This is a genomic window from Streptomyces marokkonensis (assembly GCF_008312835.1).
GTDB classification, from domain to species: domain Bacteria; phylum Actinomycetota; class Actinomycetes; order Streptomycetales; family Streptomycetaceae; genus Streptomyces; species Streptomyces marokkonensis_A.
Genome location: NZ_VSKS01000004.1, coordinates 1 through 55758 on the forward strand (window position 1 = coordinate 1; position 55758 = coordinate 55758).

The window sequence follows — 55758 nt, forward strand, 5'->3', positions numbered from 1 at the left end:
GCCGGGGCGGTGTGGCCCGGGCCGGGGCCGGTGGTGCGTGAGGTCAGGCGAGTGCCTTGCCGGGGAGTTCCACCTTCGCGCCCAGCTCCACGAGCTTCTCCATGAAGTTCTCGTAGCCGCGGTTGATCAGGCCGATGCCGTGGACGCGGGAGGGGCCCTGGGCGGCGAGGGCGGCGATGAGGTAGGAGAAGCCGCCGCGCAGGTCCGGGATGACCAGGTCGGCGCCCTGGAGCCGGGTCGGTCCCGAGACGACCGCCGAGTGCAGGAAGTTCCGCTGGCCGAAGCGGCAGTCGGAGCCGCCCAGGCACTCGCGGTAGAGCTGGATGTGCGCGCCCATCTGGTTGAGCGCGGAGGTGAACCCGAGGCGGGACTCGTAGACCGTCTCGTGGATGATGGACAGCCCCGTCGCCTGGGTCAGCGCGACCACCAGCGGCTGCTGCCAGTCGGTCTGGAAACCGGGGTGCACGTCGGTCTCCAGCGCGATGGACTTCAACTGCCCCCCGGGGTGCCAGAAGCGGATGCCCTCGTCGTCGATCTCGAAGGCGCCGCCGACCTTCCGGTAGGTGTTGAGGAACGTCATCATCGAGCGCTGCTGGGCGCCGTGGACGTAGATGTTGCCCTCGGTCGCCAGCGCGGCGGACGCCCAGGAGGCGGCCTCCAGCCGGTCGGGGAGGGCGCGGTGGGTGTAGCCGCCGAGTTTCTCCACACCGGTGATGCGGATCGTCCGGTCGGTGTCCATCGCGATGATCGCGCCCATCTTCTGCAGGACGCAGATCAGGTCCTCGATCTCCGGCTCCACCGCCGCGTTGGACAGCTCGGTGACGCCCTCCGCGAGGACCGCCGTGAGCAGCACCTGCTCGGTGGTGCCGACGGACGGGTACGGCAGCCGGATCTTGGTGCCGCGCAGCCGCTGCGGGGCCTCCAGGTACTGGCCGTCCGCCCGCTTCTCGATGGTCGCGCCGAACTGCCGCAGCACGTCGAAGTGGAAGTCGATGGGCCGGCCACCGATGTCGCAGCCGCCGAGACCCGGGATGAACGCGTGCCCGAGCCGGTGCAGCAACGGGCCGCAGAACAGGATCGGGATCCGCGAGGAACCGGCGTGGGCATCGATGTCAGCGACGTTGGCGCTCTCCACGTAGGTGGGGTCGAGCACCAGTTCGCCCGGTTCCTCACCCGGGCGGACCGTCACGCCGTGCAACTGCAGCAGACCCCGTACGACCCGGACGTCGCGGATGTCCGGGACGTTGCGCAGGCGGCTGGGTGCGCTGCCCAGCAGCGCGGCGACCATGGCCTTCGGTACGAGGTTCTTCGCACCGCGGACACGGATCTCGCCCTCCAGCGGGGTTCCGCCGTGGACAAGCAGGACATCGTCGTTGACGGTCATGAATCTCGCGTTCCGTGGAGTGGGGCAGGGGCCGGAGAGGCAAGGGTAATCGCCCTTCGCCCTCCTTCCGTAAGCCCCGGGAGGCCGGGAGGGCGTCATGGGTCTGTCACAACACGAACGGTTCTCCGGCGGCCACGAGGGGTCACCGCGACCCCTTGCGCGCCGGGCGCGCACTCGCCGGCCCTCCCGTCTCCCACCACCACCCTCGAACGACGCCCTAGCAGGCGGCTCCTCTCGATTCATGGCTGCGTTCACTCCCGTACCCCCATTGCCTCCCCCCAAGGACGGAAGATGCGGGATCATGTCTGGCATGACCGAGGTGTCCTCGCTCACAGGGCGGCTGCTCGTGGCCACTCCCGCTCTGGCGGACCCGAACTTCGACCGCGCGGTGGTGCTCCTCCTCGACCACGACGAGGAGGGCTCCCTCGGTGTCGTCCTCAACCGGCCGACGCCGGTGGACGTGGGCGACATCCTGGAGGGCTGGGCGGATCTGGCCGGCGAACCCGGTGTCGTCTTCCAGGGCGGCCCGGTGTCACTGGACTCGGCGCTCGGTGTCGCCGTCGTCCCGGGCGGGGCGGCCGGGGAGACCGCGCCGCTGGGCTGGCGCAGGGTGCACGGCGCGATCGGGCTGGTCGACCTGGAGGCGCCGCCGGAGCTGCTCGCCTCCGTCCTCGGCTCCCTGCGCATCTTCGCCGGTTACGCCGGATGGGGCCCCGGCCAGCTGGAGGACGAGCTGGTGGACGGCGCCTGGTACGTCGTGGAGTCCGAGCCGGGTGACGTCTCCTCCCCGGCCCCGGAGCGGCTCTGGCGCGAGGTGCTGCGCCGCCAGCGCAACGAGCTGGCGATGGTGGCCACGTATCCGGACGACCCTTCGCTCAACTGATGGCTGTGAGCTTCAGTACCCTTGGCTGTTATGAGCACTCTTGAGCCCGAGCGCGGGACAGGTACGGGGACCCTCGTCGAGCCGACGCCGCAGACCTCCCACGGCGACGGTGACCACGAGCGCTTCGCCCACTACGTCCAGAAGGACAAGATCATGGCGAGTGCCCTCGACGGCACTCCTGTCGTGGCGCTGTGCGGCAAGGTCTGGGTGCCCGGCCGCGATCCGAAGAAGTACCCGGTCTGCCCCATGTGCAAGGAGATCTACGAGTCCATGGGCGCGGGCGGCGACGACAACGGCAAGGGCAAGGGCGACAAGTAGTCCCCCTTCTTCCTCCGCCGGTCCGCTCCTTCCGAGGCCTCCGGGGTGCGCTTTGTGCGCCCTGGGGGCCTTTGTGCTGTCCGCGCGTTGCGCAGGATGCGTCCGCCGGTCACAGAGTGGTTGAGACCTCTTGTGGCGCGGTTCACCCAGTCCCTAGCCTCCGGTGTGTTGTGCACAGCGAAACCGCTATTGCATATGGTGCAACGCGTTCGGAGGAGCAACTCCATGAAGCTGTCCGCCCGCCTGGTCGCCGTCGCGGCCGTCCTCGCCACCGCCGCCTGCGCGCCCCAGACCTCCGGCAACTCCTCCTCCGACAAGGACGAGAAGACCGGCACCCTGCGCGTCTGGCTCTTCCAGGAGGTCAACAACCAGCCCAAGGAACAGGCCGTCGACGCCGTCCTCGCCGCGTTCGAGAAGGCGCACAAGGACACCGAGGTCACCGTCGAGTACATCCCCGTCGAGACCCGCGCCCAGCGCATCAAGGCCGCCTTCAACGACCCCGGGTCCGCGCCCGACCTCATCGAGTACGGCAACACCGACACCGCCGGCTATGTGAAGGACGGCGGACTCGCCGACGTCACCGAGGAGTTCGGCGCCTGGGACGAGGCCAAGGACACCGACCCCACCGCCAGACAGTCGGTCACCGTCGACGGAAAGGTCTACGGAGCCCCGTACTTCGTCGGCGTCCGCGCGCTGTACTACCGCACCGACGTCTTCGACGAACTCGGCCTCGACGTCCCGAGGACCCAGGCCGAACTGATCTCCACCGCCAAGGAGATCCGCGCCGCCAGGCCGGAGATGTACGGCATCGCGGTCGGCGGCGCCTACACCTACGGCGCGATGCCGTTCATCTGGGCCCACGGAGGCGAACTCGCCACCGGCAAGGGCGGTTCGTACGCCTCCGCCATCGACAGCGCCGACGCCCGCGAGGGCATCGAGGCCTACACCTCGCTCTTCGGCGACGACAACTGCCCGGCCGCCAAGTGCGCCGGCATGGGCGGCAACGACACGGTGACCGCCTTCGCCTCGGGCAAGGCGGCCATGGCGATCGGCGGCGACTTCAGCCACGCGGCCGTGGAGGCCGGGAAGGTCAAGGGCAAGTACGCCGTCGTGCCGCTGCCGGGCGTCGAGCCCGGCTCCATCGCCCCCGCCTTCGCCGGCGGGAACAACCTCGGCGTGCTGAGGTCCACCTCGCACCGCACGCTCGCCGTCGACCTGATGAAGCGGCTCGCGTCGAAGAAGGCGCAGGGCGCCCTCTTCGAGGGCATGGGCTTTCTCCCGACCTTCTCCGACGTGCGGGAGCAGGTGGCCGCGAAGGAGGCCTTCGTGAAGCCGTTCGTCGAGACGCTCGCGGCCGACACGAAGTTCGTCCCGGCGTCGCCGGCGTGGGCGCAGATCGACTCGTCGCTGGTGCTGCCGACGATGTTCCAGGAGATCGTCTCCGGCAAGAAGAACGTGGCCGCCGCCTCGGCGGACGCGGCGCGGAAGATGAACGAGGCGTTTGGCTCCGCCGGATGACTTCCCCTGTGAGCTCGGGGGCCGTGGAGCGCGGGCGGGTGCGGGTCGGTCTTGGTTCCTCGCGCCCACGCGGCGGTAGCCGCACGACCAGCACGGCCCCGCGCCCCTCTCGGGGGCGTTCCGGCACTCCCTGGCTGTATCTGGCTCCGGCGCTTGTCGTCCTCGGGGGCTTGCTGGCCTACCCGATCTACCAGCTCGGGCTGATCTCGCTCTTCCACTACACCCAGGCGCAGGTCAGCGGCGGGGAGCCGACCACCTTCGAGGGGTTCGGCAACTACGCCGAGCTCTTCGGCGACGAGCGGTTCTGGCAGGTGCTGCTGGCCACCGTGGTGTTCGCGGCGGCCTGCGTCGTCTGCACGCTGGCCGTGGGCTGCGCGCTCGCCGTGCTGCTCACGCGGGTGCGTGCCGTGCCGCGGCTGGCGCTGATGCTGGCCGCGCTCGGCGCCTGGGCGACCCCGGCGATCACCGGGTCCACCGTCTGGCTGTTCCTCTTCGACGCCGACTTCGGGCCGGTCAACCGGGTGCTGGGCCTCGGCGACCACGCGTGGACGTACGGGAGGTTCAGCGCCTTCTTCCTGGTGCTGCTCGAAGTGGTCTGGTGCTCCTTCCCGTTCGTGATGGTGACCGTCTACGCCGGGATCCGCTCCGTACCGTCCGAGGTGCTGGAGGCCGCCTCCCTGGACGGGGCCTCGCAGTGGCGCATCTGGCGCTCCGTGCTCGCACCGATGCTCCGGCCGATCCTGGTGGTCGTCACCATCCAGTCCGTCATCTGGGACTTCAAGGTCTTCACCCAGATCTACGTCATGACGGGCGGAGGCGGGATCGCGGGCCAGAACCTGGTCCTGAACGTCTACGCCTACCAGCAGGCGTTCGCTTCCTCGCAGTACAGCCTCGGTGCGGCGATCGGCGTGGTGATGCTGCTGATCCTGCTCGCCGTCACGCTGGTGTACCTGCGGCTGCTGCGCCGACAGGGGGAGGAACTGTGAGTCTTGTGCGCCAGGACGGGGAACCCCGGGTGAATCCTGTGCGCCGGTTCGTCCGGCGCCCGGGACGGCTGGCGGCCGAGTCGGCGGCGCTGCTGACCGCCGCCGTGGTGGCCTTCCCGCTGTACTGGATGGTGCTGAGCGCCTTCAAACCGGCCGGGGAGATCGAGTCGGCCGAGCCGCGTCCCTGGACGCTCGCGCCCACGCTGGACTCCTTCCGGCGGGTGTTCGGGCAGCAGGAATTCGGCCGGTACTTCCTCAACAGCGTCGTCGTCGCGGTCGCCGTGGTGATCGCCTCGGCGCTCATCGCCTTTCTCGCCGCGACCGCCGTGACGCGTTTCCGGTTCCGTATGCGGACCACCGTGCTGATCATGTTTCTGGTGGCCCAGATGGTGCCCGTGGAGGCACTGACGATCCCCCTGTTCTTCACGATGCGGGACCTCGGCCAGCTGAACACGCTGTGGTCACTGATCCTGCCCCACATCGCGTTCTCCCTGCCGTTCGCGATCTGGATGCTCAGGGGGTTCGTGAAGGCCGTTCCGGAGGCGCTGGAGGAGGCCGCCTACATCGACGGGGCGAGCCGCGCGCGCTTTCTCTGGCAGATCCTTTTCCCGCTCGTCCTGCCGGGCCTCGTGGCCACCAGCGTGTTTTCCTTCATCTCCACCTGGAACGACTTCCTGTTCGCCAAGTCGTTCATCATCAGCGACATCTCGCAGTCGACCCTGCCGATGGCGCTCCTGGTCTTCTACAAACCCGACGACCCGGACTGGGGCGGGGTCATGGCGGCGTCCACGGTGATGACGATTCCGGTACTGGTCTTCTTCGTACTCGTGCAGCGGCGTCTGGTCTCCGGACTGGGCGGCGCGGTAAAGGACTGACGTGACTGAACTGATTCCAGCACCCCGCAGTGCCGTCGCCGGGTCCGGCGAGGTGCGGCTGACGGCGCGCTCGCGGCTGTACGCCGGTGACGGGACCGAGGGCGTGGAGCACTGGCTGCGCACCGTCCTCCGGCAGGCGACCGGCCTGCCGCTGCGCGAGGGGCGGGAGCGCGACGACGCGGCCGGGGACGGCATCGGGCTCCGGCTCGACCCCCGTCTCGGCCCGGAGGAGTACCGCCTCGTCAGCGACCACGACGGCGTCCTGATCGAGGGCGGTGGCGCGGCCGGTGTCTTCTGGGGCGCCCAGACGCTGCGGCAGCTCCTCGGCCCCGACGCGTTCCGCAGGGCCCCGCTCGGCCGCGGCCGGGTGTGGGCGGTGCCGCACGTGACGATCGAGGACGGCCCCCGCTTCCGCTGGCGCGGGCTGATGCTGGACGTCGCGCGGCACTTCATGCCCAAGGAAGGCGTGCTCCGCTATATCGATCTGATGGCGGCCCACAAACTCAACGTGCTGCACTTCCACCTGACGGACGATCAGGGCTGGCGCGTCGAGATCCGGCGGTATCCGAAGCTCACCGAGGTCGGCTCCTGGCGCGCGCGGACGAAAATCGGCCACCGCGCCTCACCGCTGTGGGACGACAGGCCGCACGGCGGTCACTACACCCAGGACGACATCCGCGAGATCGTCGCCTACGCGGCCGAGCGGCATATCGGCGTCGTCCCGGAAATCGACGTACCCGGGCACTCGCAGGCCGCCATCGCCGCGTATCCCGAACTCGGCAACTCCGACGTCGTCGACACCGCATCCCTGACCGTCTGGGACACCTGGGGCATCAATCCGAACGTCCTCGCCCCCACGGACAACACCCTGCGCTTCTACGAAGGGGTGCTCGAGGAAGTCCTGGAACTGTTCCCTGCGGACGCCGGGCCGTTCTCGCCGTTCGTGCACATCGGTGGCGACGAATGCCTCAAGGACCAGTGGCGCGCGTCGGACACCGCGCAGAAGCAGATCGGCAACCTCGGACTCGCCGGCGAGGAGGCGCTCCAGGCCTGGTTCATCGGGCACTTCGACGGCTGGCTCGCCGCGCGGGGGCGCCGGCTGATCGGCTGGGACGAGATCCTGGAGGGCGGCCTGGCCCCCGGCGCGGCGGTGTCCTCCTGGCGCGGCTACGCGGGCGGGGTCACCGCCGCCCGCGCGGGGCACGACGTCGTCATGTGCCCCGAGCAGCAGGTGTACCTGGACCACCGTCAGGACGCGGGCCCCGACGAGCCGGTGCCGATCGGGTACGTGCGCACCCTGGAGGACGTCTACCGGTTCGAACCCGTTCCGGTGGAACTGACGCCCGAGGAGACCGCGCGGGTGCTGGGCGCCCAGGCCAACGTGTGGACCGAGGTGATGGAGGACCAGGGGCGCGTGGACTACCAGACGTTCCCCCGGCTCGCCGCGCTCGCCGAGGTCGCCTGGAGCGACCTGCCCGCCCCCGCCGACCGGGACTTCGCCGGCTTCGAACGGCGGATGACCACCCACTACCGGCGCCTCGACGCCCTCGGCGTCGCCTACCGTCCGCCCACCGGACCGCTGCCCTGGCAGCGGCGCCCGGGCGTGCTGGGACGCCCGATCGACGGCCCCCCGCCCCGCCTGTAGCCGTCACGCCCCCCTGTCCCGCGCCCCGGGGCGGGCCGCCCGCGCGCCCGCCCCGCACGCCCGCCCCGGACGCCGGACGCCTCCCGCGCGGCCGTCCGCCCGGCCCGAACAGGCCGGGCGATACAAGCGCAAGACCCACCGAAGAGTGCCAATCGCAGCGCACCGGAGATGCCGGGTGAAATCGGCCATGTCCGGGGTGAGGTGGGTGAATGCCTCCTAGCGGACCCCCGTCCTCGGCGCCTGCCAAGATGTGCCAGAGTTGCCACGTCCGCCCTGTCAGCACGTACCGTACGGCGCACAGGTGGGACCAGGTGGGGCAGCGGGAAGGGGCAGCCGGTTTTGAGCACGCACGCACCGCAGGCGGCGCAGGCCGTGACGCTGCCCACGACGCTGGACGAGGCCGTGGCGGCCCTCACGGCCATGCCCGCCGCGGTACCCGTCGCGGGCGGCACCGACCTCATGGCCGCCGTCAACTCCGGGCAGCTCAGGCCCGCCGCGCTGGTCGGCCTCGGCAAGATCAGCGAGATCCGCGGCTGGCAGTACCTGGACGGGCACGCGCTGCTCGGCGCCGGTCTCACCCACGCGCGCATGGGCCGCCCCGACTTCGCCGCCCTCATCCCGGCGCTCGCCGCCTCCGCGCGGGCCGCCGGGCCGCCGCACATCCGCAACGCGGGCACCCTCGGCGGCAACATCGCCTCCGCCGCTCCCACCGGGGACGCGCTGCCCGTGCTGGCCGCGCTGGAGGCGACACTGATCGTCGCCGGCCCGGGCGGCGGCCGCCGCGAGGTCCCGGTGTCGCACCTGCTGGCCGGAATGGACCTGCTGCGCCCCGGCGAACTCATCGGCTACGTGCGCGTGCCGCTGCTGCACGCCCCGCAGGTCTTCCTGAAGGCGACCGGCCGCACCGGCCCCGGCCGCGCCGTCGCCTCCGTCGCCCTCGTGCTCGACCCCGCGCGGCGCGGGGTGCGCTGCGCGGTGGGCGCCATAGCGCCGATGCCGCTGAGGCCCCTGGACGCCGAGCAGTGGGTCGCGCAGCTCATCGACTGGGACAACAACCGCGCGGTCGTGCCCGAGGCACTGACCGCGTTCGGGGAGTACGTCGCCGCGGCCTGCATCCCCGACGCCGCCCCCGGAGAGGACGGCACCGTCCCACCGCTTCCGCCCGCGGTACTGCACCTGCGGCGCACCGTCGCCGCGCTGGCCCGACGAGCACTGGGGAGGGCACTGTCGTGACCGACGACCAGCACGGAGAGGGCACGCCCCCGGGCGGCAGCCGCTGGGACCCGCTGCCCCAGGGCGACTACGACGACGGCGCCACGGCCTTCGTGAACCTCCCCGAGGGGGGCATCGACGCCCTGCTGGACTCCATGGAGAGTCCGCTCGCCGCGCCCGGCCACGGCTATGTCCCGCCGCAGATAACGGTCACCCCCGCGACCACCGCGGGCACCGACCCGGCGGCCACCGGCACGTGGGCGGTCCCCGGCGCGCCCGTCGACGGCGCACAGTGGCACGACCCGCAGGCCTCCGAGGCGGACCCGGCGACGGGGGACCGGTTCACGTACAACCCGGGCGCCACCGGCCAGTGGGACCTCGGTGAGGCGGCGGCCGCGGAGAACCCCGCGCCGGGGCAGGACGTCACCGGCCAGTGGTCGATCCCCGTCGCGGACGGCGACCTGCCGGACGAATCGGGCGAGTTCACCACCTCCGCCCTGGTCGAGCAGTGGGGCGGCGGCACTCCTCCGGCCACCCTCCCGGGCGGCGCCCCGGCCCCCTGGGCCGGCACCCAGTCCATCGGCCGGCCGTGGGGCCCCGGCGTGCCCGGTGTCCCACAGGACCCGGAGCAGCACGGCGGCGAGCACGGCCCCGCACCGGAGCGGCAGGACGCGGGAACGCGGCCGCACGGCGAGGGCCACGGGCCCGCGTTCGGCCGGCCGGTGGCGGGCGGATACGGCGAGCGGCCCGACGGGGACGCGTCCGCCGCCGGGCGGACCGCGTACGCCGGTCCCGCGCACGGGCGGCCGGACGGCGCCGCCCCGCCGGAGACCTCCGGCACGCCCGGCCACGGACCCGAACGGCCCGCGCACCCCGACGGGGTGCGGTCCCACGGCGAGCCCGGCCCGACCGACGGCCCCGCGCCGCGGGAGCCGCACGCCCGGGACGCGCACGCCGGGCCCCACTCGTCCGGTGTGCCCCAGCCGCTGCCCGCCGAGGGCTACGCGGAGCCGCGGTGGCAGCCCGGCGCGGAGGCCGGGTCCGACGGCACCCCCGCCGGACTCGGCGAGGAGGACCGCGGAGAGCAGGGACTCGGCGAGCGGGAACACCGAGAGCGGGCACTCGGCGAGCAGGTACCCGGGGAGTACGCATCCGAGGAGTACGCACCCGGGGAGCACGGACTGCGGGAGCACCCGCACCCCGGCGCCCAGGACGCCGCACAGCTCGCTGCCGGGCCCGGCGAGACCGTCGGGGAGCCCGGGGGCGCCGACGGCGCCCCTGAGGCCGCCGGGAGCCCGTCGGCGCCCTCCGCCGCCGACGCGGGGGCCGCACCGGAGGCGGACCCGGAGGCGGACCCGGAGGCGGCTCCCGACGCCGGCGCGCCCGCGGACGCCACCGGAACCACCGAGGCACCGCCGCACACGTCGGGCGGACCGGACCTCCCGGGTGAACCGGGAGCCCTGGGTTCCCCCCACGACGACCACCCCCTCGCCTCCTACGTGCTCCGCGTCAACGGCACCGACCGGCCGGTCACCGACGCGTGGATCGGTGAGTCGCTGCTCTACGTGCTGCGGGAGCGGCTCGGCCTGGCCGGCGCCAAGGACGGCTGCTCGCAGGGCGAGTGCGGCGCGTGCAACGTGCAGGTCGACGGGCGGCTCGTGGCGTCCTGCCTGGTCCCGGCCGTCACCGCGGCCGGCAGCGAGGTCCGTACCGTCGAGGGCCTGGCCCAGGACGGCCGGCCCTCGGACGTGCAGCGGGCGCTCGCGCGGTGCGGCGCCGTGCAGTGCGGCTTCTGCGTCCCGGGCATGGCGATGACCGTGCACGACCTCCTGGAGGGCAACCCGGCGCCCACCGAGCTGGAGACCCGGCAGGCCCTGTGCGGCAACCTGTGCCGCTGCTCCGGCTACCGGGGTGTGGTGGACGCCGTCAAGGAGGTCGTCGCCGCACGCGAGGCGCACGCCGACACCCCCGGGGCCGACTCCGGCGGCGAGAGCGACGCCCCGCGCATCCCGCACCAGGCGGGCCCCGGCGCCGGCGGCGTCAACCCGACGGCGTTCGGCGGCCCCGGCCCCCTCGAACAGCCCCAGGACCAGCCCCACGGCCAGGACGGAGGCCAGGCGTGAGCAACGAAGCAGCCACCGTGCAGGCCGCGCAGGCCGCCGAGACCGCCCCCGAGCCGGAACCGGTCCCGCACGGACTCGGCGTCTCCCTCCCGGCCGCCGACGCCCGCGCCAAGACCGAGGGCACCTTCCCGTACGCCGCCGACCTGTGGGCCGAGGGCCTGCTGTGGGCGGCCGTGCTGCGCTCCCCGCACCCGCACGCGCGCATCGTCTCCATCGACACCACCCACGCGCGGGAGATGCCCGGCGTCCGCGCGGTCGTCACGCACGAGGACGTCCCCGGCGCCCCGGTGCACGGCCGCGGCAAGGCCGACCGCCCGGTCTTCGCCTCCGAGGTCGTGCGCCACCACGGCGAGCCCATCGCCGCCGTCGCCGCCGACCACCCCGACACCGCGCGGATGGCCGCCGCCGCCGTCATCGTCGAGTACGAGGTGCTCGACCCGGTGACCGACCCCGAGCAGGCGTTCGAGGCCGCACCGCTGCACCCCGACGGCAACCTGATCCGGCACATCCCGCTGCGCCACGGCGACCCCGAGGCGGCCGGCGACGTCGTCGTCGAGGGCCTGTACCGCATCGGCCGCCAGGACCCCGCCCCCATAGGGGCCGAGGCGGGGCTCGCCGTGCCCCGCCCGGACGGCGGCGTCGAGCTGTACCTGGCGTCCACCGACCCGCACGGCGACCGGGACACCGCGGCCGCCGCGTTCGGCCTGGAACCCGACCGGGTGAAGGTCGTCGTCACCGGGGTGCCCGGCGCCACCGCCGACCGCGAGGACCAGAGCTTCCAGCTCCCCCTCGGCCTGCTCGCGCTGAGGACCGGCTGCCCGGTGAAGCTCACCGCCACGCGCGAGGAGTCCTTCCTCGGCCACGCCCACCGCCACCCCACACTGCTGCGTTACCGCCACCACGCCGACGCCGAGGGCAGGCTGGTCAAGGTCGAGGCGCAGATCCTGCTCGACGCGGGCGCCTACGCCGACACCTCCTCCGAGGCCCTCGCCGCCGCCGTCGCCTTCGCCTGCGGTCCCTACGTCGTCCCGAACGCCTTCATCGAGGGCTGGGCGGTACGCACCAACAACCCGCCCTCCGGCCATGTGCGCGGCGAGGGCGCGCTGCAGGTGTGCGCCGCCTACGAGGCGCAGATGGACAAGCTGGCCAAGAAGCTCGGCGTCGACCCCGCCGAGCTGCGGCTGCGCAACGTCCTGGCGACGGGCGACGTGCTGCCCACCGGCCAGACCGTGACCTGCCCGGCCCCGGTCGCCGAACTCCTCCAGGCGGTACGTGACTTCCCGCTGCCGCCGCTGCCCAAGGACACCCCCGAGGACGAGTGGCTGCTGCCCGGCGGCCCCGAGGGCGCGGGCGAACCGGGTGCGGTGCGCCGGGGCGTGGGGTACGGCCTCGGCATGGTGCACATGCTCGGCGCGGAGGGCGCGGACGAGGTGTCCACGGCCACCGTGCGGGTCCAGGGCGGCGTGGCGACCGTGCTGTGCGCGGCCGTGGAGACCGGTCAGGGGTTCTCCACCCTGGCCCGGCAGATCGTCCAGGAGACCCTCGGCATCGACGAGGTGCACGTGGTGCCCGTGGACACCGACCAGCCCCCGGCCGGACCGGGCTGCCGGGGCCGGCACACCTGGGTGTCGGGCGGCGCCGTGGAGCGCGCGGCCAAGATGGTCCGCACCCAGCTCCTCCAGCCGCTCGCGCACAAGTTCGGCATGTCCACCGAGCTGCTCCAGATCACCGACGGCAAGATCACCTCGTACGACGGCGTGCTGTCCACCACCGTCACGGAGGCGATGGAGGGCAAGGAGCTGTGGGCCACCGCCCAGTGCCGTCCGCACCCGACGGAGCCGCTGGACGAGTCCGGCCAGGGCGACGCCTTCGTCGGCATGTCCTTCTGCGCGATCCGCGCGGTGGTCGACGTCGACATCGAGCTCGGCTCGGTACGGGTCGTGGAACTGGCGGTCGCCCAGGACGTGGGCCGGGTGCTGAACCCGGCGCAGCTGGCCGCCCGGATCGAGGCGGGCGTGACCCAGGGCCTGGGCGCCGCGCTCACCGAGAACCTGCGCACCCCGCGCGGCCTGGTCCGCCACCCCGACCTGACCGGCTACGCCCTGCCGACCGCGCTGGACGCGCCGGACATCCACATCGTGAAGCTGGTCGAGGAGCGTGACGTGGTCGCGCCGTTCGGCGCGAAGGCGGTCAGCGCGGTGCCGGTGGTGACCTCGCCGGCGGCCATCGCGTCCGCGGTCCGGGCCGCCACCGGCCGCCCGGTGAACCGGCTGCCGATCCGTCCGCAGGCCGCGGTGGTCACCGGGAACTGAATCCCGTTCCGGGGTGTTTTCCGCGCCGGGGCAACGCAAGCGGTTGCCGGCGCGTCTTGTGTGACGAGGGGCGTCGGTTCCGGCGCGCCCTCGGTCCGGGGGCGTTGTCAGTGGTGGCGCGTAGTGTTCCGATCAGTGGGGACGGCCGCTTGGCCCGGAAGGGCATGAACCGTCCCGCCCGGGGCGGGGCGTTCGCGGGCCCGGGACCGAGCACACGTATCGCGGGGGAATCATGAGCAGGACCGACACCGTTGTCGCGGGGGCGATCACACTCGCCGACGCCGACCTCGATCCCTTCATCACGCACGCCTCCACGCGCCGCTGGCTGACGGACCCCGGACTGCCGGAGGACAGCGTCCTGTTCGGCTTCGCGGAGCCGGCGCGGCAGGGCGGTCCGCACACCGTGGCCGACTCCCTGTGCGGCCCCGCCGACCGGCTCCCGGCCGGGCTGCGGGACCAGTTGGTGATCGGCCGTCTGCTGGGCCCGGCCGGCCTGGAGACGGAGTCGGTGCTGCTCGACGGCGCGACCGGCGAGGTCTCGACGGCGTACTTCTTCCACGACCGCCCGGACCTGATGGACCGCCGTCCGCTGGCCCCGTCCCTGCCGACGCTGGTGCGGTTCGCCGCGGCGACGGACGAACTGGCCGGCTTGCGCGGCCAGTTCGCCGCCTACGCGGGCCGCTACGGCACCAAGGCGGTCGCGGAGGCCTCCCGTCAGCTGCTGGCGGTCTTCGAGGAGGGGGCGGACGGGGAGCCGGCGCCGTTCTGGCGGATGGCCGCGCTGATCCGCCCGCTGGCCCTGGTGGCGGGCCCCGGCACGGCCTCGGGCCTGGCCCTTGACCTCCCCGTCCGCCTCCTCGACGGCGAGTTCGGCCGGGGCGGCGTGGCCCGCTTCGAGGAGGTCGACTTCCCCGCGACGCTCACGCACGAGCCGACCCGCCGCTTCCTGCGCGAGACGGGCCTCCCCGAGGACGGCTTCCTCTTCTCCCTGGACACGGACCTGCCGCTGCGCACGCTCGCGGAGTACCACACCGACGACTGCGGGAGCCCGCTCCCCGACGGCCTGCTCCCCGCCCGCGCGGAGCACCTGATACGCCTCGGCCACCTGGTCGACGACCACAGCCTGGTCGTCGACGGAACCACGGGCGCGGTCCTCAGCTGGAACGAACCGGATGCCGTGCTCCACCCCCTGAACACGGACGTCTCCACCCTCGCCTTCACGCTCTGGCTGCTGCACCGCGAGCGCTCCATCGACGAGGAGTCGGGTCACGCGCTGACCACCGACACCTACGACCAGCTGGCGCTGACGATGATCCAGGTCCTGTCCTCCATCGACCCCACGGGCACGACCAGGGACGCGGACTGGCACTACTGGACGGAGCTGTTCCAGGACGAGGCGGGCGGGGTGCTCTAGCGCACACGCGGCGCGGGCGAGGCCCCGGGACCGTCAGGGCCTACGACCAAGGTCCCGGTGCCGGTACCGACCCCCGACAGGGGTCAAACCGGGCCGCGGACCTTACGCTGGCGGTCATGACCGCCCCGAACCCGCGCGACACCGATGTCGCCGTGCCCGTCGACGCCCCCGCCTCGGCCGCCGACCCCGACGAGACCGTGCTGAGCCGCCCCTACCGGGCGCTGAGCGTCGGGGTCGTCTCCGTGGTGCTGCTGATCGCCTTCGAGGCGACGGCCGTCGGTACGGCGATGCCGGTGGCGGCGCGGGAGCTGGACGGGGTGCCGCTGTACGCGTTCGCGTTCTCGGGGTACTTCACGACAAGCCTGTTCGGGATGGTGCTGTCCGGCCAGTGGTCGGACCGGCGGGGCCCGCTCGGGCCGCTCACCTGGGGCATCGCCTCCTTCGCGGCCGGACTGCTGCTCGCCGGGACGGCCGGTGCGATGTGGCTGTTCATCCTGGGGCGGGCCGTGCAGGGGTTCGGCGGCGGGCTGGTGATCGTCGCGCTGTACGTCATCGTCGGGCGGGCCTATCCGGAGCGGCTGAGGCCGGCGATCATGGCGGCGTTCGCGGCGAGCTGGGTGGTGCCGTCGATCGTCGGCCCGCTCGCGTCCGGCGCGGTGACGGAGCACATCGGCTGGCGCTGGGTGTTCCTCGGCATACCGGTGCTCGTGGTCTTCCCGCTGGCCCTGGCGCTGCCGCAGATACGGCGGCTGGCGTCCGGCCCGGTGAGCGCGGACACGGACGCCCCGGCCTCCGCCGGCCGCCGCCGCATCCGGCTGGCCCTGGCCATCTCCTTCGGCGCCGGGTTCCTGCAGTACGCCGCCCAGGACCTGCGCTGGGCGTCGCTGCTGCCGGGCGCGCTGGGCGTGGCGCTGCTCGTCCCCGCGGTGCTGGGCCTGCTCCCGCGCGGCACGTACCGGGCGGCGCGCGGCCTGCCCTCGGTCGTCCTGCTGCGCGGCGTGGCCGCCGGCTCCTTCATCGCGGCGGAGTCCTTCGTCCCGCTGATGCTGGTCACCCAGCGCGGTCTCAGCCCGACCCTCGCCGGCTTCTCGCTCGCGGCGGGCGGCGGCACCTGGGCGCTGGGCTCCTGGGTGCAGTCCCGGCCCCGTCTTGAGCCGTACCGGGAGCGGCTGATGACCCTCGGGATGGTGCTGGTGGCGGCGGCCATCGCCGCGGCGCCCAGTGTGCTGATCGACGCCGTGCCCGCCTGGACGGTCGCGGTCGCCTGGGCCTTCGGCTGCTTCGGCATGGGCCTGGTGATCTCGTCCACCAGCGTCCTGCTGCTCCAGCTGTCCGCCCCCTCGGAGGCCGGCACCAACTCCGCCGCCCTCCAGATCTCCGACGGCCTCTCCAACGTCCTGCTCCTCGCCGCGGGCGGCGCCGCCTTCGCGGCCCTCGGTGGCGGCACGGTCAGCCACGCGGCCACGGAGACCACGGCCTCCCACCCGGCTGCCTTCGTCGCGGTCTTCCTCCCGATGGCGGCGGTGGCCCTGGCGGGAGCGTGGGTGGCGGCGCGCGTTCGGCCGGCCAAGTAGTACCACTTTGGTGTCACACGGTGGTACCGTTTTGGTATGGCTATGAACCTGCGCCTTCGCGACGACCAGACGGAAGCTCTCAAGCTGCGCGCCGAAGAGGAGGGCGTCAGCATGCACGCGATACTGCTGCGGGCAGTGGACGACTATCTGGCGCGGACTGCGCACCAGGCGCTGGTACGCAAGGCGGCCAAGGAGCAGACCGCCAAGTGGGCCGAGCTGCTGGAGCGGCTGAAGTGACGTACGTCTACCTCACGGCCGAGGACGTCCTGGCCATTGCCGAGGACGCCGTCGACGATCAGCGCATCGCCGTGCGCGACGCGGGACTGCTGGAGTCGGCCGTGCATCGCCCTTCGGCGGCCATGTTCGGGCAGGAGGCCTACGCCGACCTGTTCGACAAGGCGGCGGCACTCCTGCAGTCCCTGGTCGTCAATCACCCTTTCGTGGACGGGAACAAACGCACTGCGTGGGTGTCCTGTGCCGTCTTCCTGGCGATGAACGAGGTGCAGTTGCGCCCCGACATCGATGCGGCAGAGCGCTTGGTCATCGCTGTGGCGACCAGCAGCCTGGACGAGGTCAAGGCGATCTCCGAAGCGCTGAGGGACTTGGCTGAGCAGGGCGATGTGACCTGAGTCCCATCCTGGGCGGTCCCGGTCGCGTACCGGCGTTGGCAGCTCCGGGCCATCGGTAGGGTGGCCCGGTTGTCATACGCACCGCGCCGCCCGACCACCCCACGGAGATCGTGACTACCACCGCCAGCTCCGCGTCCCACTCGCACCACCTGTCCCCGGCGTTTCCCGGGCGCGCCCCCTGGGGTACCGCCGGCAAGCTGCGCGCCTGGCAGCAGGGGGCGATGGACAAGTACATCCAGGCCCAGCCCCGTGACTTCCTGGCGGTGGCCACGCCCGGCGCCGGCAAGACGACCTTCGCGCTGACGCTGGCGTCCTGGCTGCTGCACCACCACGTCGTGCAGCAGGTGACGGTCGTCGCGCCCACCGAGCACCTGAAGAAGCAGTGGGCGGAGGCCGCCGCGCGGATAGGCATCAAGCTCGACCCGGAGTACAGCGCGGGCCCGCTCGGCAAGGACTACGACGGCGTCGCCGTGACGTACGCCGGTGTCGGCGTGCGCCCCATGCTGCACCGCAACCGTGTCGAGCAGCGCAAGACCCTCGTCATCCTCGACGAGATCCACCACGCCGGTGACTCCAAGTCCTGGGGCGAGGCCTGCCTGGAGGCGTTCGAGCCGGCCACGCGACGGCTCGCGCTGACCGGTACGCCGTTCCGGTCCGACACCAACCCCATTCCCTTCGTGACGTACGAAGAGGGCGACGACGGCATCCGGCGGTCGTCCGCCGACTACACCTACGGGTACGGCTCCGCCCTCGCCGACCACGTCGTCCGTCCCGTCATCTTCATGTCGTACAGCGGCAACATGCGCTGGCGCACCAAGGCCGGCGACGAGATCGCCGCCCGCCTCGGCGAGCCCATGACCAAGGACGCCGTCAGCCAGGCCTGGCGCACCGCGCTCGACCCGCGCGGCGAGTGGATGCCGGCCGTGCTGCGCGCCGCCGACCAGCGGCTCACCGAGGTCCGCAAGGCCATCCCGGACGCCGGCGCCCTCGTCATCGCCTCCGACCAGGAGTCCGCCCGCGCCTACGCCAAGCTGATCCGCGACATCACCGGCCACAAGGCCACCCTCGTGCTGTCCGACGACACCGGCGCCTCCAAGCGGATCGACGAGTTCAGCTCCGGCGACGACCGATGGATGGTCGCCGTGCGCATGGTGTCCGAGGGCGTCGACGTACCGCGCCTCGCGGTCGGCGTGTACGCCACCACCATCTCCACCCCGCTGTTCTTCGCCCAGGCCGTCGGCCGTTTCGTGCGGTCCCGGCGGCGCGGCGAGACCGCGTCCGTGTTCCTGCCGACCATCCCGGACCTGCTCGGCTTCGCAGGCGAGATGGAGCGCGAGCGCGACCACGTCCTCGACAAGCCCAAGAAGGAGGGCGAGGAGGACCCGTACGCCGAGTCCGAGAAGGAGATGGAGGAGGCGAACCGGGAGCAGGACGAGGACACCGGCGAGCAGGACATGCTGCCCTTCGAGGCGCTGGAGTCCGACGCCGTCTTCGACCGGGTGACGTACAACGGCGCCGAGTTCGGCATGCAGGCGCACCCCGGCAGCGACGAGGAGCAGGACTACCTCGGCATCCCGGGACTCCTCGAACCCGACCAGGTGCAGCTGCTGCTCCAGAAGCGGCAGGCCCGGCAGATCGCGCACAGCCGGAAGAAGCCGGCCGAGGAGGCCGACCTGCTCGAACTGCCCGCCGAGCGGCGACCTGTGGTCTCCCACAAGGAGATGATGGAGCTGCGCAAGCGGCTCAACAGCCTGGTCGGCGCGTACGTCCACCAGAGCGGCAAGCCGCACGGCGTCATCCACACCGAGCTGCGCCGGGTCTGCGGCGGCCCGCCCTCGGCGGAGGCCACGGCGGGACAGCTGCGCCAGCGGATCGAGAAGGTACAGGAGTGGGCCACGCGCATGCGGTGACCCCGGGTGCGCGTATGGGGACAAACAGAACCACTTCCCTGTGAGAGTGCCCGGATTCTGGACGGAGCCTTCCGCTCACCGAACCGGCTCAACTACTGTCCCGCTACGCACACGCCCCGTGGCAGCGCCGCCGCGGAGCGCAGCCGTGAAGCGACTGTGCCCGGGACACCGCCGGGCCGCCGGCCGATCGGCGGCCTCTGAGGCGCGTGACCGACGGGACTCGGTGACGCATCCGCCGTGAGGGGGCCGTCGACCTCACCACTAAGGAGTGGGCGTCGTGACCGCGGAGACCTCTCAGACGCTCGACAGGGGACTACGTGTCCTCAAGCTGCTCGCCGACACGGACCACGGGCTGACCGTCACCGAGCTTTCCCACAAACTGGGCGTGAACCGGACCGTCGTGTACCGGTTGCTCGCCACACTGGAACAGCACGCCCTCGTACGCCGTGATCTGGGCGGACGGGCCCGGGTCGGGCTCGGTGTGCTCAGGCTGGGGCGGCAGGTGCATCCCCTGGTGCGGGAAGCGGCCATGCCTGCGCTGCGGTCGCTCGCGGAGGACATCGGCGCGACCGCGCACCTGACGCTGGTGGACGGGGCGGAGGCGCTGGCCGTGGCCGTGGTGGAACCGTCGTGGACGGATTACCACGTGGCGTACCGGGCCGGCTTCCGGCATCCGCTGGACCGGGGGGCCGCGGGGAAGGCGATCCTGTCCGCCCGGCAGCAGGGGGCGGGGGAGCCGGGCTACACGCTGACGCACGGGGAACTGGAGGCGGGGGCCTGCGGGGCGGCCGCGCCGCTGCTGGGGGTGACGGGCGTCGAGGGCAGCGTGGGGGTCGTCATGCTGGCGGACGTGGTGCCCGAGCGGGTGGGCGCGCGGGTGATGGACGCGGCGCGTGAGGTCGCCGAGGCGCTGCGCTGATCCCGCCGAGGCGCTGCGCTGACCCCGCCCACCCGCGGGCGGTCGTGCCGCCCCGGGGACACCTCCCGGGCCGTTCGGGCACCGGGAGAGGCACGGCTGCCCGCGGCGGCGGCAGGTTAGATTGGCCCCGTGCTCTCTCGCCTCACGCGTCCCCAGAAAGTGGCCGGCCTCGCCGTGCCCGTAGCGGCCCTGCTGGCCACCGCAGGCCTCGCGCCGCTGCCCTTCTCCGTGGCGCAGCCTGGGATGACGGCCGACGTGCTCGGTGAGAACAAGGGGGAGCAGGTCATCACGATCTCCGGCGCACCCGTGCGGGAGACCAGCGGGCAGTTGCGGATGACGACCATCGAGGCCACCTCCCCGGACACCCGCGTCGACCTCCCGGACGTGATCGACAGCTGGTTCAGCACCGACCGGGCGGTCATGCCCCGTGACTCGGTCTACCCCAGCGGCGACAGCGTCACGGAGATCGAGCAGTACAACCGCGAGCAGATGGAGGCGTCCCAGGACGAGGCGACCCGGGCGGCGCTGAACTACCTGGACCGTGAGGACGACGGCATCGAGGTCACCCTCGAGCTCGCCGACGTCGGCGGCCCCAGCGCGGGTCTGCTGTTCTCCCTGGGGATCGTCGACAAGCTGAACGGCGACGGCAGCGGCGGCGACCTCACCGGCGGCCGGGTCGTCGCCGGCACCGGCACGATCGACGAGGACGGCACCGTCGGCCCCGTCGGCGGCGTGCCGCTGAAGACGCAGGCGGCCAAGCGGGACGGCGCCACCGTCTTCCTGGTCCCGAGGGACGAGTGCTCCGACGCCCGGGCGGAACTGCCGAAGGGCCTGCGCCTGATCCCGGTCACCACCCTCAAGGGCGCCGTCGACGCGCTGGTCGCCCTGGAGAAGGGCACCGGCAAGGTCCCCGCCTGCTAGTTCTCCTTGACGAACCCTTCCCGCACCATCCAGTCCAGCGCCACCTGGTGCGGGTCCTCCCCGTCGACGTCCACCTTGGCGTTCAGGGTCTGCGCCACGTCGTTGTCCAGCTTCGCCGTCACCGGGGCGAGGACGCCGGCGATGGCCGGCCACTCCTCGAACGTGTCGGAGTTGACCGTCGGCGCCGCGTTGTAGTTGGGGAAGAACTTCTTGTCGTCCTCCATCACCACCAGGTTCATGGACTTGATGCGCCCGTCGGTGGTGAAGACCTCGCCGTAGGTGCAGGCGCCCTTGGCCGTCTGGGTGTAGATGATCCCGGTGTCCATCTGCGTGACGTTGCGCGCCGGGATGTTCATGCCGTACGCCCGTTCCATGCCCGGCAGCCCGTCCGCGCGGTTGGCGAACTCGCCCTCCACGCACAGCGTCACCGCGCGGGGGTCGGACTGTGCCAGCGCGGCCACGTCGGTGAGGGTCCGCGTGCCGTACTTCTCGTAGTTCTCCTGGTTCATGGCGAGGGCGTAGGTGTTGTTCAGCTCCGACGGCTCCAGCCAGACCACCCCGTTCCCGACGTCCGCGTCCCGCACCGCCTCCCACTGCTCGCGCGGATCGGGGATCGGCTTGCTGTTGCCCTGGTAGGTGATCCACGCCGTGCCCGTGTACTCGAACCCGGCGTCCGCCTCACCCTTGACGACGGCCTCCCGCGAGCCGACCGAGCCCTGGATGCCGGTCCGGTCGACGACCTCCGCCCCGGCCGCCTGGAAGGCGATGCCCATGATCGCCCCGAGGATCAGCTGCTCGGTGAACTCCTTCGAGGTGACGGTGAGTTTCGCGCCCTCCAGCGGCCTGCCCCTGCCGATGGAGCCCGGCTCCACGTCGTCGACCATGGGGGAGCCGCTGGTCAGACCGCAGCCGGAGGCCGCCAGCAGGGCCCCGGCCAGGAACAGGCGGACGCGTCTCATCGGCCCGCCTCCAGACCCCGCGGCCGCAGCAGCAGCTCCGCCAGGGAGGCCAGCCAGTCCACCAGCAGGGCGAGCGCGACGGTGAGGATCGAGCCCACCATCAGCACCGGCATCCGCTGGCTGGTGATCCCGGTGGTGATCAGTACGCCCAGCCCGCCGCCGCCGCCGAAGGTCGCGAGCGTCGCCGTGCCGACGTTCAGGACGAGCGCCGTCCGCACGCCGGCGAGGATGAGGGGAACGGCCAGCGGCAGCTCCACCCGGGTGAGCACCCCCAGCGGGGACATGCCGATGCCGCGCGCCGCCTCCAGCAGCGTCGGGTCGTTGGCCTTCAGACCGGCGATGGTGTTGGACAGCACCGGCAGCACCGCGTAGGCGATGATGCCGACCAGCGCGGCCCTGCGGCCGATGCCCAGCCAGATCACCAGCAGCGCCAGCAGACCGATCGCCGGGGTGGCCTGGCCCATGTTGGCGAACGCCATCGCGGCCGGGCTCGCCCTGCGGAACATGCGGCGGGTCAGCAGGATGCCCAGCGGGATCGCGATGATCAGCACGAAGAACGTCGAGATCGCGGTGAGCTCGATGTGCTGCCACAGCGCCTTCGACACCCGCCCGTCCGACAGCGCGTTGCGGGTGAGCGCGTCGAGCTCCGCCTGCTCGAACCACAGCCAGGTCGACAGCAGCACGGCGACCAGCAGCGCCGGCAGGAACGTGAGCTTCTGCCAGCTCATCCGGGGGCGCCGGGCGGCCGTGGGCGGGGGAGCGCCCTCCGCCTCGTCCGACTGCCCGCCGCCCTCGTCCCGGAAGGCGAGCCCCTTCACCTCGTGCTCGCCCTCGGGCCGCCGCCCGGAAGAGGTCCTCACGCCTTCGCCTCCCCGCCGAAGCCCTCCTGCTCCGCCTGGGTCTGCGCGGCCCGCTGCTCCTGGAGGTCGGCCTGCGCGCCCCTCGCCTCCAGCCGGTCCGCCTCCAGCAGCTCGTGCACGGAGTTCATCAGCGTCTCCACGTCCACGACACCCTCGTACGCGCCGCGCCGGCCGGTGACCGCCACCCGGCCGGTGTTGTCGGTGAGCACCGCCTCCAGCGCGTCCCGCAGGGTCGCGTCCCGGGTCACCGTGTCGTGCACCAGCGTGCCCGCGCGGGCCAGCGATCCCTTGGCGCGCATCATGTCGCCGCGCCGGAGCCACTTGTAGGGGCGGCCCCGCTTGTCGAGCAGCAGGACCTCGTTGGTGCCGCCGGAGCGCAGCTTGTTGAAGATGTGCTGGAGCGGGTCGTCGACGTTCACCGTGGGATAGTCGGTGATCCCCACGTCCCGCACCCGGGTGAGGTTGAGCCGCTTCAGGGCCGCCCCGGCGCCGACGAAGCCCGACACGAAGTCGTCGGCCGGGTTGGTGAGGATCGCCTCCGGGGTGTCGAACTGGGCGATGTGGGAGCGTTCGCGCAGCACCGCGATCCGGTCGCCGATCTTGATCGCCTCGTCGAAGTCGTGGGTGACGAACACGATCGTCTTGTGCAGCTCCCGCTGGAGCCGGATCAGCTCGTCCTGGAGGTGGTCCCGGGTGATCGGGTCGACCGCGCCGAACGGCTCGTCCATCAGCAGCACCGGCGGGTCCGCCGCGAGCGCCCGCGCCACACCCACCCGCTGCTGCTGGCCGCCGGACAGCTGACGCGGATAGCGGCCGTGGAACTCGCCCGGGTCGAGACCGACCAGGTCCAGCATCTCCTCCACCCGCGCCCGTACCCGGGCCGCCGGCCAGCGCAGCATCTTCGGCACCAGAGCGATGTTCTGCGCGACCGTCATGTGCGGGAACAGCCCGCTCGCCTGGATCGCGTACCCGATCGTGCGGCGCAGCCGCACCGGGTCCATGTCGGTGACGTCGTCGCCGCCGATGCGGATCCGGCCGCCCGTCGGTTCGATCAACCGGTTGATCATCTTCAGGAGGGTGGACTTCCCGCACCCCGACGGGCCGACGAGGATCACGGTCTCGCCCGCCCCGATGTCCAGGGTGACGCTGTCCACGGCCGGCAGCGCACTGCCCGGGTACCGCTTGGTCAGGCCCTCCAGCTCGATGGTCGCCCCGACCGACCGGGACTCGGTCCCGGGCGTCTCGGAATCAGGCACGGACGGCTCAGGCACGGATCCCCCTGGGAATGGTCAGCCGCCCGATCAGGACGTACGCGGCGTCGAACAGCAGGGCGAGGACGATGATCCCGAGGGTGCCCGCGAGCACCTGGTTCAGCGCGTTCTTGCTGCCCAGCGAGGCGATCCCGCGGAAGATCAGGTTGCCCAGGCCGGGACCGGAGGCGTACGCGGCGATGGCGGCGATGCCCATCAGCATCTGCGTGGAGACCCGGATCCCGGTCAGGATCGGCGGCCAGGCCAGCGGCAGCTCCACCCGCGCCAGCCGGGCCGGGCGCGACATGCCGATCCCCATGGCCGCGTCCACCAGCGACGGATCGACCCCGCGCAGGCCCACGATCGAGTTCCGCACGATCGGCAGCAGCCCGTACAGCGTCAGCGCGATCACCGTCGGCGGCACCCCGAGCCCCACGACGGGGATCAGCAGACCGATCATGGCCAGCGCCGGGATGGTCAGCAGGGTGGCGGTCGCGGTCGTGGCGAGGTTGCCCGCCCACTCGCTGCGGTAGGTGACCACGCCGATCAGCACGCCGAGCACGGTCGCCACCACCATGCACTGGAACACGACGCTGGCGTGCTGGTAGGCGTCGATGAGCAGTTGCTGATGCCGGCTCTCCAGGTACTCCCAGAAGTTCACATCCGCTCACCCCAGCTCGGCCAGGTCGGGTCAGTCGCCGAGCGCCGCCTGCTCCACCAGCGGGATGATCCGCAGCGGAACGGGGTTCTCCATGACGATCGCCGTGGACGCCCGGACGATGCCATCAAAACCGACGACGCGGTCGATCACCCGTTGAAGATCGGCGTTGGAGCGTGCCACCAGCCGGCACATCATGTCCCCGGTGCCGGTGGTGGTGTGCAGCTCCAGCACCTCAGGGACGGTCGCCAAGTGGGCCCGTACGTCGGCTCCTTGCCCCTGCCGGATCTGCAGCGTGGCGAACGCGGTGACGGGGTAGCCGAGGGCCGCCGGATCCACCTCGGGACCGAATCCGCGGATGACTCCGTTCGACTGAAGCCGGTCCAGCCGGGCCTGCACGGTCCCGCGCGCCACGCCGAGCCGCCGGGACATCTCCAGCACCCCGATCCGCGGCTCCCGCGCCAGCAGCACGATGATCCGCCCGTCCAGATGATCGATCGCCATACCGGCCCCTCCCGTGGTCATCCTGTACAGAGAGCCCGCGGTTGCAGGCATTCGACTGAACACATTGTCCAGTGAACAGGCGAAGTATTGCGCACCTTGCAGGGCTGGCCCACCCTGCACCTATGACGCAGACCACACACCACACTCCCGACGCGACCACCCGGCAGGCCGACCCCTTCCCGGTCAAGGGAATGGACGCGGTCGTCTTCGCCGTGGGCAACGCCAAGCAGGCGGCGCACTACTACTCCACCGCCTTCGGCATGAAGCTGGTCGCCTACTCCGGACCGGAGAACGGCAGCCGCGAGACCGCTGCGTACGTCCTGGAGAGCGGGTCGGCCCGCTTCGTGCTCACCTCGGTGATCAAGCAGTCCACCGAGTGGGGCGCCTTCCTCGCCGACCACGTGGCCGCGCACGGTGACGGCGTCGTCGACCTCGCCATCGAGGTCCCGGACGCGCGCGCCGCGTACGACTACGCCATCGAGCACGGCGCCCGCTCCGTCGCCGAGCCGTACGAGATGAAGGACGAGCACGGCACCGTCGTCCTCGCGGCCATCGCCACGTACGGCGAGACCCGCCACACCCTGGTCGAGCGCACCGGCTACGACGGCCCCTACCTGCCCGGCTACGTCGCCGCCGAGCCGATCGTCGAGCCGCCCGCCCAGCGCTCCTTCCAGGCCGTCGACCACTGCGTCGGCAACGTCGAGCTCGGCCGGATGAACGAGTGGGTCGCGTTCTACAACAAGGTCATGGGCTTCACGAACATGAAGGAGTTCGTGGGCGACGACATCGCCACCGAGTACAGCGCGCTGATGTCGAAGGTGGTGGCCGACGGCACGCTCAAGGTCAAGTTCCCGATCAACGAGCCCGCCATCGCCAAGAAGAAGTCCCAGATCGACGAGTACCTGGAGTTCTACGGCGGCGCGGGGGTCCAGCACATCGCGCTCAACACCAACGACATCGTGCAGACGGTGCGCCAGATGCGCGCGGCCGGTGTGCGGTTCCTGGACACCCCGGACTCGTACTACGACACCCTCGGCGAGTGGGCCGGCGAGACGCGGGTGCCGGTCGAGACGCTGCGCGAGCTGAAGATCCTCGTCGACCGGGACGAGGACGGCTACCTGCTGCAGATCTTCACCAAGCCGGTCCAGGACCGCCCGACCGTGTTCTTCGAACTCATCGAGCGCCACGGCTCCATGGGCTTCGGCAAGGGCAACTTCAAGGCTCTGTTCGAGGCCATCGAGCGCGAACAGGCCAAGCGCGGCAACCTGTAGCACCACCGCGAGCGCCGGGCCGCGCGGCGCACCCCCGGTTCACGACGACTCGGGCCCCGCCTGGACGGAAGGCTCACCCAGGCGGGCCAGGGCCGCCTTCGCCCGCGGCACGGACAACGGCGAGAACCACGGGTTGATCCGCAGAGCCTCCTGCAGATGCCGCCGCGCCGCCCCGTACCGCTCCAGCGACCGCTCGATCATCCCCCGGTGGAACACGAACAGCGCACTGCGCACACCCCCGCCCTCCGTCCCCTCGGTCGCCCGCACCGCGAACGGCAACGCCGCCTCGTGCCGGCCTGCCCGGTGCAGCGCCCACCCCAGCGCGTCCGCCACCTCCGTGGACGGCTGCCGGTTCCACTCCGCCCGAAGCCGCCGCACGGCGTCCCCCGCGTCGCCGTGATCCGCCTCGAGCCGCCCCAGCACCAGGTCCTCGTCCGCCCCGTGCGCCGCGGCCACCCGCACCCGCTCCCGCACCACCCCGTACTGCGCCCGCGCCGCTTGCTTCAGCCCCAGCGACTCGTACAGCTCGCCCAGCTCCAGCGCGTACTCCGGCCGGGGATGCTTCGCCAGCGCCGCCCGGTACGCGCTCAGCGCCTCCGTCTTCCGTCCCAGTGACGCCAGTGCCCTGCCCTGCCCGGCCTGCGCCGCCCGCTGGTCGGGGTCGATCCGCACCGCCTCCCGGAAGTGCCGCAGCGCGTCCTGGCGGTCGCCGCGTTCCCAGGCGAGCTGTCCCGCCCGCTCCAGATACGCCGCCCGCTCGGCCGGCTCCCCGGCGGCCGACGCCGCGTCCGCGAGCTTCGCCGCCGCGTCCTCCCGCCAGCCCCTGTCCCGGTACACGGCCGCCGCCCGCGCCATCACGGCGGGACCGGCGCGCAGCGCGGTCAGCTTCTCCAGCAGCCTGCCCGTCTCCTCGTGGTCCCCGAGTCCCCTCGACGCCTCGATCAGCAGCGGATACGTCGTCCACCGCCCCGGCTCCAGCTTCCGCGCCGCCTCGCCCCACTCGCGCGCCTCGGCGAAGTCCCGCCGCGCGTTCGCCAGCGCCGCCAGTCCCCGCAGCGCCGGGGCGTTGCCCTGGGGCCGTAGTCTCAGCGAGGTGCGCAGCGCCTTCTCGGCCCGCGGCCAGTACGCCGGGTCGGCCAGCCGCAGCCCCTGCTCCACCCGGGCCGACCCGAGCACCGCCCAGGCCCGGGCGTCCTCCGGGCGCCGCTCCAGGTGCCGTTCCCGCTCCTCGACCAGCGCCTCGAGACCGGGCAGCGCGGCCGGTACCCCGCTGGTGACCGCCGCCAGCGCCCGTGCCTGGGGAGTGGTGGCGGGCGGCGCCCCCTGCCCCAGGGGCAGCAGCACCAGCACCCCGCCCAGCACCGCGCACCCGGCGACCGAGGCGAGCAGCACCCGACGGCGCACCCCCCGCCGGGGCTCACGTGGCTTGTCGTCCATGGCGCACACTGTGCGTCACGCCCCTTGTACGTACGATGATCACACTCCGGTGTCACGCGGCTGCCCACGCGGGGTTCACACCGATGGCCCCGGGTGCGACGCTGTGATCATGAGCCGTATCGAAGCGCGACGCGATGAAGACACGGTGACGGCCGGCCCCCTCGTCGAGCGGCTGCTCGGCGGCCTGCCCCCCGAGGCCGTCCTCACCGACCCCGGCGTCACGGCCTCCTACGCCAACGACATGGCGAGCTTCTGCCCGGCAGGCAGTCCCGCGGTGGTCGTCCTGCCGCGCACGGTCGAACAGGTCCAGCACGTCATGCGCACCGCCACCGCGCTCCGGGTCCCCGTCGTCCCCCAGGGCGCCCGCACCGGCCTGTCCGGCGCGGCCAACGCCACCGACGGCTGCATCGTGCTCTCGCTGACCAGGATGGACCGCATCCTGGAGATCAGCCCCGTCGACCGGATCGCCGTCGTCGAACCCGGCGTCGTCAACGCCGCCCTCTCCCGCGCCGTCGGCGAGCACGGCCTCTCCTACCCGCCGGACCCCTCCAGCTGGGAGACGTGCACCATCGGCGGCAACATCGGCACCGCGTCGGGCGGGCTGTGCTGTGTGAAGTACGGGGTGACGGCCGAGTACGTCCTCGGCCTGGACGTCGTCCTCGCCGACGGCCGGCTGATGTCCACCGGCCGCCGCACCGCCAAGGGCGTCGCCGGATACGACCTGACCCGCCTGTTCGTCGGCTCGGAGGGGTCACTCGGCATCGTCGTCCGCGCGGTCCTCGCGCTGCGGCCCAAGCCCCCCGAGCAACTGGTGCTGGCCGCCGAGTTCTCCTCCGGCGCCGCCGCCTGCGACGCCGTGTGCCGCGTCATGGCCGGCGGCCACGTCCCCTCCCTCCTCGAACTCATGGACCGTACGACGGTCAAGGCGGTCAACGACATGGCCCGCATGGGCCTGCCGGAGTCCACCGAGGCGCTGCTGCTGGCCGCCTTCGACACCACCGACCCCGCCGCCGACCTGGCGGCCGTCGGCGCGCTGTGCGAGGCCGCCGGCGCCACCCAGGTCGTCCCGGCCGAGGACGCCGCGGAGTCCGAACTGCTGCTCCAGGCGCGGCGGATGTCCCTGGTCGCGCTGGAAGCGGTCAAGGGCACCACGATGATCGACGACGTGTGCGTGCCCCGCTCGAGGCTCGGTGAGTTCATCGACGGCGTCGAGCGGATCTCCGAGAAGTACCGGCTCACCATCGGCGTCGTCGCGCACGCGGGCGACGGCAACACCCACCCGACGGTCTGCTTCGACGCCGGGGACCCCGAGGAGTCCCGGCGGGCCCGGGAGTCCTTCGACGAGATCATGGCGCTCGGCCTGGAACTCGGCGGCACCATCACCGGCGAGCACGGCGTGGGCGTACTGAAGAAGGAGTGGCTGGCGCGGGAACTCGGTCCCGTGGGCCTGGAGATGCAGCGGGCCGTCAAAAAGGCGTTCGACCCGCTCGACATTCTGAATCCGGGCAAGCTCTTCTGACCACGAAGGTGCCCGAAAGGGGTGGGGTCCTGCCGGAGGAGCGGTCAGGCCCCCGCTCGTCTGATAGATGTGGTTCCCCCCGACCCACCCCTCGAGCAGATACGGGACGACGGAATGAGTGCCCCAACCCCGGCCCCCGGTGACGACAGGCCCCGCGAAGGGTACTACCCGGACCCGTCCATTCCCGGATACGTCCGGTACTGGAACGGTGCCTCCTGGGTCCCGGGCACGAGCCGTCCGGCACCCAAGGACGGCGAGCCGCTCGCCCCGCCGCCCGGCGCGGGCCCGGCGCGGCCCTCGGTCGAGGAGACCGGCCCGCACTTCTTCGACGAGGACCCGGCGGACGAACCGGCGTCCGCGTCTCCGTCCCCGTCTCCGTCCCACGCCGAGTCCCAGCACGGCAGCCGGCCCGAACCCGCCTCGGCCTGGGGCGCCGACCGCTCCCGTCAGTCCGGCTTCGGCGGCGACCAGGACCGCAAGGTCTCCTGGGGCGCCGACCCGAGGGTGCCGCACACCGCCGCGCCGTCCGCACCGGAGGAGGCCCCGGCCGCGAGCACCCCGGCCGCGAGCACCCCGGCCGCGAGCACCCCGGCCGCGAGCACCCCGGCCGCGAGCACCCCGGACGCGGGCGCCGCCGCCGGCAACACCTTCGTGTTCCGCAGGCCGGCGGGGAAGCCTCGGCAGCCGGCCGACGCCGGTGCCGAGGACGAGGGCACGATGACCTTCCGCGCCGTCACCCCGCGCACGGCGGAGCGGAACGCGGGGCAGGGTTCCGCCGCCCAGCCCGGATCCGCCGCCACAGGGCCCGGCTTCGGTGCCGGAAAGGCCGCCGCCGCCCGCGCCGCCGCCCCGGCACCCTCCGGACCGCAGCAGGCCACCGCCCCGCCCGTGCCCCCGCAGACCACCGGCCCCGCCCAGCCCGCCTCCGCCGCACCTGCCGCCGCTTCCGGCGCCGCGCCCCTGACGAGCGGCCCCGGCGGCGGCCAGTCCTCCTGGGCGCAGCAGGTGCACCGGCTCGCCGGGAGTGAGGAGCCGCCGGTCGCGCCGTGGAAGCCGCCGGTCGAGGACGTGTTCCAGGCCGCCGCCCGCCGCCAGGCCGCGGCCCGCCCCGCCGGTCTCGGCAAGCGGCTGGCCGCCCGGCTGCTGGACACCGTCGTCCTCGGCGCCGTCACCGCCGCGGCCGGTGTCCCGCTCGGCATCAAGGCCATGGACCACATCGACGCGAAGATCGAGGCGGCCAAGCTCTCCGGCGAGACCGTCACGGTCTGGCTGCTCGACGGCACCACCTCGGTCCACCTGGGCATCGTCGTGGCCGTCCTCCTGCTCGCCGGAGTCCTCCTCGAGGTGCTGCCCACCGTCAAGTGGGGCCGCACCCTGGGCAAGAAGCTGCTCGGCCTGGACGTACGGGACATCGAGGGGCACGAGGCCCCGGGCTTCGGCGCGGCCCTGCGCCGCTGGCTGGTCTACAGCGTGCCCGGGCTGCTCGCCGTCGGTGTCGTCGGCGTCCTGTGGTGCCTGTTCGACAAGCCCTGGCGCCAGTGCTGGCACGACAAGGCGGCGCACACGTTCGTCGCCGGCTGAGCCGGCGTCACCCGCACCGACCGCCACTCCGGACGGCCGCTACTCCGGACGGCCGCTCGCCGGATGCGGGTCCGGAGGGTTCGCGGTCGACTCGGGGGCATGACCACCGAACCGCCCCCCGGCTCCGGTCGGCAGCCGCCGGACGACGACCCCTTCAAGAAGCAGCCCCCACCCGGCGGCCCCGGAGCACCGGGACAGGGCTCCCCGTACGACACACCCGGCTCTCACGGCGGAGGCGGCCCCTACGGCGGTGGCCCCCCGGGTGGCGGCCCGTTCGGCGGTGGCGGCCCCTACGGAGGCGCCCCCGGCGGCCCCGAACCGCTCGCCGGCATGCCTCCGCTCGCCGACAGCGGCAGGCGTACGCTCGCCCGCATCATCGACATGATCCTCGTCGGCGCCGTCGTGGTCCTGCTCACCCTGCCGTTCGGGGTCAGCGAGTACAACGTCAACGGCGACGACATCAACGTCGGCAACGGCTTCGCTCAGTCCGTCGTCGCCGCCGTGCTCTACATCGCCTACGACACCTACATGATCGCCCGCTCGGGCCAGACCCTCGGCAAGAAGTGGCTGCGCATGCGGGTGGCCGACCTCGCCGACGGATCGAACCCGTCCGTGCAGACGGCGCTGACCCGTGCCGCCGTGCTGTGGCTGCCGTTCGCGTTCTGCTGTGCCTGCGTCTGGACCGCGATCGCGGGCGGCTGGAGCTACTTCGACCGGCCCTACAAGCAGGGCCTGCACGACAAGGCGGCCAGGACCGTGGTGGTCAGCACCGATTGAGGGCCGGCACCGGATGAGGGCCGGCACCGGATGAGGGCCGGCACCGGATGAGGGCCGGCACCGGATGAGGGCCGGCACCGGATGAGGGCCGGCACCGGATGAGGGCCGGCACCGGATGAGGGCCGGCACCGGATGAGGGCCGGCACCGGATGAGGGCCGGCACCGGACGATGTCAGGACGCGGCCCGTTCGCGCACCGGCTCCCGCACCTTCTCCCGTACGGGGGAGGGGACGGTCGCCCGCACCGGCTCCGGCGCCGCGGGCCGGTGCACCGCGGCGGGCCGCCGGGGCGCGAGGAGCGGAACCGTCATGGCCACCAGGAGTCCGAGGGCGAGTGCCGAGACCGCGACCACCGTGATGGCCAGGACGGAACTCGCCCCGGACAACAGCAGCATGGCGAAGGTCGAGAAGATCACGGTGCACGAACCGCAAGCGAGCTGAGCCACAGTAGGACGGGGCATGGCCATCGTGTCCTCGGGAGTCGGGGGCTGTCGGCCTGGCTTTCCACCGGTTCAGGGCGTTCCGCCAAGCGACTCTAACCGCGAGCGTGCCCGAGGGGAACGGACAGTAAGCGTGACCTAACCGACAGGGCCGGTGCACAGGGGGCGCACGGAGTCATGGCGTCCACCCAGTGGACGGTTGCACGCGCCCGCTGAGGTTTCGCTCGGAAGTGTCCGGAAAGCGAACCGGGGCTCCGCATAGTGCCATTGAACTGTTCAAGTCAAGGTCTGTTTTTTCTGCCGAACCTCTAGTCCAATGTCGTCACTTGACTACACGCGTTGATCACGTGCGCGCGGGACCTTCCATTACCGGAACCTCCTTCGTCCGCGCGTACGCACGCGGGAGGGGATTTCAAGTGACCAGTAGACCCTGGACGTTCAGAGCAGCCGCGATAGGCGTGGCGCTCGCGGCGGCCACCGCCACCTGCTCTGCGTTCACCGTGGCCCAGGCCGACACGGCTGACAAGGCCGACCGTCCCGGCGCCGTGGACCGGCAGGACCCGGCGGAGCACAACCACGTCGAGCACGACCTCGAGGGCCCGCTCTCCAAGACGCAGGAGGCCCAGCGCGAGGAAGCCCTCAACCAGGTCATATCCGGGAAAGCCTCGGTCAAGGACCGCGAGGGTTCGAAGGTCGTCCAGCTCAAGAGCAAGAAGGGCGACAGCAAGTACGTCGAGCTCGGCCGCGAGAAGACCGACAAGATCTTCACGATCCTGGTCGAGTTCGGGGACGAGGTGGACAGCCGTTACGGCGGCACCCCCGGCCCGCTGCACAACCAGATCGCCAAGCCGGACCGCAAGGTGGACAACTCCACGGCCTGGCAGGAGGACTACGACCAGCAGCACTTCGAGGACCTGTACTTCGGGTCCGGCAAGGGCGTCAACTCGGTCAAGACCTACTACGAGAAGCAGTCCTCCGGCCGCTACTCGGTCGAGGGCGAGGTCTCCGACTGGGTCAAGGTGCCCTACAACGAGGCCCGTTACGGCAACAACGCCTGCGGCGACACCAACTGCCCCAGCGTGTGGAACGTCGTCAGCGACGGCCTGGACGCCTGGGTCGCCCAGCAGAAGGCGGCCGGCCGCACCGACGCCCAGATCAAGGCGGACGCGGCCCGGTTCGACGAGTGGGACCGCTACGACTTCGACGGCGACGGCGACTTCAACGAGCCCGACGGCTACATCGACCACTTCCAGATCGTGCACGCCGGTGAGGACGAGTCCGCCGGCGGCGGTGCCCAGGGCGAGGACGCGATCTGGGCCCACCGCTGGTACGCCTTCGGCACCGACGCCGGCGCCACCGGCCCCGAGCAGAACAAGCTCGGCGGCGCGCAGATCGGCTCCACCGGCATCTGGGTCGGCGACTACACCGTCCAGCCGGAGAACGGCGGACTCGGCGTCTACGCCCACGAGTACGGCCACGACCTCGGCCTGCCGGACCACTACGACACCGCCGGCGGCGAGAACTCCACCGGCTTCTGGACGCTGATGTCCTCCGGTTCCTGGCTCGGCACCGGGAAGAAGGAGATCGGCGACCTGCCCGGCGACATGACCGCCTGGGACAAGCTCCAGCTCGGCTGGCTGAACTACGACACCGCCAAGGCGGGCGTCAACTCCTGGCACAAGCTGGGCGTCGCCGAGTACAACACCAAGCACAAGCAGGCGCTGGTCGTCACGCTGCCGAAGAAGGCCGTGACCACCGAGGTCATCCAGCCGGCCGAGGGCCGGACGCAGTGGTGGAGCGGCAGCGGTGACAACCTCAAGAACACGCTGACCCGTTCGGTCGACCTGACCGGCAAGTCGTCCGCCGAGCTCACCTTCGACGGCTGGTACGACATCGAGGCCAACTACGACTACCTCTACACCGAGGTGTCCACCGACGGCGGCGCCAACTGGACCGCCCTCGACGGCACGGTCGACGGCCGGCCGGTCCCGCGCGACGGCAGCGACAAGCCGGCCCTGCACGGCACGCTCGACGGCTACAAGAAGCTCGCGTACTCCCTCGACGCCTACGCCGGCCAGAAGGTCGACCTGCGCTTCCGCTACCAGACCGACGGCGGCGTGGCCCAGAAGGGCTTCACGGCCGACGCGATCACGGTGACGGCGGACGGCGCCCCGGTCTTCTCCGACAACGCCGAGACCGCGGACGACGCCTGGAAGGCCACCGGCTTCTCCCGCATCGGCGCGTCCTTCACCAAGGACTACGCGCAGTACTACATCGCCGAGAACCGCCAGTACGTGTCGTACGACAAGACCCTCGAGGTCGGCCCGTACAACTTCGGCTTCACGTCGCGTCCGGACTGGGTGGAGCACTACGCGTACCAGACCGGCCTGCTGATCTGGAAGTGGGACACCTCCCAGGCGGACAACAACACCAGCCAGCACCCGGGCACCGGCCTGGTCCTCCCGGTCGACTCGCACCCGACCGCGCTGAAGTGGTCCGACGGCACGCTGATGCGCAACCGCATCCAGACCTACGACGCGCCGTTCAGCAAGTACCGCACCGACGGCATGACGCTGCACAAGGCGGACGTGGCGACGTGGATCCCCTCGTCGAAGGGTGTGCCGGTCTTCAACGACCGCACCCACACCTACTACGACGAGTCGAACCCGGCGGGCGGTGTCAAGATCACTGACACCAACACGAAGATCAAGATCCTGAAGGAGGCCAGGAACGGCTCGACGATCGAGCTCGAGGTCGGTCCGGCCGGCAGGTAAATAGCATCTTCGCAGGTCAACACATGATCGGCGGTGACCCCCTGGCGGGTCACCGCCGATCCGTGTTTAGGTGCCTCCTGTGACTCGCTTATTGACACCGGCTGACACGGGGGTGTGACCGCATGGCCGCAGGAGGTTTCTGCAAGCTGCCGAACGGCACGGTGGTGGTGGCACTGAACCTGCCCAGCCCCGCCGCCGACGCACCCGCCGGAGTCCGCTTCCTCGTCCACGCCCAGAACCGTGCGCGCGCCCTGACCAGGCTGCGCAACCTGGGCCTGCGGGCGGTCTACCTGCGCGGCAACGCCGCCCCGCCCAGTCCCGACGAGGTCACCGCGGTCCTCCACCACCCCGACGGCCTCATATGGCGCACCACCCCCACCCCCGACCCCCTGACGGTGGAACTCTGGCACCCGATCAAGGCCCTGCTCCCCAGACCGTAACCACGGCCCCCGGCCCCACCCCGGCCGCGCGCACCCAGCCACCCGAGCCGCGGGCACCAGCCCCAGCCGGGCCGCGAGGCGCCCGGCCGCCCGAGCCGCGGGTATCGGCCCCAGCCGGGCTGCGAGGCGCCCGGCCGCCCCAGCCGCGGGTATCGGCCCCAGTCGGGCCGCGGGCACCCGGCCACCCCAGCCGCGGGCAGTCGTGCCGCGGGGCGGCACGGGTGGGCGCGGCCGGCACTGGCTCAGCGCCGGGAGCCCGCATTCCCGCCCGGCCCCCCCGCGGGGCTACTGCACGACCGGCTTCCCGGACAGCTCCACGCCCGCCGTCCGCATCTCCTCGAGCGCCCGCTCGGTGGTCTCCGGGGCCACCCCGGCGGTGAGGTCGAGCAGGACCTGGGTGCGGAAACCCTCGTGGGCCGCGTCCAGCGCCGTCGCCCGCACGCAGTGATCCGTGGCGATCCCCACCACGTCCACCTCCTCGACCCCCCGCTCCCGCAACCACTCCGCCAGCGGCGTCCCGTTCTCGTCCGTCCCCTCGAACCCGCTGTAGGCGGCCGAGTACGCCCCCTTGTCGAACACGGCGTCGATCGCGCCGGACGTCACCGCGGGTGCGAAGTTCGGGTGGAAACCCACCCCCTCCGTCCCGGCGACGCAGTGCGCCGGCCAGGACCGCACGAAGTCGGGGTTGTCGGCGAAGTGCCCCCCGGGCGCGATGTGGTGATCGCGGGTGGCCACCACGTGCTGGTAGCCGCCGGCCGAGGCGGCCTGGCCGATCAGCTCGGTGATGGCGGCAGCCACATCCGCACCGCCGGTCACGGCGAGGCTGCCGCCCTCGCAGAAGTCGTTCTGCACGTCAACGACGATCAGTGCGCGGCGCATGGTCGGTGTCCTTCGACTCAGGGGGCGGGTGGTGGCGGGCCCGGCCGGGTGAACCTCCGAGCCTATTGAAGAGTGGACGATCCGGACAGGGCACGGACAGGGGCACGCCTTTAGCTACCCGAGGGCCCGTGCGCGTACTCCGTCGGAAGGACGGGTTCCCCGCGGGAGAGCTGTGTAGCGGACAGCGGCAGACCCGCGCGGGCCGCCGCGTGCCGGTCGCGGATCACGTCCAGCGTCTCGCGCACGAGCACCTCGCCGCCCTCGACCAGCGGCACCAGCAGCTGCCGGCCGGCCAGCTCGTCCGGCACCTCCCCGGTGCCGATCACCTCGGCCTCGGCGACGCCGTGCCCGTCCAGCCGCCGCGCGGCCCACTTGCGGCCGCCGACGGAGGTCTTGCCGCCGCTGGACTTCTTCGCCACCGGCACCAGCGGCGCCCCCGGCTCGGCGGACCCGGCGCGGGCGACCAGCTTGTAGACCATGGAGGCGGTCGGATGCCCCGAGCCGGTCACCAGCTGCGTTCCCACGCCGTACGCGTCCACGGGCGCGGCGGCGAGCGAGGCGATGGCGTACTCGTCCAGGTCCGAGGTCACGATGATCTTCGTGTCGGTGGCGCCCAGCTCGTCGAGCTGCTGCCGCACCCGGTGCGCCACCAGCAGCAGGTCGCCGGAGTCGATCCGCACGGCGCCCAGTTCCGGCCCGGCGATGTCGACGGCCGTACGGACCGCCTCGGCCACGTCGTACGTGTCCACCAGCAGAGTCGTACCGCCGCCGAGGGAGTCGACCTGGGCCCGGAAGGCGTCCCGCTCGCTGTCGTGCAGCAGCGTGAAGGCGTGGGCGGAGGTGCCCACGGTGGGGATGTCGTAGCGGAAGCCGGCCGCCAGGTCCGAGGTGGAGGCGAAGCCGCCGACGTACGCGGCGCGGGAGGCGGCCACGGCCGCCAGTTCGTGGGTGCGCCGGGCGCCCATCTCGATCAGCGGCCGGTCGCCGGCGGCGGACGACATCCGGGAGGCCGCGGCGGCGATCGCCGAGTCGTGGTTGAGGATCGACAGGATCACCGTCTCCAGCAGCACGCACTCCGCGAAGCTGCCCTCGACGCGCATGATCGGCGAGCCCGGGAAGTACACCTCGCCCTCGGGGTAGCCCCAGATGTCACCGGAGAAGCGGTAGCCCGCCAGCCAGTCCAGTGTCGCCCCGTCCACGATGTCCTTCTCGCGCAGGAAGGCGAGGACGTCCGGGTCGAAGCGGAAGTTCTCCACCGCGTCGAGCACCCGGCCGGTGCCGGCCACCACGCCGTAGCGGCGGCCGTCCGGCAGCCGCCGGGTGAAGACCTCGAACACGCTGCGCCGCCCGGCCGTACCGGACTTCAGCGCCGCCTGAAGCATCGTCAGCTCGTACTGGTCCGTGAAGAGGGCCGTCGAGGGAACGCCCACCCGTCGCCCACGCCCAAGGTCTGCTGTGGTCATGGCAGGGATGCTACCCCCATTTCGTCAGTTTGACGATTTTGGTTCGGGCACCGGAACAGCGGGCCGGTTTGTGCGACCACCCCCCTGCGGTGGCAGCATGGGCAGTGTGACGTCACCCGCACCCCTGGAGATCGAACGCACCGAGTCGGCGGAGGAGGTTTTCGCCGTACCCGAGCCCGACGTCCCGTGGGTCACCATCGTCCACAACGACCCGGTCAACCTCATGAGTTATGTGACGTACGTCTTCCAGACGTACTTCGGCTACTCCAAGGACAAGGCCACCAAGCTCATGCTCGACGTCCACCACAAGGGCCGGGCGGTCGTCTCCAGCGGCACGCGCGAGGAGATGGAACGCGACGTCCAGGCCATGCACGGCTACGGACTGTGGGCCACCCTCCAGCACGACCGGAAGTGACCGAACCGGACATGACCCGACCCCGCCCGCAGGACCGGAAGTAGCGATCGCCGCCATGCCAGGAACCTTCGAACCGCTCCCCGGCGGCGGCGCGGCCGTCGCCCTCGACGTCGTCGAGATCTCCATCATCCGGTCCCTGGCCGTGCAGCTGATGGAGCTGATCGGCCCCGGACCCGCCGAGGACTCCTCCGGCGACCCGCTCGCCGACCTCTTCGCCGAGGGCCCGAGCGAACCGCCCTCCGACCCCGTGCTGCGCCGCCTCTTCCCGGACGCCTACGGCGACCCCGAGGGCGCTCCGCAGGGCAAGGAGGCCGAGCGGCAGCGGGCGTACTCCGCCGAGTTCCGCCGCTACACCGAGAACGACCTGCGGGCCGGCAAGCGCGACAGCGCGCTGACGGTGATCCGCTCCCTGGACGCGCTCACCCCGGCGGGCGAGGGCGGCGCGGTGCTCGAGCTCTCGCCGGACGAGTCCCGCCAGTGGCTCGGCGCGCTGAACGACCTGCGCCTGGCGATCGGCTCCCGTCTGGAGATCAACGACGAGGACGACAGCGACCTCCTCTTCCATCTGCCCGACGAGGACCCGCGCAAGCCGATGGTGATGGCGTACCTGTGGCTCGGCGGACTCCAGGAGACACTCGTCTCGAGTCTCATGCCGTGAATATGTACTGACCTGTCCGGAAAGATCACCTGATCTGTTCGCTCAGAAAAACCTCAAGTCCGGATAACGATCCCGTCACCGCCCCTGCGGATTTACCCCGTGTGGGCGGTTTTCTGTGATCTGGGTCACTCGGCATCAGGTAAACGGCGTGGTAAGAATCGGCAACTCGTTTGCGGCCCACCCCTAGCCGTGAGCAAGAGAGCCGGTCACCGCCGGTGTGTACGACGACCAGCACGACAGGGGGACGCCGGTCCCGCTTCACGGGCCGCCGCCCCAACGCCGTTGCCGAACGGGACGTGGGCCCCCTCCCACATCGACACCCGCTCTGCTGCGCACGCCAGCACGTCCCCGCGCCACCGAGGAAGTTCGATGTCACTCGACTCCATCACCACCTCCATTGACGACGCCGTCAGTGATTTCTTCGACCCTGTCGCGACCACAGTCGGCGACATCGTCTTCTACACGGTCCCGGTCGGAGGTACGGACCTCCCGCTCATCGTCGCCTGGCTGGTGATCGCCGGCCTGGTCTTCACCGGCTGGTTCGGTCTGATCCAGGCGCGCAAACTCAAACTCGCCTTCGACGTCGTGCGCGGCAAGTACGACGAGGAAGGCTCCCCCGGCGAGGTCAACCACTTCCAGGCACTGACCGCCGCCGTCTCCGGCACCGTCGGCCTCGGCAACATCGCCGGTGTGGCCGTCGCCGTCTCCATCGGCGGTCCGGGCGCCACCTTCTGGATGATCCTGTGCGGCCTGCTCGGCATGGCCACCAAGTTCGTCGAGGTCACCCTCGGTGTGAAGTACCGCGAGGAGCACGCGGACGGCACCGTCTCCGGCGGCCCCATGCACTACCTGCCCAAGGGGCTCGCCGAGCGCTTCGGCAACGGCGGCGCCAAGCTCGGCAAGGTGCTGGCCGTCCTGGCCTCCGTCATGATCCTGTTCTTCGGTCTGTTCGGCGGCAACCTGTTCCAGACCAACCAGAGCTACGCGCAGATCTCCTCCACCTTCGGCGGCGAGGACGGCTTCCTGGCCTCCTCCGCGGGCGCCGTGCTGTTCGGCCTGGTCGTGGCCGCCCTGGTCGGTCTGGTGCTGCTCGGCGGCATCCGCTCCATCGCCTCGGTCACCAGCCGGCTCGTCCCCGCCATGGCGATCATGTACATCCTGGCCTGCCTGGTCGTCATCCTGACCAACGTCACCGCCGTGCCCGACGCCATCGGCACCATCTTCCAGGGCGCCTTCGAGGCCGACGGTGTCGCGGGCGGTGTCATCGGCGCCCTGATCGTCGGTTTCCAGCGGGCCGCCTTCTCCAACGAGGCCGGTCTCGGCTCCGCGCCGATCGCCCACTCCGCGGTCAAGACGAAGCACCCCGCGAGCGAGGGCCTGGTCGCCCTGCTGGAGCCGTTCATCGACACGGTCGTCATCTGCACCATGACCGCGCTGACCATCGTCATCGCCAACCCCGCCAGCTGGGGCGAGGCCCGCGAGGGCGAGAGCATCGGCGGCGTCACCATCACCTCCGACGCCTTCGAGACGGTCCTGCCCTGGTTCCCGAACCTGCTCACGATCGCGGTGCTGCTGTTCGCCTTCTCCACGATCCTGACCTGGGGCTACTACGGCCTGAAGGCCTGGTCGTACCTCTTCGGCCGGAGCAAGGTCAGTGAGACGGTCTTCAAGGTCGTGTGGAGCGTGTTCGTGGTCGCGGGCTCCCTGCTCTCCCTCGACTCGCTGATCAGCCTCGCCGACTCGGCGCTCTTCCTGCTCTCCGTGTTCAACATCATCGGCCTGTACCTGCTGGCCCCCGTGGTCAAGCGGGAGCTCAACTCCTTCCTGGACTTCGTCCGCCGCCGCTCCGCCGGCCAGGCGACGGGCGCGGAGTCCGAGGAATCCGCCGCCGAGGCCACCAAGACGGTCTGAGCCCGCAGGCAGGGCTTCCCTCAGGACCCGGCCGCAGGGAGTACTCGTGGCACCCCCTGCGGCCATCCGCTCAAGGCGTCCGGCATACGGGCCGTTCCGTACCACCCCTCGGTACGGAACGGCCCGTCTGCTTATCCTGAGCCCCATGCTGACCATCACCCAGGCCCTGTACGACCGGATCGTGGCCCACGCCCGCGAGGACCACCCCGACGAGGCGTGCGGCGTGGTGGCGGGCCCGGTGGGCTCCGGCCGCCCCGAGCGCTTCATCCCCATGCTGAACGCGGCCCGCTCGCCCACGTTCTACGAGTTCGACTCCCAGGACCTGCTGAAGCTGTACCGGGAGATGGACGACCGGGACGAGGAGCCGGTGGTGATCTACCACTCCCACACCGCGACCGAGGCCTACCCCTCCCGCACGGACATCAGCTACGCCAACGAACCCGGCGCCCACTACGTCCTGGTCTCCACCGCCGACACCGACGACGCCGGGGAGTTCCAGTTCCGTTCGTTCCGCATCGTGGAGGGCGAGGTCACCGAGGAGGAGGTCGAGGTCGTCGAGGCCTACTGACCCGTCCGGCCTGCCCTGTCTCACAGTACGGAAGGAAGGCGTCCGAAGGGTGAGATCACACTCCGGGGGCCCGTCCGGGAATCGATACGATGAGCCCATGGTTCTTCTCGACGTGAGCGAAACGACGCCGGGCGCACTGCTCGTGGCGCGGCTGCACGTCGATCTGTGCCGGCTGAACAGCGCCATCTGTTGATCTTCGCTGCCGCCGTACGGCCGGGAGCCGCGGCGGGCTGCGGCGTGCCGCCGCGCGCTCTCTCCCGAACCCACGACAGACCCTTCCGACAGGAGCCCTCAGCCATGGCCATCGAGGTCCGCATCCCGACCATCCTCCGCCAGTACACCGACGGTCAGAAGGCGGTGGAAGGCAGCGGGAACACCCTCGCCGAGCTCTTCGCCGACCTCGAGACCCGGCACTCCGGCATCCAGGCGCGCATCGTGGACGGCGCGCAGCTGCGCCGCTTCGTCAACGTGTACCTGAACGACGAGGACGTCCGCTTCCTCGACGGCATCGACACCAAGCTGTCCGACGGCGACAGCGTCACGATCCTGCCGGCCGTCGCCGGAGGATCTGCCGCGGCGACGCCGCGTCCGGCCGGGGTGGCGGCCGGGCGGCGGGCGGGAATGGCCTGATCCGATGCGTTACGACTCCCCGCTGGCCGCGGTGGGCAACACCCCCCTGGTGCGCCTGCCGCGGCTCTCGCCGTCCCCCGACGTCCGGATCTGGGCGAAGCTGGAGGACCGCAACCCCACCGGCTCGGTCAAGGACCGCCCGGCCCTGTACATGATCGAGCAGGCGGAGAAGGACGGCCGCCTCACCCCGGGCTGCACGATCCTCGAGCCGACCTCCGGCAACACCGGCATCTCCCTCGCCATGGCCGCCAGGCTCAAGGGCTACCGCATGGTCTGCGTGATGCCCGAGAACACCTCGCGGGAACGCCGTGACCTGCTCGCCATGTGGGGCGCGGAGATCATCTCCTCCCCGGCCGCGGGCGGCTCCAACACCGCCGTGCGCGTCGCCAAGGAGCTCGCCGCCGAGCACCCCGACTGGGTGATGCTCTACCAGTACGGCAACCCGGACAACGCCGGCGCGCACTACGCCACCACCGGCCCGGAGATCCTCGCCGACCTGCCGTCCATCACCCACTTCGTGGCCGGCCTCGGCACCACCGGCACCCTCATGGGCGTCGGCCGCTACCTGCGCGAGCACAAGCCCGACGTGAAGATCGTCGCCGCCGAGCCGCGCTACGACGACCTGGTCTACGGCCTGCGCAACCTCGACGAGGGCTTCGTCCCCGAGCTGTACGACGCCTCCGTGCTGACCACCCGGTTCTCCGTCGGCTCCGCCGACGCCGTCACCCGCACCCGCGAACTCCTCCAGCAGGAGGGCATCTTCGCCGGGGTCTCCACCGGCGCCGCCCTGCACGCGGCGATCGGCGTCGCCAGGAAGGCGCTGAAGGCGGGGGAGTCCGCCGACGTGGCCTTCCTCGTCGCCGACGGCGGCTGGAAGTACCTGTCGACCGGCGTGTACACGGCCGCGACGACCGAAGAGGCCATCGAGACGCTCCAGGGCCAGCTCTGGGCTTAGCGGCGCCGCACGCACGACACGAAGGGGCCGGAGACGAACGTCTCCGGCCCTTCACGCGTTCCCGGGGCCGTCACCGCCGCGCCGCCGGGACCGCCGTCGGGGCCGGTGCCCCCGCCCCCAGCCGTCGACGAGCGCGGTGACCACCGCGAGCAGTACCACCGCGGCGAGCGCGAGCCACCAGGCCGTGTCCATGCCCCGACCGTACCGGCGCGCGCCACCACCGCGCGCCCCTACCGTCACCGGCATGCGCGGCTTCCAGCCGAACCGGTGACAGCACAGGTGAGTTCGCCCACAACGGCCCCTGGTGGAGGAGCGACCACAGGTTTTGCGCCTTACGCTCGACGAACCGCACGACCCCCGTCTCTCCACACCCGCCAGCGGAGGTTTCTGCTTCATGAAGCTCACCGTCGTCGGCTGCTCGGGGTCGTTCCCGTCCGCGGAATCGGCCTGCTCGAGCTACCTCGTCGAGGCCGACGGCTACCGGCTGCTCCTCGACATGGGCAACGGCGCCCTGGGCGAGTTGCAGCGCCACTGCGGTCTCTACGACCTCGACGCGATCTTCCTCAGCCATCTGCACGTCGACCACTGCATCGACATGTGCGCGTACTTCGTGGCGCGCTACTACCGGCACGACGGCGGCCGCTGCGCCCCGCTGCCGGTCTACGGACCCGAGGGCACCGAGCACCGGCTGACCACCGCCTACGCCGACACCCCCTCGGCCTCCTCCATGAGCGAGGTCTTCGACTTCCACACGGTCAAGCCGTCCACCTTCGAGATCGGCCCGTTCCTCGTGCACACCGAGCGCGTCGCGCACCCGGTCGAGGCGTACGGCATCCGCATCGAACACGGCGGGAGGACGCTCACCTACTCCGGCGACACGGGCGTCAGCCCCGCGCTCGACGACCTCGCCCGCGACGCCGACCTCTTCCTGTGCGAGGCCGCCTTCACGCACGGCAAGGAGAACATCCCCGACCTGCACCTCAACGGCCGCGAGGCGGGTGAGACCGCGGCACGGGCCGGTGCCCGCCGCCTGATCCTCACCCACATCCCCCCGTGGACCGACCCGCAGATCAACCTCACCGACGCCCGCGCGGTGTACGACGGCCCGGTGGGGCTGGCGGCGCCCGGGGCGACGTACGAGATCTGAGCCGCGACGACCGGGGCCCCGGAACCGATTCGGTTCCGGGGCCCCGGTCGCATGTCACGCGAGGACGGCTCACACCTTCGTGGTGTCCTCGACCTCGTCCTCGGGCTCGCGGCCCGGGGTCGGCAGGTTGAACTTGGTGATGGCGAAGCGGAAGACCACGTAGTAGATCGCCGCGAACACCAGACCGATCGGGATGATCAGCCATGGCTTGGTCGCCAGGTTCCAGTTGAGCCCGTAGTCGATGGCGCCCGCGGAGAACGTGAAGCCCGCGTGGACACCGAGCGCCCAGGTGATCGCCATGGACAGGGCGGTGAGCACCGCGTGGATCGCGTACAGCACCGGGGCGATGAACATGAACGAGAACTCGATCGGCTCGGTCACACCGGTCACGAAGGAGGTCAGCGCGAGGGAGATCATCATCCCCATCACGGCCTTGCGGCGCTCCGGGCGGGCGGCGTGCGCGATGGCGATGGCGGCGGCCGGCAGACCGAACATCATGATCGGGAAGAAGCCCGACATGAACAGACCGGCGTCCGGGTCACCGGCGAAGAACCGGTTCAGGTCGCCGTGGACCACTTCGCCCGCGGCGTTGGTGAAGTCACCGATCTGGAACCAGGAGACGGTGTTGACGAACTGGTGCATGCCGATCGGGATCAGCGCGCGGTTGATCAGACCGAACAGGCCCGCACCGGCGGCACCGAGACCGGTGATCCACTCGCCGGCGTCGGAGATGACGTCACCGATCGGCTCCCAGACCAGACCGAAGAAGACACCCATGAGGGTCCCGACGAAGGCCATGATGATCGGCACGAGCCGGCGGCCGTTGAAGAAGCCCAGCCAGTCCACCAGCTTCTTGCGGTGGTAGCGCTGCCACAGCACCGCCGCCAGCAGACCCATGATGATGCCGCCGAGGACACCGGGATTGTTGTAGGTGGCTGCTATGTCCTCGCCGGCCTGCACCTTCGCCTCGGTGACCGGGAAGGCCTTCAGAACGTTGCTGTAGACCAGGAAGCCGACGAGCGCGGCGAGCGCGGTGGAGCCGTCCGCCTTCTTGGCGAAGCCGATGGCGACACCGATGCAGAACAGCATCGGAAGGTTGTCGAAGATCGCGCCACCGGCGGTGGCGAACACGGCGGCGACCCGGTCCCAGCCGAAGCCGTCGGCGCCGAACACGTCCGGCTGGCCGAGCCGGAGCAGGATGCCCGCCGCCGGCAGCACGGCGATCGGGAGCTGAAGGCTGCGGCCCACCTTCTGCAGGCCCTGGAACAGGCCGGATCCCCGCTTCTTCGCGGGGGCCGCCGAGTCGGTGGCGGTGCTCATACGTCCTCCATCGGTGGTGGTCTACACCACTAGTGGTGTAGACCTGTTCTAGCACGATGAGGGCCGCATAAGGAACCCGTGAATATTGCGACCGCGGGGCTACACACCGTGCCTGCCCGGAGCGGCGAAACGGAACCGTCCGCGGGCACACCGAGAAGCCCCCGGACCACGGGGTCCGAGGGCTCCAACAGCCGCCTGCAGCCTGGGTAATCACGCCTTCGTCGTGTCCTCCACCTCCTCCTCCGGCTCCCGCCCCGGCGTCTTCAGATCGAACCTCGTGATCGCGAAACGGAAGATCACGTAGTACAGCACCGCGAAGCACAGGCCGATCGGGATGATCGCCCACGGCCGGGTCGCCAGATTCCAGTTGATGACGTAGTCGATCAGGCCCGCCGAGAAGCTGAACCCGTCGTGCACCCCCAGCCCCCAGGTCACCGCCATCGACACACCCGTCAGCACCGCGTGCACCGCGTACAGCAGCGGCGCGATGAACAGGAACGAGTACTCGATCGGTTCCGTGATGCCCGTGACGAACGACGTCAGCGCCACCGACAGCATCAGCCCGCCGACCTCCTTGCGCCGGCTCGGCCGGGCGCAGTGCGTGATCGCCAGCGCCGCCGCCGGCAGCGCGAACATCATGATCGGGAAGAACCCGGACAGGAACTGCCCCGCGTCCGGGTCGCCCGCCAGGAACATGTTGATGTCGCCGTGCACCACCGTGCCGTCCGGCTTCGTGTACGTGCCGAACTGGAACCAGATGGGCACGTTCAGGAACTGATGCAGCCCCACCACCAGCAGCGCCCGGTTCGCCACCCCGAACACACCCGCGCCCCAGGCGCCCAGACCGCTCATCCAGTCGCTGAAGCTCTCCAGCGCCTCCCCGACCGGCGGCCACACCCACAGGCACAGCGCCGCGAACACGATCGCCGCGAACGCCATGATGATCGGCACCAGCCGGCGCCCGTTGAAGAAGCCCAGCCAGTCCACCAGCTTCGTACGGTGGAACCGCTGCCAGAAGTACGCCGCCATCAGCCCGATGACGATGCCGCCGAACACCCCCGGATTCTGGTAGTCGTACGACGTCACCGTCCCGTCCGCCAGCCGGCAGCCGACGTTCGGCACCGCCTCCGACCCCTCCGGGCAGTCCTCCGGGAACTGACGCAGCACATTGAAGTAGACGAGGAACCCCGCCACCGCCGCCAGCGCCGTCGAGCCGTCCGCTTTCTTCGCCATCCCGATGGCCACACCCACGCAGAACAGCAGCGGCAGCCCCAGCGAACCGTCCAGCAGGGCGCCACCCGCGCCCATCATCACCTTCGAGACGTTCGTCCAGCCCAGACCGTCGTCCCCGAACACGTCCGGCTGCCCCAGCCGGTTGAGGATGCCCGCCGCCGGCAGCACCGCGATCGGCAGCTGCAGACTGCGTCCCATCTTCTGCAGACCCTGGAACAACCGGTTCCATCGTTCCCGCGCGGGACGGACCGTAGGCTCGGCACCGGCAGGACTGTCGGCACTCATCCGGCCCCCTTCGCTGAGAAGCGGTCACGACGGGTTTGGCGGCAGTCCACCCGCTGGTGTAGACCAGTGGGGCAGGACGGTTCCGCTGTCGTGACGTCATCCTTCGGCACCCACGACATGACCGCTCGCAAAGATGGGCCAACTGTGGGTTACTGCGACAAAGCGGTTCGGATCAGGGAGAACGAACATGGCCACCAAGGCTGAGAAGATCGTCGCCGGGCTCGGCGGCATCGACAACATCGACGAGATCGAGGGCTGCATCACCCGCCTCCGCACCGAAGTCGTGGACCCCGCCAAGGTCGACGAAGCCGCACTCAAGGCCGCCGGCGCCCACGGCGTCGTCAAGATGGGCAGCGCCATCCAGGTCGTCATCGGCACCGACGCCGACCCCATCGCGGCCGAGATCGAAGACATGATGTGACCCACGGCGAAAGCCGTGCACGAGCCACACACCAGGGCCCCTCCCCACCGCGGAAGGGGCCCTTCCCGCAGGTACGGATAGGCTCGGCGCCATGTCTCGAATCGACGGCCGCACCCCCGAACAACTCCGCCCGGTCACCATCGAACGCGGCTGGAGCAAGCACGCCGAAGGCTCCGTCCTCGTCTCCTTCGGCGACACCAAGGTCCTCTGCACCGCCTCCGTCACCGAAGGCGTCCCGCGCTGGCGCAAGGGCAGCGGCGAGGGCTGGGTCACCGCCGAGTACGCGATGCTGCCCCGCGCCACCAACACCCGCGGCGACCGCGAGTCCGTCCGCGGCCGCATCGGCGGCCGCACCCACGAGATCAGCCGCCTCATCGGCCGCTCCCTGCGCGCCGTCATCGACTACAAGGCCCTCGGCGAGAACACCGTCGTCCTCGACTGCGACGTCCTCCAGGCCGACGGCGGCACCCGCACCGCCGCCATCACCGGCTCCTACGTCGCCCTCGCCGACGCCGTCGCCTGGGCCCAGGCCAAGAAGCTGATCAAGCCCGGCCGCCGGCCCCTCACCGGCACCGTCAGCGCCGTGTCCGTGGGCATCGTCGGCGGAGTCCCCCTCCTCGACCTCCGCTACGAGGAGGACGTCAAGGCCGACACCGACATGAACGTCGTCTGCACCGGCGACGGCCGCTTCGTCGAGGTCCAGGGCACCGCCGAGGCCGAACCCTTCGCCCGCGAGGAACTCAACGCCCTCCTCGACCTCGCCGTCACCGGCTGCGCCGAACTCGCCGCCGCGCAGCGGGCCGCGCTCGATACCCTCCTCGAAAGGTAAAGGGCGCACCAAAACAGATGGCCGACGCGGAGCAACCGCGTCGGCCACCCCCGCGTCTGAACGAGTACGGGCGCACGGCTCAACCCCGGGCGCCCGGCCAACGACCCGGGCCGCACCGGCCCGACGAGGGAGGGAACGTTCCATGGCCGCGAGCCGCCGACGCCGCACCGCAGCCGTCGCCGCCACCCTGGCGGCCGTCGCGCTGACCGCCGGACTCACCACCGGCTGCGACGCCGTCGACAAGGCACTGGACTGCGTCCAGACCGCCGACGCCGTCGCCGACAGCGTCACCGACATGCAGCAGGCCGTCGAGAACGCCGGCAACGACGTCACCCAGCTCGAGGAGTCCCTCGACTCCATCGACAAGAACCTCGGCGAGATCGGCGACAAGACCGACAACGCCGACGTCGGCAAGGCCGTCGACAACCTCGAGAAGGCCGTCCAGAACGTCCGCACCTCCATCGAGAACGGCGACGAGACCCCCGACGTCAGCCCCGTCACCGACGCGGCCGGCGAACTCACCAAGGTCTGCACCCCGTAGCGGAGAGCGCCCATGGGCCCGGGATACTGGGCCCATGACCCGCCTGATCCTCGCCACCCGCAACGCCGGGAAGATCACCGAACTGCGCTCGATCCTCGCCGACGCGGGCCTGCCCCACGACCTCGTCGGCGCCGACGCCTACCCCGACATCCCCGACGTGAGGGAAACCGGCGTCACCTTCGCGGAGAACGCCCTGCTCAAGGCCCACGCCCTCGCCCGGGCCACCGGCCTGCCCGCCGTTGCCGACGACTCCGGCCTCTGCGTGGACGTCCTGAACGGCGCCCCCGGCATCTTCTCCGCCCGCTGGGCAGGCACCCACGGCGACGACAAGGCCAACCTGGACCTGCTCCTCGCCCAGCTCTCCGACATCGCGGACGAACACCGGGGAGCCCACTTCGCCTGCGCGGCGGCCCTCGCCCTGCCCGACGGCACGGAGCGCGTCGTCGAGGGCCACCTCAACGGGACCCTGCGTCACACCCCGTCCGGCACCAACGGCTTCGGCTACGACCCCATCCTCCAGCCGGAGGGCGAAACCCGCACCTGCGCGGAACTGACGCCGGCCGAGAAGAACGCCATCAGCCACCGCGGCAAGGCCTTCCGCGCCCTGGTCCCGGTGGTCCGGGAGCTGCTGGGCTGAACACTGGTGCGGCCGGAGGGACTCGAACCCTCACGGGAGTTACCCCACTGGGACCTAAACCCAGCGTGACTGCCAGTTCCACCACGGCCGCCTGATGCTGCCCGGCCATGCTAGCGGCCGGGCAGCGGGGCCGGACGTCAGATGCCCAGATCCTTGATGATCTTGGCTACGTGGCCCGTCGCGCGGACGTTGTAGAGGGCGCGTTCGACCTTGCCCTGTTCGTCGACGACGACCGTGGAGCGGATGACGCCCATGTACGTCCTGCCGTAGTTCTTCTTCTCGCCGAAGGCGCCGTAGGCGTCGAGGACCTTCTTGTCCGGGTCGGCGAGGAGGGTGACCTTCAGCGACTCGGTGTCGCGGAACTTGGCGAGCTTCTCCGGCTTGTCGGGGGAGATGCCGATGACGTCGTAGCCGGCGCCCGCCAGCAGCTCCAGGTTGTCGGTGAAGTCGCAGGCCTGCTTCGTGCAGCCGGGGGTGAGGGCCGCGGGGTAGAAGTAGACGATGACCTTGCGGCCCCTGTGGTCGGCCAGGGACACCTCGTTGCCGTCGGCGTCGGGCAGGGTGAAGGCGGGGGCCTCGTCCCCGGGCTGGAGGCGTTCGCTCATCGGTCTGGTCTCCTCATACGTACGCACTGCGTGGATCGGGTGCCGGGATCGAGGGTAACCGGGGGTCCTGACCGTGCGCGGCGGCGCGGAGCTGACAGACTGTCCGGCACAGGTATCAGTGAATTTCGGAGGCGACACGGTGGCGGACACGGCGGACACCAGAACCCCGGCGCAGATCGAGGCGGACATCGAGCGCCGCCGTGCGGTGCTGGCCGAGACCCTGGACGAGATCGGGGTGCGGGTGCACCCGAAGACGGTCATGGGGGACGCGAAGGCGAGGGTCGTGTCCCATGTGGACCACACGCTCGGGCGGGCGTACGTCCGGGTCAACAGCGCGGTGAGCGACGTCAAGGGCCAGTTCGTGGACGAGGACGGCGCGCCGCGGCTGGAGCGGGTCGTGCCGGTGGCGGTGCTGGTCGTGGGTGTCGTGGGGCTGCTGGCCCTGGGGACGCGTCGGCGTCGGCGTTGACCCCTCCCGCGTACGGGCGTGGCGAAGGCAGGTAGGTTTCAGGACGTGAGCGCCAAGAGACACGAGAACGGTTCCCAGGACGACAAGCTGCCCATCCGGATGCTGCACGATCGCGTACTCGTGCGGCAGGAGACGAGTGAGGGCGAGCGGCGTTCCGGGGGCGGCATTCTGATCCCCGCGACGGCGGCGGTGGGCCGCCGGCTGGCCTGGGCCGAGGTGGTCGCGGTGGGGCAGAACGTGCGGACGGTGGAGCCGGGTGACCGGGTGCTGTTCGATCCGGAGGACCGGGCGGAGGTGGAGGTGCGCGGGACCGCCTATGTGCTGATGCGGGAGCGTGATCTGCATGCCGTGGCCGCGGACCGGTTCGAGGGTTCCGAGGATTCGACCGGCCTGTACCTGTAGTTCCGAGGGCGGAAGGGGCTGGTGACCATGGTCACCAGCCCCTTCTCCCGTTGTCGGCTACGGTGGGAGGCCCTGTGGGCCCTCTCGTGGGCTCGTGGGCCCCGACGAGACGCGCCGTACCGGGGTGAAGGCGAAGACGACGCACCCCCGTTTCCGTCCGTGTCCCGGAGGTGCCTGTCATGGCCTGGGTTCTGCTGGTGGTCGCCGGTCTGCTGGAGGTGGGCTGGGCGGTCGGTCTGAAGTACACCGAGGGCTTCACCCGTCCGGTGCCGAGTGTGTTCACCGGTGCCGCCATCGTCGCGAGCATGCTGCTGCTGTCGTACGCCGCCCGCACGCTGCCGATCGGTACGGCGTACGGCGTGTGGGTCGGGATCGGCGCGGCCGGGGCGGCGGTGCTCGGCATGGTGGTGCTGGGTGAGCCGGTGACCGCCGCGCGGATCTTCTTCATCGGCCTGCTGCTGGTCGCCGTGGTGGGCCTGAAGGCGACCTCGGGGCACTGAGGGGGCGTTCACCAGGCCCGTCGGGCGTTCTGGGTGATCGTTCCGGTCAGGCTGCCGGGGCCGGTCCCGTCGTCCCCGTTGGCGTCGCCGTCGCCGGTGTCGCCGCCCGTTGCGGTGCCGCCCTCCGTCGTCCCGTCGCCGCCGGTGTCGCCGTCCGCGGTCTCGCCGGTGGTGCCGCTCCCGTCCTGGCCGTCCGTCGGCTCCTCCTCGGCCGGTTCCCCGGTGCCGTCCGGGGTCCGGCTGCCGGTGTCCTCGTCGTCCGGTGCCTGGCTGCCCCCGCCGGCCGGGTCGCCGGAGGACGAGGGACCGGTGCCGGAGGCCGCGGGCGACTGGCTCTCCCAGGCGCCGCGCTGGAGGCGGAGGTTGAAGGCCTGGACCGGCTGTCCCTTCAGGGCGTCGCGGGTGTACTGGCCCCAGATCTCGGCGGGTGCGCCGCCGCCGTTCATGCGGGGCAGGCCGAGGGCGCCGTAGAGCGACTTGTGGCCGGCGGTGACGGGGTCCTGGCCCATGACGGCGACGACGGTGGCGAGGTCGGGGGTGTAGCCGGCGAACCAGGCGGCGGTGTCCTCCTCGGCGGTGCCGGTCTTGCCGGCGGCCGGGCGGCCCGCGGTCTGGGCGGCGGTGGCGGTGCCGTTCTCGACGACGCCGCGCAGCACGGCGGTGGTGGTGTCGGCGGCCTGGCGGCTGACGGCCTGGCGGGTGCGGCGCTCGGGCAGATCGACGGTCTCGGTGCCGCGGGTGACCTTGTCGACCATCGTGTAGGCGCCGTGCTTGCCGTGGTTGGCGAGGGTGGCGTACGCCTCGGCCATGTCGAGGACGCTGGCGGTGGCCACGCCCAGGGCGATCGAGGGCCCGGCGTCGTCGAGGCTGGGGGTGTTCCTGGACAGGCCCAGGTCGATCGCGGTCTGCCGGACGCGGTCGGGGCCGACGTCGACGGCCATCTGCGCGTACACGGCGTTGACGGACTTGTCGGTGGCCTCGCGGACGGTGATGTCGCCGTAGTCGCGGTGGTCCTCGTTCTCGGGGGCGTAGCGGGCACCGGGCCAGCCCTGGACGGGGCGTTCGCTGGTGCCGTCGTAGACGGTGTTCGGGGTGATGCGGCGGCCGTCCTGGGTGCGGGACTTGTTCTCGATGGCCGAGGTGAACACGAACGGTTTGAAGGCGGAGCCGACCTGGAAGTCCCGGCGGGTGGCGTTCGGGGTGTACTGCTTGACGTAGTCGATGCCGTTGTACATCGCGACGACCTCGCCGGTCTTGGGGTCGACCGAGGCGCCGCCGGCGCGGACGTAGGTGTCGACCTTGCGGTTCTCGGGGTCGAGCCGGTCGGTCAGCCGGTCGTTGACGGCGGCGACGAAGGCGTCCTGCTTGTCCTTCTGCAGGGTGGTGGTGACGCGGTAGCCGCCGGCGTCGAGGGAGGCCTCGTCGACGATGTCGTTCTCGATCAGGTACTGCTTGACGACGTTCACGATGTAGCCGCGCTGGCCGGACATGCCGGTGGAGAGGGTGGTCTCCTTGGGCACCGGGAAGGTCATGCCGACGCGTTCGCCCTCGCTGAGCCAGCCCTCGTCGACCATGCCGTCCAGGACGTAGTTCCAGCGGTCCTCGACGGTGCCGCGGTTCTCCGGGTGGGTGATGACGTCGTACTGGCTGGGCGCGTTGACGAGGGCGGCGAGGTAGGCGGCGCGCCCGGCGTCGAGGTCGGAGGCGTCCATGTCGTAGTAGGCGTGGGCCGCGGCCTGGATGCCGTAGGCGCCGCGGCCGAAGAAGCTGGTGTTGAGGTAGCCCTCGAGGATCTGCTCCTTGCTCTGCTCGCGGTCGAGCTTGATGCTGATGAAGAACTCCTTCACCTTGCGGGTGACGGTCTGCTCCTGGCGCAGGTAGTAGTTCTTCACGTACTGCTGGGTGATCGTGGAGCCGGACTGCTTGCCCTTGCCTGTGGCGGTGTTCCAGGCGGCGCGGACCATGGCCTGGGGGTCGACGGCGGACTCGGTGTAGAAGTCGCGGTCCTCGGCGGCCAGGATGGCGTGCTGGGCGTCCTCGGAGATCTGGGAGAGGGTGACGTTCTCCCGGTTGACCTCGCCGTCGCGGGCGATGACGGAGCCGTCGGCGTAGAGGTAGACGTTGGCCTGCTGGGTGGCCAGGGCGTTGGCGGCGGGGATCTGTACGAGGTGGTAGCCGAGGAAGAAGCCGCCGACGACGAGGAGGGCGGTGACGAGGAAGCCGCCGGCCACCATGCGCCAGGTGGGGATCATCCTGCGCCATCCGGTGCGCCGGGGCCTGCCCCCGCCTCCCGCTCTGCCTTCCGCCTTCCCCTCGGCGGTGTCGCCCGCCTGAGGCTCTTGCGGTGCCCGGCCCCGGTGGGGCTGCTGCGGCTGCGGCTCGTCGCTCATGTCGTGCACGGACTCCTGTTTCGCCTTGTTCGTTCCCGTACGCCGGGTGCGTCCCTCTTGTTCAGGACTGTCGCCTATTCAAGACTGTCGCATCCGGTGGCGCGTTCCGCGGTGGCGGCGCGCGTCGCGCACCCATGCGGCTTCTCACACGCATGGCCCCCTCGGGCGCTTCCACACCACCAGGGGCGGCGGGAAATTGCGTGGCAGGGGCCGCGGCGCGCGCACTAGGCTCCTGCGCTTCGGTGCCGGGTGCGGGAGGAAGGGGCGGGCGTGGGCTCGTGGCGCGTGTACCCGGCCGTCGCCGCGGGGGCTTTCCGGCGGTACGCGACGTACCGGGCGGCCACCGCGGCCGGGGTGTTCACCAACACCGTCTTCGGGCTGATCCTGGTCTACACGTACCTCGCGCTGTGGGAGGCCCGGCCCGGTCTGGGCGGCTACGACCAGGCGCAGGCCGTCACGTACGTGTGGCTGGGGCAGGCGCTGCTCGCGATGCTGGCGGTCCAGGGCGGCGGGTTCGAGACCGAGTTGATGGAGCGCATCCGTACGGGTGAGATCGCGGTCGATCTGTACCGGCCGGTCGACCTCCAGCTGTGGTGGCTGGCCAACGACGTGGGGCGGGCGGTGTTCCAGTTGCTGGGGCGGGGTGTGGTCCCGTTCCTCTTCGGTGCGCTGTTCTTCCCGGCGGCGCTGCCGGGGGAGGCCGCCGTGTGGGGGGCGTTCCTGGTCTCCCTCCTGCTGGCGGTGCTCGTCAGCTTCGCGATCCGCTACCTGTTCGCGCTGAGTGTGTTCTGGCTGCTGGACGGCCAGGGCGTCGCGCAGGCCGTGATGGTCACGGGGGTCTTCTGTTCGGGCATGACCCTGCCGCTGAACGCCTTCCCGGGCGGCCTCGGCGAGGTCGTCCGGGCGCTGCCGTGGGCGGCGCAGCTCCAGGTGCCCGCGGACGTGCTGATGGGGGAGACCGCCGTGCCGGCGGCGTACCTCTTCCAGGCGGCGTGGGCGGTGGCGCTGCTCGCCGCGGGCCGGCTGGTGCAGTCGGCGGCGACGCGGAGGGTGGTGGTGCAGGGTGGCTGAGGTGCCGGTGCGGTGGCCCTCGCGGGCGGCGGAGGGGGTGCGGGCCTACCGGCTGATCGCCGGGATGTGGATCCGCTCCACGATGACCTACCGTGCCTCGTTCGCCCTCACGGTGTGCGGCAACCTGGTGCTGACGGGGCTGGACTTCGTGGCGATCCTGCTGATGTTCTCGCAGGTCGACGCGCTCGGCGGCTGGACGCTGCCCGAGGTGGCGCTGCTGTACGGCCTGTCCGTGACGGCGTTCGGAATCGCCCACCTGGCGTTCGGCTCGATGGCCTCCCTGGGCGGCCGGGTGCGGGACGGCTCGTTCGACACGCTGCTGGTCCGTCCCGCGCCGGTGCTCGCCCAGGTCGCGGCGGACCGTTTCGCGCTGCGCCGTCTGGGCCGTGGAGTCCAGGGGGCGGGGGTGCTGGGCTGGGCACTGGTGGCGGCCGACGTCGACTGGACCGTGGCGAAGGTGCTGCTCGTGCCGCTCACGCTGGTCTGCGGCGCGGTGATCTTCGGTTCGCTGTTCGTGGCGGGCGGGGCCTTCCAGTTCCTGGCGCAGGACGCCGCCGAGGTGCAGAACGCGTTCACGTACGGCGGCACGACGCTGCTGCAGTACCCGCCGACGGTGTTCGGCCGGGACCTGGTGCGCGGGGTGACGTTCGTGCTGCCGCTCGCCTTCGTCAACTGGGTGCCGGCGGCCCATCTGCTGGGTCGCCCGTACCCGCTGGGACTGCCGGACGGGGCGGCCTTCGCGGCGCCGCTGGTGGCGCTGGTGTGCGCGGTGCCGGCCGGTGCGGTGTGGCGGATCGGTCTCAGGTCGTATCGGAGCACGGGGAGTTAGGGCGGTCATGGCGGACGCGTTCATCGAACTGGACCGCATCGAGAAGGTCTTCGAGGTGCGCAGGAAGACCGGTTTCCTCAAGCGGGAGCGGCGGCGGGTGCGGGCCGTGGACTCGCTCTCCTTCAGGGTGGAGCGCGGGGAGATGGTCGGCTACATCGGACCCAACGGCGCGGGCAAGTCGACGACCGTCAAGATGCTCACCGGGATCCTGACGCCCAGCGCCGGGCGGCTGCGGGTGGCGGGGATCGATCCGTCGAGGGAGCGGACACGGCTCGCGCACCGCATGGGGGTGGTGTTCGGGCAGCGCACGACGCTGTGGTGGGACCTGCCGCTGATCGACTCGTACAAGCTGATGCACCGCATGTACCGCATCCCGGACGCGCGGTACCGCGAGAACCTGGACCGGCTGGTCGAACTCCTCGGCCTCGGCGAGCTGCTGGACGTGCCGGTGCGCCAGCTCTCGCTCGGCCAGCGGATGCGCGGGGACATCGCGGCGGCCCTGCTGCAC

Annotated in this window: 55 protein-coding genes, 1 tRNA gene and 1 riboswitch (1 of these 57 only partly in view); of the genes, 40 read left to right on the forward strand and 16 right to left on the reverse strand. The window is 71.5% G+C overall.

The genetic code is table 11. From position 1 onward, the window contains the following. Window positions 1-43: 43 nt before the first annotated feature. Window positions 44-1384, reverse strand: coding sequence for a UDP-N-acetylglucosamine 1-carboxyvinyltransferase (gene murA, locus F1615_RS08340; protein ID WP_149548253.1), 1341 nt, complete (start codon window positions 1382-1384; stop codon window positions 44-46). Window positions 1385-1694: 310 nt separating this feature from the next. Here murA and F1615_RS08345 point away from each other — a divergent pair, with 310 nt between their 5' ends. From F1615_RS08345 to F1615_RS08420, 16 genes are all read left to right on the forward strand, one after another. Beyond that, window positions 1695-2267 (forward strand): YqgE/AlgH family protein, encoded by a 573-nt coding sequence (locus tag F1615_RS08345; protein ID WP_167533690.1) that lies wholly within the window; start codon window positions 1695-1697, stop codon window positions 2265-2267. A gap of 30 nt (window positions 2268-2297) precedes the next feature. Next, entirely contained in the window at window positions 2298-2585 is a 288-nt protein-coding gene (locus F1615_RS08350) for a DUF3039 domain-containing protein (RefSeq protein WP_037932061.1), read from the forward strand. A 225-nt stretch (window positions 2586-2810) separates the two neighbouring features. Continuing rightward, window positions 2811-4103 (forward strand): extracellular solute-binding protein, encoded by a 1293-nt coding sequence (locus tag F1615_RS08355; protein ID WP_149548255.1) that lies wholly within the window; start codon window positions 2811-2813, stop codon window positions 4101-4103. After that, a complete protein-coding gene (locus F1615_RS08360; RefSeq protein WP_244328672.1) occupies window positions 4100-5089 on the forward strand; it encodes a carbohydrate ABC transporter permease in 990 nt (329 codons plus the stop codon). Before F1615_RS08355 ends, F1615_RS08360 begins: the two co-directional genes overlap by 4 nt. Before the next feature lie 29 nt (window positions 5090-5118). Continuing rightward, window positions 5119-5964: a carbohydrate ABC transporter permease gene (locus tag F1615_RS08365; RefSeq protein WP_149548256.1), complete on the forward strand. Its 846-nt coding sequence runs from the start codon at window positions 5119-5121 to the stop codon at window positions 5962-5964. Between the two features lies 1 nt (window position 5965). After that, entirely contained in the window at window positions 5966-7609 is a 1644-nt protein-coding gene (locus F1615_RS08370) for a beta-N-acetylhexosaminidase (protein WP_149548257.1), read from the forward strand. 339 nt (window positions 7610-7948) lie between these two features. Further along, entirely contained in the window at window positions 7949-8842 is an 894-nt protein-coding gene (locus tag F1615_RS08375) for an FAD binding domain-containing protein (RefSeq protein WP_149548258.1), read from the forward strand. Further along, on the forward strand, window positions 8839-10944 hold the full coding sequence (locus F1615_RS08380; RefSeq protein WP_149548259.1) for a 2Fe-2S iron-sulfur cluster-binding protein: 2106 nt from the start codon (window positions 8839-8841) through the stop codon (window positions 10942-10944). Before F1615_RS08375 ends, F1615_RS08380 begins: the two co-directional genes overlap by 4 nt. Continuing rightward, entirely contained in the window at window positions 10941-13256 is a 2316-nt protein-coding gene (locus F1615_RS08385; protein ID WP_149548260.1) for a xanthine dehydrogenase family protein molybdopterin-binding subunit, read from the forward strand. The genes F1615_RS08380 and F1615_RS08385 overlap by 4 nt, the downstream gene beginning before the upstream one ends. A 232-nt stretch (window positions 13257-13488) precedes the next feature. After that, window positions 13489-14670: an SUKH-4 family immunity protein gene (locus F1615_RS08390; RefSeq protein WP_149548261.1), complete on the forward strand. Its 1182-nt coding sequence runs from the start codon at window positions 13489-13491 to the stop codon at window positions 14668-14670. 116 nt (window positions 14671-14786) lie between these two features. Further along, on the forward strand, window positions 14787-16244 hold the full coding sequence (locus F1615_RS08395) for an MFS transporter (protein ID WP_149548262.1): 1458 nt from the start codon (window positions 14787-14789) through the stop codon (window positions 16242-16244). Window positions 16245-16280: 36 nt separating this feature from the next. Further along, complete coding sequence (locus tag F1615_RS08400; protein ID WP_086684213.1) at window positions 16281-16481, forward strand: ribbon-helix-helix protein, CopG family; 201 nt, start codon at window positions 16281-16283, stop codon at window positions 16479-16481. After that, window positions 16478-16873 carry a type II toxin-antitoxin system death-on-curing family toxin gene (locus F1615_RS08405; RefSeq protein WP_149548263.1) on the forward strand — a complete coding sequence of 132 codons (396 nt, stop codon included), beginning with the start codon at window positions 16478-16480 and terminating at the stop codon, window positions 16871-16873. Before F1615_RS08400 ends, F1615_RS08405 begins: the two co-directional genes overlap by 4 nt. A 110-nt stretch (window positions 16874-16983) precedes the next feature. Next, window positions 16984-18783, forward strand: a complete 1800-nt coding sequence (locus tag F1615_RS08410) for a DEAD/DEAH box helicase (protein ID WP_149548264.1) — start codon at window positions 16984-16986, stop codon at window positions 18781-18783. A gap of 277 nt (window positions 18784-19060) precedes the next feature. Continuing rightward, window positions 19061-19702 carry an IclR family transcriptional regulator gene (locus tag F1615_RS08415; RefSeq protein WP_149548265.1) on the forward strand — a complete coding sequence of 214 codons (642 nt, stop codon included), beginning with the start codon at window positions 19061-19063 and terminating at the stop codon, window positions 19700-19702. A gap of 129 nt (window positions 19703-19831) precedes the next feature. Next, window positions 19832-20623: a S16 family serine protease gene (locus F1615_RS08420; protein ID WP_149548266.1), complete on the forward strand. Its 792-nt coding sequence runs from the start codon at window positions 19832-19834 to the stop codon at window positions 20621-20623. On the opposite strand, the gene F1615_RS08425 is transcribed toward F1615_RS08420, so the two are convergent. From F1615_RS08425 to F1615_RS08445, 5 genes are read right to left on the reverse strand one after another with little or no spacing between them, the layout of a single operon-like run. After that, the gene (locus F1615_RS08425; RefSeq protein WP_149548267.1) at window positions 20620-21582 is read right to left on the reverse strand and encodes a glycine betaine ABC transporter substrate-binding protein; all 963 of its coding nucleotides are present in this window, start codon (window positions 21580-21582) and stop codon (window positions 20620-20622) included. The two genes, F1615_RS08420 and F1615_RS08425, sit on opposite strands and share 4 nt — an antisense overlap. Next, window positions 21579-22442 carry an ABC transporter permease gene (locus tag F1615_RS08430; protein ID WP_149548268.1) on the reverse strand — a complete coding sequence of 288 codons (864 nt, stop codon included), beginning with the start codon at window positions 22440-22442 and terminating at the stop codon, window positions 21579-21581. Before F1615_RS08430 ends, F1615_RS08425 begins: the two co-directional genes overlap by 4 nt. Beyond that, on the reverse strand, window positions 22439-23698 hold the full coding sequence (locus F1615_RS08435; RefSeq protein WP_149548269.1) for an ABC transporter ATP-binding protein: 1260 nt from the start codon (window positions 23696-23698) through the stop codon (window positions 22439-22441). The genes F1615_RS08430 and F1615_RS08435 overlap by 4 nt, the downstream gene beginning before the upstream one ends. A gap of 7 nt (window positions 23699-23705) precedes the next feature. Continuing rightward, window positions 23706-24353: an ABC transporter permease gene (locus F1615_RS08440; RefSeq protein WP_149548270.1), complete on the reverse strand. Its 648-nt coding sequence runs from the start codon at window positions 24351-24353 to the stop codon at window positions 23706-23708. Window positions 24354-24383: 30 nt separating this feature from the next. Then, window positions 24384-24854, reverse strand: coding sequence for an Lrp/AsnC family transcriptional regulator (locus F1615_RS08445; RefSeq protein WP_149548271.1), 471 nt, complete (start codon window positions 24852-24854; stop codon window positions 24384-24386). A 122-nt stretch (window positions 24855-24976) separates the two neighbouring features. Between F1615_RS08445 and hppD the strand changes: the two genes are divergently transcribed. Continuing rightward, window positions 24977-26125: a 4-hydroxyphenylpyruvate dioxygenase gene (gene hppD, locus F1615_RS08450; protein WP_149548272.1), complete on the forward strand. Its 1149-nt coding sequence runs from the start codon at window positions 24977-24979 to the stop codon at window positions 26123-26125. Window positions 26126-26164: 39 nt separating this feature from the next. On the opposite strand, the gene F1615_RS08455 is transcribed toward hppD, so the two are convergent. Then, a complete protein-coding gene (locus tag F1615_RS08455; RefSeq protein WP_149548273.1) occupies window positions 26165-27562 on the reverse strand; it encodes a tetratricopeptide repeat protein in 1398 nt (465 codons plus the stop codon). Between the two features lie 103 nt (window positions 27563-27665). On the opposite strand from F1615_RS08455, the gene F1615_RS08460 reads away from it, so the two are divergent. The 3 genes from F1615_RS08460 (at window position 27666) to F1615_RS08470 (ending at window position 31439) form a co-directional block, all read left to right on the forward strand. Beyond that, window positions 27666-29081 (forward strand): FAD-binding oxidoreductase, encoded by a 1416-nt coding sequence (locus tag F1615_RS08460; RefSeq protein WP_149548274.1) that lies wholly within the window; start codon window positions 27666-27668, stop codon window positions 29079-29081. 114 nt (window positions 29082-29195) lie between these two features. Beyond that, a complete protein-coding gene (locus F1615_RS08465; RefSeq protein WP_149548275.1) occupies window positions 29196-30662 on the forward strand; it encodes an RDD family protein in 1467 nt (488 codons plus the stop codon). A gap of 99 nt (window positions 30663-30761) precedes the next feature. Beyond that, window positions 30762-31439 (forward strand): RDD family protein, encoded by a 678-nt coding sequence (locus F1615_RS08470; protein ID WP_149548276.1) that lies wholly within the window; start codon window positions 30762-30764, stop codon window positions 31437-31439. Between the two features lie 172 nt (window positions 31440-31611). Here F1615_RS08470 and F1615_RS08475 read toward each other — a convergent pair whose 3' ends face one another. Further along, window positions 31612-31905 (reverse strand): hypothetical protein, encoded by a 294-nt coding sequence (locus F1615_RS08475; protein ID WP_149548277.1) that lies wholly within the window; start codon window positions 31903-31905, stop codon window positions 31612-31614. A 389-nt stretch (window positions 31906-32294) separates the two neighbouring features. On the opposite strand from F1615_RS08475, the gene F1615_RS08480 reads away from it, so the two are divergent. Further along, the gene (locus F1615_RS08480; RefSeq protein ID WP_149548278.1) at window positions 32295-34652 is read left to right on the forward strand and encodes an immune inhibitor A domain-containing protein; all 2358 of its coding nucleotides are present in this window, start codon (window positions 32295-32297) and stop codon (window positions 34650-34652) included. 122 nt (window positions 34653-34774) lie between these two features. After that, a complete protein-coding gene (locus tag F1615_RS08485) occupies window positions 34775-35092 on the forward strand; it encodes a hypothetical protein (RefSeq protein WP_149548279.1) in 318 nt (105 codons plus the stop codon). Window positions 35093-35377: 285 nt separating this feature from the next. Here F1615_RS08485 and F1615_RS08490 read toward each other — a convergent pair whose 3' ends face one another. Both F1615_RS08490 and F1615_RS08495 read right to left on the reverse strand, forming a co-directional pair. Continuing rightward, window positions 35378-35971, reverse strand: a complete 594-nt coding sequence (locus F1615_RS08490; protein WP_149548280.1) for a nicotinamidase — start codon at window positions 35969-35971, stop codon at window positions 35378-35380. Between the two features lie 110 nt (window positions 35972-36081). Continuing rightward, a complete protein-coding gene (locus F1615_RS08495; protein ID WP_149548281.1) occupies window positions 36082-37434 on the reverse strand; it encodes a nicotinate phosphoribosyltransferase in 1353 nt (450 codons plus the stop codon). 97 nt (window positions 37435-37531) lie between these two features. On the opposite strand from F1615_RS08495, the gene clpS reads away from it, so the two are divergent. From clpS to F1615_RS08530, 7 genes are all read left to right on the forward strand, one after another. After that, complete coding sequence (gene clpS / locus F1615_RS08500) at window positions 37532-37849, forward strand: ATP-dependent Clp protease adapter ClpS (protein WP_006131673.1); 318 nt, start codon at window positions 37532-37534, stop codon at window positions 37847-37849. A 55-nt stretch (window positions 37850-37904) separates the two neighbouring features. After that, a complete protein-coding gene (locus F1615_RS08505) occupies window positions 37905-38507 on the forward strand; it encodes a DUF2017 domain-containing protein (protein ID WP_149548282.1) in 603 nt (200 codons plus the stop codon). Window positions 38508-38876: 369 nt separating this feature from the next. Further along, complete coding sequence (locus F1615_RS08510; RefSeq protein WP_149548283.1) at window positions 38877-40418, forward strand: alanine/glycine:cation symporter family protein; 1542 nt, start codon at window positions 38877-38879, stop codon at window positions 40416-40418. Between the two features lie 145 nt (window positions 40419-40563). Then, window positions 40564-40986: a Mov34/MPN/PAD-1 family protein gene (locus tag F1615_RS08515; protein ID WP_149548284.1), complete on the forward strand. Its 423-nt coding sequence runs from the start codon at window positions 40564-40566 to the stop codon at window positions 40984-40986. A 97-nt stretch (window positions 40987-41083) separates the two neighbouring features. Then, window positions 41084-41179: a putative leader peptide gene (locus F1615_RS36950; protein WP_341873421.1), complete on the forward strand. Its 96-nt coding sequence runs from the start codon at window positions 41084-41086 to the stop codon at window positions 41177-41179. Window positions 41180-41283: 104 nt separating this feature from the next. Continuing rightward, window positions 41284-41616 (forward strand): MoaD/ThiS family protein, encoded by a 333-nt coding sequence (locus tag F1615_RS08525; RefSeq protein ID WP_149548286.1) that lies wholly within the window; start codon window positions 41284-41286, stop codon window positions 41614-41616. A gap of 4 nt (window positions 41617-41620) precedes the next feature. After that, window positions 41621-42571: a PLP-dependent cysteine synthase family protein gene (locus F1615_RS08530; RefSeq protein WP_149548287.1), complete on the forward strand. Its 951-nt coding sequence runs from the start codon at window positions 41621-41623 to the stop codon at window positions 42569-42571. A 51-nt stretch (window positions 42572-42622) separates the two neighbouring features. On the opposite strand, the gene F1615_RS35570 is transcribed toward F1615_RS08530, so the two are convergent. Further along, the gene (locus F1615_RS35570) at window positions 42623-42763 is read right to left on the reverse strand and encodes a hypothetical protein (protein WP_167533691.1); all 141 of its coding nucleotides are present in this window, start codon (window positions 42761-42763) and stop codon (window positions 42623-42625) included. A 202-nt stretch (window positions 42764-42965) separates the two neighbouring features. Here F1615_RS35570 and F1615_RS08535 point away from each other — a divergent pair, with 202 nt between their 5' ends. Then, a complete protein-coding gene (locus tag F1615_RS08535) occupies window positions 42966-43718 on the forward strand; it encodes an MBL fold metallo-hydrolase (RefSeq protein ID WP_149548288.1) in 753 nt (250 codons plus the stop codon). Window positions 43719-43787: 69 nt separating this feature from the next. Here the strand turns inward: F1615_RS08535 and F1615_RS08540 are convergent, their stop codons facing one another. Further along, window positions 43788-45038 carry a PTS transporter subunit EIIC gene (locus tag F1615_RS08540; RefSeq protein WP_149548289.1) on the reverse strand — a complete coding sequence of 417 codons (1251 nt, stop codon included), beginning with the start codon at window positions 45036-45038 and terminating at the stop codon, window positions 43788-43790. A 210-nt stretch (window positions 45039-45248) separates the two neighbouring features. Continuing rightward, window positions 45249-46556 (reverse strand): PTS transporter subunit EIIC, encoded by a 1308-nt coding sequence (locus tag F1615_RS08545; RefSeq protein WP_149548290.1) that lies wholly within the window; start codon window positions 46554-46556, stop codon window positions 45249-45251. Between the two features lie 187 nt (window positions 46557-46743). Between F1615_RS08545 and F1615_RS08550 the strand changes: the two genes are divergently transcribed. From F1615_RS08550 to rdgB, 4 genes are all read left to right on the forward strand, one after another. Continuing rightward, window positions 46744-46977: a glucose PTS transporter subunit EIIB gene (locus F1615_RS08550; RefSeq protein ID WP_037931958.1), complete on the forward strand. Its 234-nt coding sequence runs from the start codon at window positions 46744-46746 to the stop codon at window positions 46975-46977. A gap of 91 nt (window positions 46978-47068) precedes the next feature. Continuing rightward, window positions 47069-47806 (forward strand): ribonuclease PH, encoded by a 738-nt coding sequence (gene rph / locus F1615_RS08555; RefSeq protein ID WP_149548291.1) that lies wholly within the window; start codon window positions 47069-47071, stop codon window positions 47804-47806. Between the two features lie 142 nt (window positions 47807-47948). Continuing rightward, the gene (locus F1615_RS08560; RefSeq protein ID WP_149548292.1) at window positions 47949-48347 is read left to right on the forward strand and encodes a hypothetical protein; all 399 of its coding nucleotides are present in this window, start codon (window positions 47949-47951) and stop codon (window positions 48345-48347) included. Window positions 48348-48381: 34 nt separating this feature from the next. After that, a complete protein-coding gene (gene rdgB / locus F1615_RS08565; protein ID WP_149548293.1) occupies window positions 48382-48984 on the forward strand; it encodes an RdgB/HAM1 family non-canonical purine NTP pyrophosphatase in 603 nt (200 codons plus the stop codon). A gap of 4 nt (window positions 48985-48988) precedes the next feature. Here rdgB and F1615_RS08570 read toward each other — a convergent pair. Then, window positions 48989-49075 (reverse strand) — tRNA-Leu (locus F1615_RS08570). Between the two features lie 46 nt (window positions 49076-49121). Then, window positions 49122-49589, reverse strand: a complete 468-nt coding sequence (gene bcp / locus F1615_RS08575; RefSeq protein ID WP_149548294.1) for a thioredoxin-dependent thiol peroxidase — start codon at window positions 49587-49589, stop codon at window positions 49122-49124. 139 nt (window positions 49590-49728) lie between these two features. Between bcp and F1615_RS08580 the strand changes: the two genes are divergently transcribed. From F1615_RS08580 to sugE, 3 genes are all read left to right on the forward strand, one after another. Next, window positions 49729-50058, forward strand: coding sequence for a DUF3618 domain-containing protein (locus F1615_RS08580; protein ID WP_149548295.1), 330 nt, complete (start codon window positions 49729-49731; stop codon window positions 50056-50058). Window positions 50059-50157: 99 nt separating this feature from the next. Continuing rightward, window positions 50158-50460, forward strand: coding sequence for a GroES family chaperonin (locus F1615_RS08585; RefSeq protein WP_388240369.1), 303 nt, complete (start codon window positions 50158-50160; stop codon window positions 50458-50460). A 74-nt stretch (window positions 50461-50534) separates the two neighbouring features. Beyond that, window positions 50535-50606: riboswitch (guanidine-III (ykkC-III) riboswitch) on the forward strand. A 33-nt stretch (window positions 50607-50639) separates the two neighbouring features. After that, window positions 50640-50960, forward strand: a complete 321-nt coding sequence (gene sugE / locus F1615_RS08590; protein WP_149548297.1) for a quaternary ammonium compound efflux SMR transporter SugE — start codon at window positions 50640-50642, stop codon at window positions 50958-50960. 8 nt (window positions 50961-50968) lie between these two features. Here the strand turns inward: sugE and F1615_RS08595 are convergent, their stop codons facing one another. After that, window positions 50969-53350 carry a transglycosylase domain-containing protein gene (locus F1615_RS08595; protein WP_149548298.1) on the reverse strand — a complete coding sequence of 794 codons (2382 nt, stop codon included), beginning with the start codon at window positions 53348-53350 and terminating at the stop codon, window positions 50969-50971. Between the two features lie 270 nt (window positions 53351-53620). Here F1615_RS08595 and F1615_RS08600 point away from each other — a divergent pair, with 270 nt between their 5' ends. From F1615_RS08600 to F1615_RS08610, 3 genes are all read left to right on the forward strand, one after another. Continuing rightward, the gene (locus F1615_RS08600) at window positions 53621-54421 is read left to right on the forward strand and encodes an ABC transporter permease (protein WP_149548299.1); all 801 of its coding nucleotides are present in this window, start codon (window positions 53621-53623) and stop codon (window positions 54419-54421) included. Between the two features lie 64 nt (window positions 54422-54485). Further along, window positions 54486-55250 (forward strand): ABC transporter permease, encoded by a 765-nt coding sequence (locus F1615_RS08605; protein WP_149548590.1) that lies wholly within the window; start codon window positions 54486-54488, stop codon window positions 55248-55250. Between the two features lie 7 nt (window positions 55251-55257). Further along, window positions 55258-55758 carry the start of an ABC transporter ATP-binding protein gene (locus tag F1615_RS08610; protein ID WP_149548300.1) on the forward strand. It continues 516 nt past the right edge of the window, so 501 of the gene's 1017 nt are visible here — the first part of the coding sequence; it begins with the start codon at window positions 55258-55260; the stop codon falls past the right edge of the window.

Bases quoted from the DNA above. Each gene is read 5' to 3' on its own strand.
- bcp (WP_149548294.1), bottom strand. From the start codon at position 49,589: ATGAGCGAACGCCTCCAGCCCGGGGACGAGGCCCCCGCCTTCACCCTG.
- F1615_RS08355 (WP_149548255.1), top strand. From the start codon at position 2,811: ATGAAGCTGTCCGCCCGCCTGGTCGCCGTCGCGGCCGTCCTCGCCACC.
- F1615_RS08465 (WP_149548275.1), top strand. From the start codon at position 29,196: ATGAGTGCCCCAACCCCGGCCCCCGGTGACGACAGGCCCCGCGAAGGG.
- F1615_RS08490 (WP_149548280.1), bottom strand. From the start codon at position 35,971: ATGCGCCGCGCACTGATCGTCGTTGACGTGCAGAACGACTTCTGCGAG.
- F1615_RS08485 (WP_149548279.1), top strand. From the start codon at position 34,775: ATGGCCGCAGGAGGTTTCTGCAAGCTGCCGAACGGCACGGTGGTGGTG.
- rdgB (WP_149548293.1), top strand. From the start codon at position 48,382: ATGACCCGCCTGATCCTCGCCACCCGCAACGCCGGGAAGATCACCGAA.
- F1615_RS08540 (WP_149548289.1), bottom strand. From the start codon at position 45,038: ATGAGCACCGCCACCGACTCGGCGGCCCCCGCGAAGAAGCGGGGATCC.
- F1615_RS08535 (WP_149548288.1), top strand. From the start codon at position 42,966: ATGAAGCTCACCGTCGTCGGCTGCTCGGGGTCGTTCCCGTCCGCGGAA.
- F1615_RS08360 (WP_244328672.1), top strand. From the start codon at position 4,100: ATGACTTCCCCTGTGAGCTCGGGGGCCGTGGAGCGCGGGCGGGTGCGG.
- sugE (WP_149548297.1), top strand. From the start codon at position 50,640: ATGGCCTGGGTTCTGCTGGTGGTCGCCGGTCTGCTGGAGGTGGGCTGG.
- F1615_RS08525 (WP_149548286.1), top strand. From the start codon at position 41,284: ATGGCCATCGAGGTCCGCATCCCGACCATCCTCCGCCAGTACACCGAC.
- rph (WP_149548291.1), top strand. From the start codon at position 47,069: ATGTCTCGAATCGACGGCCGCACCCCCGAACAACTCCGCCCGGTCACC.
- F1615_RS08510 (WP_149548283.1), top strand. From the start codon at position 38,877: ATGTCACTCGACTCCATCACCACCTCCATTGACGACGCCGTCAGTGAT.
- F1615_RS08550 (WP_037931958.1), top strand. From the start codon at position 46,744: ATGGCCACCAAGGCTGAGAAGATCGTCGCCGGGCTCGGCGGCATCGAC.
- F1615_RS08560 (WP_149548292.1), top strand. From the start codon at position 47,949: ATGGCCGCGAGCCGCCGACGCCGCACCGCAGCCGTCGCCGCCACCCTG.
- F1615_RS08390 (WP_149548261.1), top strand. From the start codon at position 13,489: ATGAGCAGGACCGACACCGTTGTCGCGGGGGCGATCACACTCGCCGAC.
- F1615_RS08545 (WP_149548290.1), bottom strand. From the start codon at position 46,556: ATGAGTGCCGACAGTCCTGCCGGTGCCGAGCCTACGGTCCGTCCCGCG.
- hppD (WP_149548272.1), top strand. From the start codon at position 24,977: ATGACGCAGACCACACACCACACTCCCGACGCGACCACCCGGCAGGCC.
- F1615_RS08470 (WP_149548276.1), top strand. From the start codon at position 30,762: ATGACCACCGAACCGCCCCCCGGCTCCGGTCGGCAGCCGCCGGACGAC.
- F1615_RS08345 (WP_167533690.1), top strand. From the start codon at position 1,695: ATGACCGAGGTGTCCTCGCTCACAGGGCGGCTGCTCGTGGCCACTCCC.
- F1615_RS08505 (WP_149548282.1), top strand. From the start codon at position 37,905: ATGCCAGGAACCTTCGAACCGCTCCCCGGCGGCGGCGCGGCCGTCGCC.
- F1615_RS08395 (WP_149548262.1), top strand. From the start codon at position 14,787: ATGACCGCCCCGAACCCGCGCGACACCGATGTCGCCGTGCCCGTCGAC.
- F1615_RS35570 (WP_167533691.1), bottom strand. From the start codon at position 42,763: ATGGACACGGCCTGGTGGCTCGCGCTCGCCGCGGTGGTACTGCTCGCG.
- F1615_RS08475 (WP_149548277.1), bottom strand. From the start codon at position 31,905: ATGGCCATGCCCCGTCCTACTGTGGCTCAGCTCGCTTGCGGTTCGTGC.
- F1615_RS36950 (WP_341873421.1), top strand. From the start codon at position 41,084: ATGGTTCTTCTCGACGTGAGCGAAACGACGCCGGGCGCACTGCTCGTG.
- murA (WP_149548253.1), bottom strand. From the start codon at position 1,384: ATGACCGTCAACGACGATGTCCTGCTTGTCCACGGCGGAACCCCGCTG.
- F1615_RS08530 (WP_149548287.1), top strand. From the start codon at position 41,621: ATGCGTTACGACTCCCCGCTGGCCGCGGTGGGCAACACCCCCCTGGTG.
- F1615_RS08425 (WP_149548267.1), bottom strand. From the start codon at position 21,582: ATGAGACGCGTCCGCCTGTTCCTGGCCGGGGCCCTGCTGGCGGCCTCC.
- F1615_RS08350 (WP_037932061.1), top strand. From the start codon at position 2,298: ATGAGCACTCTTGAGCCCGAGCGCGGGACAGGTACGGGGACCCTCGTC.
- F1615_RS08585 (WP_388240369.1), top strand. From the start codon at position 50,158: ATGCTGCACGATCGCGTACTCGTGCGGCAGGAGACGAGTGAGGGCGAG.
- F1615_RS08445 (WP_149548271.1), bottom strand. From the start codon at position 24,854: ATGGCGATCGATCATCTGGACGGGCGGATCATCGTGCTGCTGGCGCGG.
- F1615_RS08605 (WP_149548590.1), top strand. From the start codon at position 54,486: ATGTGGATCCGCTCCACGATGACCTACCGTGCCTCGTTCGCCCTCACG.
- F1615_RS08595 (WP_149548298.1), bottom strand. From the start codon at position 53,350: ATGAGCGACGAGCCGCAGCCGCAGCAGCCCCACCGGGGCCGGGCACCG.
- F1615_RS08455 (WP_149548273.1), bottom strand. From the start codon at position 27,562: ATGGACGACAAGCCACGTGAGCCCCGGCGGGGGGTGCGCCGTCGGGTG.
- F1615_RS08495 (WP_149548281.1), bottom strand. From the start codon at position 37,434: ATGACCACAGCAGACCTTGGGCGTGGGCGACGGGTGGGCGTTCCCTCG.
- clpS (WP_006131673.1), top strand. From the start codon at position 37,532: ATGGGCAGTGTGACGTCACCCGCACCCCTGGAGATCGAACGCACCGAG.
- F1615_RS08515 (WP_149548284.1), top strand. From the start codon at position 40,564: ATGCTGACCATCACCCAGGCCCTGTACGACCGGATCGTGGCCCACGCC.
- F1615_RS08400 (WP_086684213.1), top strand. From the start codon at position 16,281: ATGGCTATGAACCTGCGCCTTCGCGACGACCAGACGGAAGCTCTCAAG.